Raw genomic sequence first — 56,614 nt, 5'->3', positions numbered from 1 at the left:
CGGTGATCGCCCGGATCCCGGCGGGGGCTGCCCCGGCCCTGGTCCGGGGGGCGGGGGCCGCGCGGATCTTTACCGGGGCGCCGGTCCCGGATGGGGCCGATGCGGTGATCCGTCAGGAAGACGCGTTTCTGAGCGGCGACACCGTCACCTTTCAGAGGCGCCCCGACGCCGGTCTCAACATCCGCCGCGCCGGTGACGACATGGTGCCGGGCCAGATCGTCGTCCCGGCCGGAACCAGGCTGGGCCCGCGCGAGATCGCGGCCTGCGCCGCTGCCGGGGCCGGTCAGGTCACGCTGCGCCGCGCCCTGCGCGTGGCGCTGCTGGTAACCGGCGACGAGGTCAGAGACGCCGGCGCGGCGCGCGACGCAGCGGCGATCTGGGACGTGAATACACCGATGCTCGGCGCGGCATTGGGCCGCGCGGGCGTCGCGCTTGTCCATCTCGAGCGGGCGCCCGACCAGCGCGCGGCGCTGGCGCATCGTCTAGCGGCGATGGCGGCCGAGGTCGATCTGATCGTGACCACCGGGGGTATCTCGGTCGGCGAAGAGGACCACGTGAAACCCGCGCTCGACGCGCTGGGCGCCGAACTGCATTTCAGCGGGGTGGCGATCAAACCTGGCAAGCCGGTCTCTTTCGGCAGCCTTGGCCCTTGTAAGTGGCTGGGCCTGCCGGGCAATCCGCTGTCGGCGCTGGTGACATGGCAGATGTTTGGCGCCGCGCTGATCCGTCGCCTGACCGGGGAGAGTGCCGCGCACGACACGCGGCGCCATGTGGTCACCGCCGACCCTATCCGCCGCAAACCGGGCCGGTGCGAGCTGCGGCCTGCCACCCTGGCCGGGTTCGATGCCGGGGGGCGCGAGGTCGCCGGGTTCCAGAGCGCCACCCATTCGGGGCGCGTCGGTGGCCTGCCGGCCTGCGATGGCCTGATCTTCCTGCCCGCCGACTGTGACCGGCTGCCCGCCGGGGCGCTGGTCGAATTCCTTCCCTTTAGTGATATCTGAGGTTCCAGACATGAAACTCGCCTATACGATGGCGCCGGGACGCGGCGATACCGACCTGATCCTCGACCGGCTGGCCAGTGATCTGATCGGCCGGGGGCTGCGGCTGGCCGGCACCGTGCAGATCAACACCGACCGGCCCGACGCGGGGCCCTGCGACATGGATGTGAAGGTCCTGCCGGATGGCCCGGTGCTGCGGATCAGCCAGAACCTGGGCCCGTCGGCACGCGGCTGCCGCCTCGATCCCGAGGCACTCGAGACGGCCGTGGGGTGGGTGACGGCCCGGTTGACCCCCGCGACCGACCTTGTGATCGTCAACAAGTTCGGCAAGCACGAGGCCGAGGGGCGCGGCTTTCGCGCGGTGATCGCCGAGGCGCTGGCGCTGGACATCCCGGTTCTTGTCGGGCTGAACGATCTGAACCGGCCCGCCTTCGAGGATTTCGCCGGGGGTCTTGCCACCCGGTTGCCACCCGAGCGCGGCGCTTTGGCACAATGGGCCGGGCAGGGGACGCATGGGTTGGCCGAATGTGCCTGAACCCGGGACGCGCGGCCAGTCCTGCTTAGGGCGGGCCGAGCCGCCTGCGTTCATAAGCGCCGGGGATATCAAGCATTTTCCGGTATTTGGTAACGGTCCGCCGCGAAACCACCAGTCGCGCCCGGCTCAACTGCCGGGCCAGTTCCTCGTCTGACAGCGGCGCGCGGTGGTCCTCGGACCGGATCAGAAGCTGAAGCCGTTGCAGAACCTGTTCGCGGGTACGGTCGGGGGCGTCCTCACTGACCGGGCGCGCGAGGAAATGCGCCGCGGGAAACACGCCCAGATCGGTCCGGATACCGCAATTGGCCAATGCCCGGCTGATCGTGCTCTTGTTGACGCCAACCTCTTCGGCAAGCTGGGCCATGGTCAGCGGTAGCCTGTCGCGCGTCCGTCCGGTCCGGATGAACTTGGGCTGGCGCGCGGCGATGCTTTGCCCGGCTGCAAGCAGGGTATTGGCCCGTTTCTGCATCGCCTGCACCATGTTGGCCGCGCCGCGATAGCAGTCGCGGTAATAGCTTTGCGCGCCTGCATCGGTCTCTACCGCCATGGTCGCTGAAAACAGGGCGTCATCGGTCAGAAGCTGCGGCAAGGCCGCCTCGTTCAGCCTCGCCGTGCACTGGCCGTCGCTATCGCAGGTAAAAATCAGCTCGGCCTCGCCCGGCGAGGGCAGGGTATCGGGTTGCCGGGCCAGCGGCGCCGGATTCAGGGCGCGAATGTCGTCAAGCATGTCGATGGCGTCCTCGCGATCGACCTCGCAGGCGCTGCAGATGGCGTCGATATCCTGGCGCGCGATCAGGTCCAGCCGGTCGAGCAGCCGCTCGATCAGCGGGTCGAACCGGTTTCGGGCCAGCAGTTGCAGCCGAAAGCTGTCGGCAAGCGACCAGGCAAAGACACCGGCGGGCTCGACCGCCGCCTGAAGGACCGGCACCAGCGCGTCCAGTTCGGCCAGGCTGCACCGCAGGTATCCGGCGGTCTCGGCGGGGCTGTCGGGCAGGAACCCGCGATCGTCGAGGCTGTGCACCAGTTCCTGCGCCAAAAGGGTCTGCCGGGGCGACAGGCGAACAAGCGACACCTGCCGCAGCAGATCGTCGGTTGCGCTGTCACGCTGGGCGATATCGGGGCGCATCGTGCCGGCGCCACCCGCCGACAGGGCCGGCAGAGAGGCCCGCAGAAAACCGTTGCGGCTCTGCTCGCGCCGGATGGTGTCCAGAACCTCTTCGGCATCCATTGCCAGCAGGGCCAGCGAACCGCGCATCGCCTGGGTCAAGGCGAGTTTCTGGGTCTGTGTCTGGTGTTGCAGTTGCCGCATCGCGTGCGCCATTCCGTTCCGGATGCAAGGGATCGGGGCAGCTTGGCCCGGTCGCTTCGCTTAGTCAAAGCCTGTTTGCCCGGTTTGGCACGATCGTTGCTTGTCAGTAGCGAAAGGAGACCGCCCCCATGACCAAAGTCGGCATCATCGCCAACCCCGTTTCGGCCCGCGACATCCGGCGGATCGTCAGCCATGCGGGCAACCTGCCGATCAACGACCGGGCCAATATCGTGCTCCGCATGTTGACCGGGCTTATGGCCACCGGCGTCGAAGAGGTCGTGATCATGCCCGAGAACGGCGGTATCCGCACCCAGTTGATGCGGACCATAGACCGTGAAGCGCGGCTGGGGCATCTGAGGTTTCCGCGTGTCAGCTATCTGGATATGCCGGTGACCTGCACCTCTGACGACAGCGCCGAGGCGGCGCGGCAGATGCATGATCAGGGGGTCGGTGCGATTGTCGTGCTGGGGGGCGACGGCACCAACCGTGTCGTCGTCTCGCGCTGTGGCAACACGCCCATCGCGGGCGTGTCCACTGGCACCAACAACGCCTTCCCCGAGCTGCGCGAACCGACGATCACCGGCCTGGCGGTGGGGCTGGCGGTCACCGGGCAGGTGCCTTGCGAATACGCCTATTCCTATAACAAGCGGCTGGAGGTGCGCGTCAACGACCAGCGCGAGATCGCACTGGTCGATGTGGCCGTGGTGTCCGAACGCTTCATCGGGGCGCGGGCAATCTGGAAAACAGCGAATTTCCGCGACCTTTTCGTCACCTTCGGTCGGCCCGACGGGATAGGCATGTCGTCGATCATCGGGCTGTTGGCGCCGCTCGACCGGCAGACACCCGAGGGCAGGCGCGTGCGCCTGATGCCGCTGGAGACGGCCAAGACCCGGCTGACAGCGCCCATCGCGCCGGGCCTGATCGAAGAGGTCGGCATCGGTGGCGTCGAACGCATTCTGCCCGATACCGTCTATCTGCCCGGTGTTTCGGCGGGGTCCTTCGCGCTCGATGGTGAACGCGAACTGACCTTCAGCGAGACCTGCGATGTCAGCATCCGTCTCCAGACCGACGCCTTTCGCACTGTCAACGTGCCCGATTGCATGGCCTACGCGGCCCGGCACGGGCTTCTCACCCGCGCAGCGTCCGAGACGCTGCGTACTGCTCAGCCATAAGGGAGGATCTCATGAGCAACCCGTTCCCACTGGAAAAAGACGGGCTTCTTGAAGCCTATCGCCGGATGAAGACGATCCGCGAATTCGAAGAGCGCCTGCATGTCGATTTCGGCCGGGGCGACATTCCGGGCTTTGTCCACCTTTACGCGGGCGAAGAGGCCGCAGGCGTCGGTATCATGATGCATCTGCAGGATCATGACCGCATCGCCTCGACCCACCGGGGCCATGGCCACTGCATCGCCAAGGGCGTGGACGTCAAGGGCATGATGGCCGAAATCTACGGCAAGGCGACCGGATCCTGCGCGGGCAAGGGCGGGTCGATGCATATCGCCGACCTGTCCAAGGGCATGATGGGGGCCAACGGCATCCTCGGCGCCGGTGCGCCGCTGGTCTGTGGTGCCGCGCTGGCAGCGCAGAAGCTCGGCCATGACGGTGTGGGTATCACCTTCTTCGGCGACGGCGCCTCGAACCAGGGCACGGTGCTGGAATCGATGAACCTCGCCGCGATCTGGAACCTGCCTGCGATCTTCGTGGTGGAAAACAACGGATACGCGGAATCGACCAGCGTCGACTACGCGGTTGCCTCCGACAGCTATGTCGACCGCGCGACCGGTTTCGGCATGCCGGGCATCACCGTCGACGGCACCGACTTCTTTGCCGTCTACGAAGCCGCGGGCGAGGTGGTCAAGCGCGCCCGTGAAGGCGGCGGGCCGACCCTGCTGGAATGCAAGATGATCCGTTTCTTCGGCCATTTCGAGGGCGACGCCCAGACCTATCGCGCGCCGGGCGAGAACGAGGACAACCGCAAGAACCGCGACTGCCTCAAGATCTTCCGCGCCAAGGTGACCGAGGCCGGTGTTCTGACCGATGCCGAGATGGACGCCATCGACGCCGAGGTCATGACCCTGATCGAGGACGCCGTGGCCGAGGCCAAGGCCGCCCCGCTGCCCACCCCCGCAGACCTGACCACCGATGTGTACGTGTCCTACTGACACGCGCTGACACGAGAAAGGAGAGAGAAAATGGCACGTACATTGAGCATGAAAGACGCGATCAACGAGGCGCTGGATCAGGAAATGACCCGCGACCCCACGGTGATCATGATGGGCGAAGACATCGTCGGCGGCGCTGGTGCGGCGGGCGAGGATGATGCCTGGGGCGGGGTTCTGGGGGTCTCGAAAGGGCTTTACCACAAGCACCCGAAACAGATGATCGACACGCCGCTTTCGGAAAGCGCCTATGTCGGCGCGGCCATCGGGGCGGCGACCTGTGGCCTGCGCCCTGTGGCGGAACTGATGTTCATCGACTTCATGGGTGTTTGCCTCGACCAGATCTACAACCAGGCGGCCAAGTTCCGCTACATGTTCGGCGGCAAGGCGGAAACGCCGGTGGTGATCCGGGCGATGTGCGGCGCGGGCTTCCGCGCGGCGGCCCAGCACAGCCAGATGCTGACCCCGATCTTCACCCATATTCCGGGTCTGAAGGTGGTCTGCCCCTCGAACGCCTATGACACCAAGGGCCTCTTGATCCAGGCGATCCGCGACAACGATCCGGTGATCTTCCTCGAGCACAAGAACCTCTATGCCTCGGAATGCGATGTGCCGGAGGAGCCCTATGCCATCCCCTTCGGTGAAGCGAGCATCGCCCGCGAAGGCAGCGACGTGACCATCGTGACCTATGGCCTGATGGTGCCCAACTCGCTGGCTGCTGCCGAAACGCTGAAGAAGGAAGGTATCGACGTCGAGGTGATCGACCTGCGCACGCTCAGCCCCATCGACATGGATACGGTGATCGAAAGCGTCGAGAATACCGGCCGCCTGGTCTGTGTGGACGAGGCCAACCCGCGCTGTTCCATCGCTGCCGATGTTTCGGCCAGCGTGGCGCAGGACGCCTTCGGCGCCCTCAAGGCGCCCATCGGAATGGTCACCGCGCCGCATGCGCCGGTGCCGTTTTCGCCCGCGCTCGAAGACCTCTACATCCCGTCGCCCGACCGGATCGCGGCGGCGGTGCGCAAGACCATGGGGGCCTGAGGGGATGAGCGATCTGATTACGCCGATCCTCATGCCGAAATGGGGCCTTTCCATGCGCGAAGGCACCCTTGCGGCCTGGCATGTCGAGGAAGGCACCGAGATCAGCCCCGGCGACGAGATCATGGATGTCGAGACCGACAAGATCGCAAATGTCGTGGAGGCCGCCGATGGCGGCCTCCTGCGGCGGCGCGTGGGTCAGGCGGGCGAGGTCTATCCGGTGCGCGCGCTCTTGGGGGTTCTCGCCCCCGAAAGCGTCAGTGACGCCGAGGTCGACGCCTATGTCGACGCTTTCGAGATGCCGGTTGTGGAAGAGGATGAAGACACCGGCCCGGCGCATGAATTCGCCGATCTGGCCGTGGGGCGCATCCGCTATACGACGCGCGAAGGCGAGGGCGTGCCGGTCATCCTGATCCACGGTTTTGGCGGCGATCTGGACAACTGGCTGTTCAACATCGACGCGCTGGCCGAAAAGGCGCCGGTTCATGCGCTGGACCTGCCCGGACATGGACAGTCGGTCAAGGCGGTGGACAATCCGGGCCTTGGCACGATGGTCGATGCGGTGGTGCAACTGATGGACCATCTGAACATCGACAAGGCGCACCTGGTCGGCCATTCGATGGGCGGGCTGGTCTCGGGGCAGGTGGCGATCGACCATCCGGGCCGCGTCGCATCGCTCAGCCTGATCTGTTCCGCCGGACTGGGGGATGAGATCAACAGCGGCTATATCGACGGGTTCGTCGGGGCGGCCAGCCGTCGCGATCTGAAACCGGTGTTGAAGGACCTCTTTGCCGATCAGAGCCTGGTCAGCCGCGCCATGGTCGACGACCTGCTGAAATACAAGCGGCTGGACGGGGTGCAAAGCTTTCTCGAGGCGCTCAGGGGCAACCTCTTTGCCGACGGCCGGCAAGCCGCCGGGATCGCCGCTGGCCTGTCCGGCTTCAGCGGTCCGGTCCAGGTAATCTGGGGCGCAGAGGACGCGGTGATCCCGCAAACTCACGCCAACTCCATCCCGGGTGCCCGCGTCACCGTTGTCGAGGGTACGGGCCACATGGTCCAGATGGAAAACGCCTCCCGGGTCAACGAGCTGATCTTCGATCATCTCTGACCCACCCGTGCCCGCCCGGACTCCTCTATGCCGGGCGGGCCTCCAATCTTCCCGAAAGGCTTCCAAATGAGTGCACAAAAAGAGAAGTTGGCACATGCCAACAAACGGCTGATGGGTCTGTTCAAGGCCGATCAGAAAACCATGATGGCCTTCAAGACCCTCAGCGATACGGCGGTGCGCGAGGGCCAGGTCTCGACCGCGATGAAAGAGATGATCGCGGTCGCCGTCGCCGCGGCGCGGGGATGCGAGGATTGCATCCTTTACCATGTCAACGAGGCCAAGTCCCACGGGGCCGAACGCGACACGCTGATCGAGGTTCTGGCGGTTGCCATCGAGATGTCGGGGGGGCCGGGCACCGTGTATGCGGCAAAGGCCCTGGACGCCTTTGATCAGCTTTGACGATATTCTGGCCTTTGCCGAGGATGATATGAAAACAGCAACGAGACTGCCATCGATACCCGTGCAGCAACTTTCGGGCGGAGAGGTCGGACAGATCGATCTCGCTGCCCGCTCGGCGGGGAAAACCGTTGTTCTGGTAGGGGTTCCGGGGGCATTCACGCCGACCTGTTCGGACGATCATGTGCCGGGCTATCTGCGCGACGCGCAGGCCCTTGGCGCGGCCGGGGTGGACGAGATCATCATTCTTGCCACCAGCGACTTCTTTGTGGTCAAGGCCTGGGCAGACCGGATGCAACCGCCCGATGCGGTGCAGTTCGTGGCGGATGGTGGTCTGGGCTTTACCCGCGCGATGGGCCAGATCCTTGATCTGACGGAACTGGGGCTGGGCCTGCGCACGCAGCGCTACGCGGCGGTGATCCGCGATGGCGACGTGGTCTGGATGGCGGTCGAACCCGACGCTGGCGGGGTGACGGTCAGCGGTTCGGCCAACGTGCTCGCCGCGCTATGAGGTGATCGCCCGACTGGGCCGTCTGCCCTGCGGCGGCGGCCTGTCGGTATCGGTTCTACGACCTCAAAAGACTCGCTTTGCCCTTTATTTATTGATAGTTTCGGGCCTGTCACCGGCAGCGCCTCAGCGCAAGCTGGTGCCAGAGCCGACGCTTTGGGAGGGGCGCCGTCATGGATCAGTCAATCGCTTTTGCGCGCCATGTGCAGGAAATCGTTTCCGCCGCCGAAGGCAAACAGACCTCGCGCGACCCCGAGGTTGTGCAATCCTGGCTGCGCTGTCTGAACGACTATAATCTCGACCCCGAACACAAGGGCGAGGCGCGCATTCTTCCCGAGAACGTCCTGCGCCAGCACCAGCAGGAAGCCGAGGATCTGATGTCGATCGCGCGGTTCGGGATGGAGGACCTCTATCGCCGCGTAAACTCGATGGGCTATGTCCTGCTGTTGGTGAATGCCAAGGGCGTGACGGTGGATTTCATCGGCGACGAAAAGGTCGACCGGGAATTGAAACGCGCGGGCCTCTATATCGGGTCCGAGTGGAGCGAAGAGAATGCCGGCACCTGCGGCGTCGGCGCCTGCCTGACATCGGGTGAGGCGATCGTCATTCACCAGACCGACCATTTCGACATGGCGCATACGCCGCTTAGCTGTACCGCCGCGCCGATCTATCATTCCGACGGGTCGCTGATCGGCGCGCTGGATGTGTCTTTGCTGATGTCGCCCACCGAGAAATACAGCCAGGCCCTGACTTTGGAAGTCGTCAAGTCCTGTGTGCGCCGCATCGAACTGGCCAACCTGATGAGTTCGCGCCGCTCGGACTGGATCCTGCGTCTGAACCGCACTTCCGAATTCCTGGGGGTCGATCCCAGCTGCGCGATTTCGGTGGCGCCGGATGGAACGATTTCGGGCCTGACCCATGGCGCGCATAAGTTGTTCGGCCAGATACAGGGACAGGAAAAACCGAACCCGCAATGTTTCATCGGGAAACCGTTTGAGGAAATTTTCGAATTTGATTTCAACGATATACCTTGCCTGATCGGGGCCGAGACGCCGGGCGAACAGGCGCTGGAACTGTCTGACGGCCAGGTCATCTTTGCCGATGCGCAAGCGCCGCAACGCCGAGAGCGCGCGCCGTTGCGCTCGGCCCTGCCTGAACCGTTGGCCGCGATCCATGGCGGCGACCGCGTCATGCGGAGCCTTGCTGAAAAGGCGGCGAGGATCGTCGACAAGCAAATCAGCATCATCCTTGAGGGCGAGACCGGTGTCGGCAAGGAATACGTCGCCAAGGCCCTGCACGCCTCGCGCAAGAAGAAGGGACCCTTCATTGCCATCAATTGCGCGGCCTTGCCCGAGGCCCTGATCGAAAGCGAATTGTTCGGCTATGCACCCAATTCCTTTACCGGCGCCCATGCCAAGGGCAAGAAGGGCCTGATCGAACAGGCCAATGGCGGCACGCTGTTCCTGGACGAGATCGGGGACATGCCGCTTGTGTTGCAGGCGCGTCTGCTTCGGGTGCTGGCCGAGAAAGAGGTGATGCCCGTCGGCGCGACCAAGCCGGTTCCGGTGGATATCCGGGTCATTTCGGCCTCGCATCGCAAGCTCAAGTCCCTGGTGGATGCCGGGCAGTTCCGCCAGGATCTCTATTATCGGCTGAACGGCGTGGTTCTGGGCATTCCGGCCTTGCGGGACCGGACGGACAAGTCTTGGATCATCCGCCAGATCGCCGCACTGGTTTCGGATGGGGTGCCGATGCGCTTCTCCAGGGCGGCGGAAGAGGCGCTGATGAGGTATGACTGGCCCGGAAACATCCGCGAAATGATCAGCGTGTTCGAACTCTGTCTGGCGCTGAGCAATGATGGCATGGTCGGTGTCGAGGATCTTCCCGAGCAGATAATCTCTCAATAACAATGGCTTGTGCCGTGGTTTTCTGACTTTTCAGGAACTGGCACGCTCGTTGCTTAACTCCCTTTGGCAATATCTGAATGCCGAACAGGGAGGAAACAATGAAAACCATTTCAAACAGCCTGACGCACCCGACGCGCCGGGCATTCCTGCAAAATACGTCTGCCGCCGCAGCCGCGGCCGGTTTGGGTGGGTTGGGGTCGTTCATCGCGTCGCCGTCCCTTGCCAATGGCTTTGCCGCGGGCATGACCGGCGGGCCGACCGGTTTCGACGGGGCGGAACGGTTCCAGTACAACAACACCATGTCCGAGGGCCGCGCGATCGAGGGGATCAAGGCGCTTCAGGCTGCGGGCAAGGCACCCACCAAGATCTCGATGCTGCTGACCGATGGCGCCATCGGCCAGATCACCAACCCGTTCCCCGAGGGCGCGCCCTCGGCCAAGGAGGTCTGGGAGCGCGAGACCGGGATCGAGATCGACATCATCGGTGCCCCGGCCGAGGATATCTTCAAGAAGGTGATGCAGGATGTGACCACCGGTGGCGGCACCTTCGACATCTATACCGGCCCGTGGAATTCGACCGGTGATCTGGTGTCGTCGGGCGGGGCGGTGAACTGCTCCGACTTCGTGGCCAAGTACCAGCCGGACTGGGGCGATCCCGAACGCGGCACGACGACGCCTGAGAACGAGAAGCTCCTGTATACCTACGCGGGCGACTACTATTCCTTCTCGCTCGATGGCGATTATCAGACCTGGTTCTATCTCAAGGGGCTTTACGAAGACCCACGCGTACAGGAGGCCTTCCTATCCGAAACCGGGCACGCGTTGAAAACGCCTGACACCTGGGACGAAGTCGACAGGATCTCGAAATTCTTCACCGGCAAGGATTTCGGCAATGGCCCGATGTATGGCAACGGAAACCTGATGAGCCCGTTCTGGGGCCTGGCCACCTTCTATGCGCGCTTCGCCTCAATGGATTTCCCGAACCACCACTTCTTCGACGAGGACGGGAACCCCAATTTGAACAGCGACCTGGGCATCCAATGTGCTGAGGAACACGTGCGTTCCTTTGAATGGAGCCCGCCGGACGCGCTGACCTTCACCTGGGCCGAAGCCTATGCGACCATGTGGAACCTGCAGATCCCGCATACGGCGATCTATACCAACTTGGTGAAGTTCGGTGACGGGTTCCATCCCGACGGCACGCCGAAATCCAAGGCCACGGGCATGATCGGCAGCCACCTGCCGGTCGGGCGTCGGTTTGGCGATCAGATCAACCGTCGCTCGGTGCTCTACTATAGCATCACCGCCTGGATCTCGTCGCAGTCGAAACACCCCGAGGCGGTCTATCTGTTCCTGCAATGGCTCAGCTCGACCCGCACCTATACCTGGATGGCCGGCAATCCCGGCGGCTACTTCGACCCGTTCCAGCAGGCGAACTTCAAGGAGCCGCTCGTGGCGCATAGCTACCAGCCCTATTCGATGGAGACGATCCCCGCGACCATCGCCCGGTCTGTTCCCTCGATCAACTTTGCCGGGCAGACCGCGCTGGACAATGCGCTGGACGAGGAACTCCAGGCCGCCATCACCGGGCAGAAGACCGCCCGAGAGGCAATCGATGCCGCGCAGTCCAAATGGGAACGCATCATCAAGCGGCAAAAGCGCAACGGCATCATCGATGCCATCAAGGCCAGCCGCGCGACCTGGCCCAGCATCGTCGATCCGGCGTGATCCGCCGGCGTGCCGGGGGCGGCAGGTCTTGCCCCCGGCACCCTGCGCAAATTCTGGGAGAGTCCAATGAAACCGTCCCCCGGCGCCCTGGCGCTGAAGTATCTTCTTGTTCTGCTGGCCTGTGCGGTCGTGCTCTATCCGCTCTTGTGGATGATCACGATGGCGTTCAAACCCTATCCGGAATGGACCACCGTCGCCGGCCTGACCTGGCTGCCGAAAGAGCCGACCTGGCAGAATTTCGAATTCATCTTCTATGGCGAGGCCGAAGGCCTGGTTGTCAGCCTGGACCGCACCATCGTCGGACCGCTGATCGCCAGCCTTGTGACCTCGATCTGCGGCACCCTGCTGGCGGTGGTCTGCGGGACGCTGTCGTCTTATGCGGTGGTGCGGTTCGGACTGGCGCAATCGCTGCCGCTGTCGGTGCTGCAACTGCGGCTGTTCCCGCCGTTGGCCGTCATGATCCCCGTCATGGTGATGTGGGCCTTTATCGGCGCGGTCGACACCTGGTGGGGGCTGTCCTTGATCTATGGCATCGTCACGTTGCCCTTCGCCTTTTGGCTGATGAAGACCTTCTTCGAGGAGGTACCGGTTGAGATCGAGGATGCCGCGCGCGTGTCGGGCTGTTCCTATTGGCGGGTGTTCTACCGCATCACCCTGCCGATCGTGAAACCGGGTCTGGCGACCTGTGCGCTCTTCGTCTTCATCCTGAACTGGTCCGATTACCTGCTGGCGCTTCTCCTGACGCAGAAGGAATGGGTGACGCTGCCGGTCTACATGGCCACGCTGACCTCGGCCATGGGCGGGCAGATGTACGGGATGAAGGCCGCGCTGGGCGTCATCGCCGCCATTCCGCCAGTCGTATTCGGCCTGATGATCCAGAAACACCTGGTGCGTGGCCTGACCTTCGGAGCACTGAAACAATGACCGATCAAACCAACACCGCCCAAAGGCGCGGCTACTGGCAAAACGTGGCGCGCGACGGCAACAAGATGGGCTTCTGGTTCATCCTGCCCACTTTCCTGCTGCTCTTGTTCATCGTGGTTTTCCCGCTGTTCATGCAGCTCTATCTGAGCATCACCTGGTGGACGCCTCTGGAGGGCATCCCCTGGTACCGTGCCTGGGAGATTTTCAACTGGGGCGAAAACTATTGGTTCCTGATCACTGACCCGCGGTTCTGGGGCGCGCTCTGGCGCACCGCGTTGATCATGATCGTGGCGGTCCCGGCCCAGTTCTTTCTGGGCATGGCGCTGGCCTATCTGTTCATCGACAGTTTTCCGGGGCGCAAGCTGTTCTATTCGATCCTGCTGACTCCGATGATGATCGTGCCGGCGGTGGTGGGGCTGATGTTCTTTCTGCTGTTCCAGGGCACCGGGCCGGTCAACGCCCATCTGGGTCTTCCGGCCGAGTTCTCGTGGCTGACGGATGTGAACCGGGCGATGATCTCGGTCATCATTGCCGATATCTGGCAATGGACGCCGCTGATGTTCCTGATCCTGCTTGCGGGCATGCTGGGGGTGCCGTCCGACCAGCTTCTTGCGGCGCGGCTCCTGGGTGGATCGAATTGGCAGAACTTCGTCAAGATCATCCTGCCGCGGATGAAAACCGTCATCATCATCGCGCTGGTGCTGCGCGCGGTCGAGTGTTTCAAGATCTTCGATCTTGTCTTCATCATGACCAAGGGCGGACCGGGCGTGCAGACCGAAACCATCTCGGTCTTTCTCTACAAACAGACCTTTGGCGAACTGGAATGGTCCTATGTGGCCGCGATCGGTCTGACCATCCTGTTTGTTCTGTCCGTCATCGCCGCCAAGGGTCTTGCCTACATGGCCAGGAAACAGGGGTAAGCGCATGTCATCCATCCAGATAAAGAACGTCACCAAGCGGTTCGGCGATTTCACCGCAGTGCGCGACCTCTCCATCGACATCGAAGAGGGGGAGTTCGTGGCCCTGTTGGGGCCGTCGGGCTGCGGCAAGACAACGACGATGAACATGATCGCCGGGCTGGAAGACCCGAGCCAGGGCCAGATCCTGTTCGACGGGCAGGACCTGTCTGGCCTGCGCATCCAGGACCGCAACATTGGTTTCGTTTTTCAGAACTACGCGATCTTCACCCATCTGAGCGTCTACCGGAACCTGTCCTATGGGCTAGAGGTCAAGAAGGTCGCCAAACCCGAGATCGAACGCCGGGTCCGGGCCATGGCCGACCGGATGAGCATCGCGCACCGGCTGGATCAACCCGCCTCCAGTCTCTCGGTGAACGAGATGCAGAAACTGGCGATCGGGCGCTCGGCCATTGTCGAGCCGCGGATCTTCCTGCTGGACGAACCCTTGTCGAACCTCGACGCGGGATTTCGCGCCTATATGCGGGCCGAGCTGAAAGTGCTTCAGCACGAGTTTGGCCAGACCATGATCTATGTCACCCATGACCAGATCGAGGCGATGAGCCTGGCCGACAAGATCGCCATCATCGACCAGGGCAGGCTGATGCAATACGGCGCGCCACTGGATATCTACAACGATCCCCAGAACCGCTTTGTCGCGAATTTCGTCGGCAGCCCCCGGATGAACCTGGTCGATGGCGAACTGCGCGATGAACGCGGGCAATTGCGGCTGATGCTGCATGGCGGCGCGGAAATTCCGCTGACGGGAAAGGTACGCGCCGATTTTACCGGCGCGACCGGCGTGCATGGCGGCTCGTTCGGGGTGCGTCCGCAGGACATCTATTTCGGCGAGAAACGCAGCGGCGACGACATCCCCATGCATGGCAAGGTCGAAGTGCTGGAACGGGTCGGGCCCAAGCGGCTGGCCTATCTTCAGGTGCAGGAAACCATGTTCCTCGCCTTTGACGATCTGGACCGGCTTAGCGTCGGTGACGAGGTGCCGTTTTACCTGCCCTCGGACAAAAGCCTGGCCTTTGACATAGAGACCGGCCGCAGGCTGGGAGGGGCATAAGATGGAAGCGATCAAGATAATCGAGGCGGTCAAGCGCTATCCCGAATTCACGCTGGGGCCGATCGACCTGACGGTCGAGCAGGGCGAGTTCTTTGGCATCTTCGGGCCGCCATCGACCGGCAAGACTTCGATCCTGAAACTGATGCTGGGCCTGCTGACGCCGGATGAGGGGCGGGTCGAGCTTGCCGGTCGCGACGCGGCGGATCTGGACGTTTCCGCACGTGGCATCTCGATGGTGTTCCAGAACCTTGCCCTGTTCCCGCATATGACCGGGCGCGAGAACATCATCTTTCCGCTGAAAGAGCGCGGTGCCTCGGAGGCGGAGATATCGGAAAGGCTCGATCTTGTGTCCGAGGTTCTTCACGTCAGCCATATCCTGCACAAGAATCCCGCTCAGATGTCGGGGGGCGAGCGCCAGCGCATCGCGCTGGGCCGTGCCTTTGCCGCGCAGAGCCGGGCGATGCTGCTGGATGAACCCATCGCCGCGCTCGATGCCCGCCTGCGCGAGGAGATGCGGGTCGAGTTGAAGCGCCTGCAACGCGAGAACAACCAGACCTTTGTCTATGTCAGCCATGACGAGGAAGAGGTGATGGCCATTTCGGACCGCGTGGCGGTGATCATCGACGGCAGGATCGCCCAGATCGGCACCCCGGACGAGGTCTATGACGAACCCGGTTCGCTTGCCGTGGCCGAGGTCATCGGATCGCCGCCGATGAACTTCTTTCATGGCGCATTCTCCGAGGACGGGCTGCATTTCCAGAGCGAGGTTCTGGCGCGCGATGTCACGATCGTCGGCCGGACGCAGATGGGCGGAACCGGGACCCTGGGTGTGCGCCCCGAGGATATCTGGCTGGGCGAGACCGAGGGCAACCCCGCGTTTCAGGTGCATGTCAGTTCGGTCGAACCGCTGGGGGGCTACACCATCGTGAATGCGCGGGCAGGGGGGCAGATCGTCAAGCTTCGCGTGCCGGGGCAGGTAACGCTGCGCGAGGACAGTTTGCAGACCGTCAGTCTGGATATGCGCCGCCTGCACCTGTTCGGTGCCGACGGGCAACGGTTGTGAGCAAGAGGTCGTGACAGAACAACAGGAGAAGACCAGCATGCCAAAGACCCAGTTCGCCGTTCAGATGGGTATGGGAACGGATCTCAAGGGGCAGGATTACACCAAGGCCGCCGCCCGCGCGGTTCATGATGCCCTGCATCGCAACTTTCTGACCGCCGGCGCGGCGTTCGATCTGCCGCGGGACGAGATGATCGTCGATATCCGGGTCGGGGTGGGCCGCCCCGAAACGGTCGATCTGGAAATCGTCAAGGCCGAGGCGCCGGTGGGCCGTGTCAGCGCCGAGGCCGTCAAGGGCGGGCTGGATGTCGAAATGATGGGGCAGACGACTCTGATCGCCAATGCCATCGTGACCGTGTCCTGGGATGTCGAGGTGGCGCAATGAAACCGCTGATCTGCGAACTCGGCATGGGGGCCGACGTGCATGGGCACGATTATACCAAGGCGGCGCTGCGCGGCATTTCCGATGCCATCCGGCACAGTTCCCTGACGCTGTTTTACACCTTTGGTCATCCGTCGGGGATGCGGGTCGAAGTGACGGTCGGTGTGCCCGAACCCGCTTTGGTGGATGTCGAAGCGGTGGCGGCGGCGCTCCCCTTTGGAACGGTCGAGGTAACGGTGGTGGCCGGTGGGCTTGACGATCGCGGCATGGGCGGGGCCGAGGACATCACGCTGGCGGCGGTGGCGGTCAAGGCGTGGTATGACACATCGGGCCACCCGTTCCGGCCCGCCGGACGCCCTATTCCGAGATGAACCGGTTCTCCATCTCGACCTCTTGCCGGCGCATCAGGGTCCAGGCGGTCTGCATGTGATCCGACATGATCGACCTGGCCTGCGTGGCGTCGCCGTTGCGCAATGCCTCGATCAATTGCCGCTGGTGGTCGCGGCCCTGCTTCCAAAGCTCGATATTGGGCGGTGAGTAGAGGCGGCGATAGACCGTGAGGTCGCTCAGCAGGTTGACCATGAAATCGATGATGAAGCCCAGCAGCGGGTTTGCCGCCTGCTCGGCCAGGATGGCGTGAAAGCGCAGCGAGGCGACATGCTGACGGCGTTCCTCGTCCAGCGAGGTGGCGGGTTCGGAATAGGCGGCGATGTTGCGTTCCAGCATTTCCAGAACCTCGTCGGACAGCTTGCCCGCCAGCGAGGCCGCAAGCTCGGGCTCCAGCGTCAGGCGCAGCTGATAGATGTCGCCGATGGTCAAGTCCTTGAAATAGAAGTAATTGCCCAGCAGCGCCTTGGCGCGTTGCCGGCTCACCTCGTGCACGAAACTGCCGCCGCCGGGCCCGGTGCGGGTCTTGATCAGCCCCTGTGCCTCGAGCACGCGCATCGCCTCGCGGATGGTGCCCTTGGCCATCCCGAAACGCTCGATCAACTCGGCCTCGCCCGGCAGCCGGTCTCCGGCCTGCAACCCCTGTTCGACCACCCAGTCCTTGATCGCCTCGGCGACCTGCACGGGGCGGCTGAGCCTGGGTTCAGCCTTCGAGGGGGTGGTGGCAGGCGGCAAGTTGATCCTCTCCCATTTCTGTCAGTTCCGGCACCGTCGTGCGGCAGGTTTCGGTGGCGCGCGGACAACGTCCGGCAAAGGCGCATCCCGGCGGTGGATTGAGCGGATCGGGCAGTTCCGATCCTTTCTGCTCCGGCGCCTTCAAAGGCTTGCCCACCACCGGCGCGCTGTCCGCCAGCAGTTTTGTATAAGGATGGCGGGGGTTTGCAAAGATGCTCTCGGCACGGCCGATCTCGACCACGGCACCGAAATACAACACAATGATGCGGTCGCTGACCGCCTCGACCACGGCCAGGTCATGCGTGATGAAGAGATAGGTCAGCCCGAATTCGGCCTTCAGCTCGGCCAGCAGGTTCAGCACCTGCGCCTGCACCGACACATCCAGCGCCGAGACCGGCTCGTCCAGGATGATGATGCGCGGATTGGCGGCCAGCGCCCGCGCGATGCCGATCCGCTGCGCCTGCCCGCCCGAGAACTCGTGCGGGTAGCGGTCCAGGAATTCTTCGCGCAGATTGACCGAGGCAAAGATCTCGCGAATCCGCGTCTCGCGCTCGGGGCGTGGCATCCGGTGCAGCCGCTTGAGAGGCGCTTCCATCACCTGACGAATGGTCTTGCGCGGGTTGAGTGAGCTTTGCGGGTCCTGAAACACGTACTGGATCAGCCTGCCAAAGACCGCCGGGTCCGCATTGTCGAGCGCGCGCCCCTCGATCTCGATACGGCCCTCGGTGGGGTCCAGCAGCCCAACCAGCATCCGCGCCAGGGTGGACTTGCCGCAGCCGGACTCGCCCACCACGCCCAGGGTTTCGCCGGTGGCGACCTCAAAGCTCATGGGGCGCACCGCGCGTACACCGGGCGGGGCGGGGCGGAACAGGGGCTTTCCCAGCGGGAAGGTCTTGGCCAGATTGTGCACCTTCAACGCGGTCATCAGATCGCCTCCTCGGGATAGAGACAGCGGACCGCGCGGGATGCAGCACCCGCTAGTGCGATTTCGCCAGTGCGGCAGGTGTCGCGCGCCCTGTCGCAGCGCGGGGCAAAGGCACAGCCGGCCGGCAGGTTGTCGACCACCGGCGGCAGGCCGGGAATGGCCGCCAGTTCACGCCGCCCGCCGCCCAGTTCGGGCACGCAGGCGATCAGTCGCTTGGAATAGGGATGGGCAGGCGCGTCGAGCACGGCCCGGGTCGGCCCCTCTTCGACGATGCGGCCCGCATACATCACCGCAACCCGGTCGCAGAGCTGCGCGACAACACCGAAATCATGGGTGATGAAGACAATCGCCAGCCCCCGGTCGCGGCGCAGATCATCCAGCAGCGACAGGATCTGCGCCTGCACGGTCACATCGAGCGCGGTGGTGGGTTCATCGGCGATGATCACATCCGGTTCGTTGGCCAGTGCCATGGCAATGCCGACCCGCTGGCGCATACCGCCCGACATCTCGTGCGGGTAGTTGTCCACCCGCGCCTCGGCATTGGGGATGCGCACATCCTTGAGCAGCTGGATGGCGCGGGCGCGGGCATCGGCCTTCGTTATCCGGTGATGCGACTGGATCGCCTCGGCCAGCTGCTGTCCGATCCGGTAGAGCGGATGCAGGGTGGAGAGCGGATCCTGAAAGATATAGGCGACCCGGTCGCCGCGCTTTTGCCTCAGGGCTTCATAAGGCGCGCCAATCAGATCCTCGCCCTGAAACCGCACCGCGCCACCGGTGATCACACCGGGGGGCGAGGCGACCAGACCCATGACGGACAAAGCCGTGACCGACTTGCCAGAGCCGCTTTCGCCGATCACACCCAGGCACTCGCCAGGCTTCACCGCCAGCGACACGCCGCCCACGGCGCGATAGATGCGTTTGCCCACGTGGAACTCGGTTTGCAGGTTCTGAATGGCCAGCAGGTCGTCGGTGGCGGCGGGGATGTCACCTTTGCGATCCACCAGCGTGGTGGCGCGTGGGCGGCTGAGCGCGCCTGACCGCAGCCGCGGGTCCAGCGCGTCGCGCACCCCGTCGCCCAGCAGGTTGACGGACATGACGATGAGAAAGATCATCACCCCCGGCACGATCGAGGTATGCGGATGCGAGATCATCGCCGAGCGTGCCTCGCCCAGCATCGAGCCCAGATCGGCCTGCGGCGGTTGCGAACCCAGCCCGAGAAAGCTGAGCCCGGCGGTCTCCAGGATCATCCAGCCCACCGTGGTGGACATGGCGATGATGATGACCGGCAGGACATTGGGCAGAAGCTCGGTCAGGATGATGCGGGCATGTCCCATGCCCGCCAGTCGCGCCGCGTCGATGAACTCGCGCCCTGCGAGGCCCACGGTGATGCCCCGGATGTTGCGCGCGAAGAAGGGGACATTGACGGCCGCCACCGCGATCAGCGCGTTCATCAGCCCGGGTCCAAGCGCGGCGACGATGGCCAGCGCCAGCAGGATATAGGGAAAGGCCATCAACATATCGACGCCGCGCATGATGATATTGTCGGTGCGCCCGCCGAAATAGCCCGCGATGATCCCGATGGCCGATCCGATGGTGGCGGCGATGAGTGCTGCCGCGATGCCCACCGCAAGGCTGAGCCGGGTGCCGTGCAGCAGGCGGCTGAGCAGGTCACGGCCCAGATGGTCGGTGCCCAGCAGGTGGCCGTCGGTAAAGGGGCGCTTGAACCGGTCGGCGGTGGCGGTCACATCCGGGTCCTGCAAGGGCAGGATCGGCGTGATCAGCACCAGCAACAGGATTGCCGCCAGCACCACCGCGCCCATGGCCGCCAGCCGGTTGCGGAACAGAAGCTTGAGAAACGCGCTCATGTCTTGATCCTCGGGTCCAGCAGGCTCTGCGCCACGTCGACCGCAATGTTGAACAGCACATAGCAGGCGGCGACGAAGACGACACCGCCCTGCACCAGCAAGAGGTCGCGTTTGAGGATCGCGTCGACCAGCATGCGACCCACACCGGGCCATTGGAACACGATCTCGATATAGACGGCGCCCGACAGGACGAACCCGGCCTGGATACCCAGCACCGGGATGATTGAAACCATCGCCGCACGCAGCGCATGGCCCATGATCACGCGCCGTTCGGGAACGCCCTTGGCGCGGGCGGTGCGGATGTAATCCTGCCGCAAGACCTCGAGCATGGCCGAACGCGACAACCGCGCGATCACACCGGTGGCGACGGCGGCCAGCGCCAGCGCCGGCATGATCAGGTGGTTGATCAGGTCGGGCAGGTCGCCGCCGCCATAGATCGCGTACATGCCGCTGACCGGCAGCCAGCGCAGGTTCACCGCGAAGAGCAGGATCATCATCATGCCCAGAAAGAAGGACGGCACCGAGATGCCGATCAGCACCACGAAGGTGATTGCCTTGTCGGCCAGCCCGTATTGACGGGCGGCCGAGACGACACCGGCGAGAATGCCCAGGACCGAGCACAGGACAAACGAGGTCCCGGCCAGGATCAGCGTGGCATTGAACCGCTCGACCACCTCGTCGAGCACGGGCCGGTTAAGTGAGAAGGAGCGCCCGAAATCCCCGGTCAGCATGTTGCCGAGCCAGATGAAATACCGCTGTACCATGGGCTTGTCCAAGCCAAGGTCCCGGTTCAGCTTTTCGACATTCTCAGGTGTGGCGTAAGAGCCCAGGATCGCGGTCGCCGGATCGCCGGGGATCAACGACATGATCAGAAACACGATGATCGTGATCCCCAGTAGAACCGGAAGCGCCGAGATCAGTCGTTTCAGAATATAACCGGCCATCCGCGCCCCCGCTCTGTCATCATGCCGTTTTCCGTACCGGAAAACGGATCGGAAAAATTCGATTTTTCCGGTCCGGAATTTTTGCAAAATTCCGACGGTGCGCTCCGGGCGTGCGTGGCGCCCGGAGCAAATTGCGTCAGTTTTTCACGACGCCTTGCAGGTGCAACAGGAAGGACGGTTCCAGACCGAAATTCGTGACCCGATCATTGGTTACCGCGTTCTGTTTCCAGTTGGCGACAAAGACCCAGGGTGCATCTTCCTGCACGATGGTCTGCATCTCGCGGTAGAGCCGGGCGCGCTCTGCCTGATCGGTCGCGGTGCGCGCCGCCTCCAGCAGTTCATCTACTTTCGGATTGGCGTAATAGCCCGAGTTGAAACCGCCCTTGTCGGGCCAGGCCTCGGACCGCAGCGCCAGATAGGGCAGGGTGTCGGGATCGTTGGTCATCCAGGCCATTTCGGCCATGTCCGCCTTGCCTTCCAGACCCGGGTTCACTTCGCCCAGGAAGGTGTTCCACTCATAGGTCTCGATCTTGACGTCGAACCCGACCGCTTCGAGATCGGCCTGAATGGCGGTCCCCATCGGCACCGGGTCGAGCATCCCCGACCCGCCTTCGGTCACGAAAAAGGTCAGTTCCGCTCCTTCGGCCCCCGCCTCGGCGATCAGCGCCTTGGCCTTCTCCGGGTCATAGGGATAGGGGTCGAGCGCCTCGTTATAGGCCCAGGCAAAGGCGGGCGGCGTCGGCCCGGCGGCCACGGTCGCGGTGCCTTCGAGCACGTCATTCACGATCGCTTCCTTGTTGATCGCGTAATTCGCCGCCTGACGGACCCGCTTGTCGGCAAACGGGCCTTCCTTGGCGTTCAGGATCAGGAACCACACATGCGGACCCGCCTGTTCGGCCACGCTGAAGCTGTCGCCCTGGAACTGGCCCAGCGAGGTGGGCGGCACCTCGACCATCATGTCGATCCCCCCGGCCAGCATCTCGGCCACGCGGGTATTGGCATCGGTGATCGGACGGAACACCACGGCCTGGGTGCCTGCCGGATCGCCCCAATAGGCGTCATTGCGCTCCACCACGACTGCCTCGTTCGAGCGCCATTCGGCGAATTTGAACGGCCCGGTGCCCGAGGGGTTGCGGCCGAACTCCTTGCCATGCGCGGCAACCGCGGCGGGCGAGACGATCAGGCCGGTGGGATAGGCGAGATTGGACAGGAAGGGCGCATAAGGCGCGTTCAGGGTGAACCTGACGGTCATGTCATCGACAACCTCGGTCGCCGTCACCGCGCCAAAGAAGAACGACAGCGGGAACGGCCCGGTGTCGTGATAGGGGTGCGATTCGTCCAGCATCCGGTCAAAGTTGAACTTCACCGCCTCGGCGTTGAGCGGCGTGCCATCGTGAAAGGTCACACCCTCGCGCAGGGTAAAGGTGTATTGGGTGCCGTCCTCGCTGATCTCCCAACCGGTCGCCAGGGCCGGTTCGACCTCCAGCGTGCCGGATTTGTAGCGGGTCAAGCCCTCGTAAACATTCACCAGAATGCGAAAGTCGTTGACCGCTGTCACCGCCGCCGGGTCCAGCGACTTCGGCTCCGCGATCTGGCCGACGATCAGAACGCCGGGCGGGGTCTGCGCGGTCGCAGGTCCGCCAAGGCCGCCCGCGACAAGGGCTGCCCCGACGGCGGCCATCAGGCCCCTGCGGGTCCAGGAAAATAGCGTCATCTCATGTTCTCCCTGTTGATATTCTGCGGGCTTATTTATCATGATAAATTGCAATCGTCAATTTATCATGATAATTCGACGAAGTCCGATTAAGGTGAGGCATGACGTTTTCGATTCTCGCACGCGACCCCGTAACCGGCGCCATCGGAGGCGCCGCCGCAACCGGAAGTCTTTGTGTCGGCGGCTGGGTGCTGCGCGGGGACCTGCGTGCCGGCATGTCCGCCAGCCAGGGTGCCGCCCCCTCGACCTTCTGGGGGGAGGAGGTCTTGCTGCGCATGCGTGACGGGGCGGACCCCGAGCGGGCGGTGGCCGAGGTCATCGCTCCCGACCGGGGGCGTGCCTATCGACAACTGGCCGCGATGGACCTGTCCGGCGCCGCCGCCAGCTTCACTGGCGCCAGCAACCAGGACGTCAAGGGCGCGCTGACCTTCGAAGACGGGATTGCCACCGGGAACATGCTTGGAAACGAAACCGTTCTTGGCGCCATGACGACTTCTTTCGCCGATGCGGATCGCGATTTCGCGCAACGTCTGCTGACCGCCCTGTCCGCCGCGCGTGACGCGGGTGGTGATTTCCGTGGCCTGCTCTCTGCCGCGCTTCTCGTGCTGCACCCCGACAGGCCGCCGCTGACCCTGCGCATCGACCACCACCCCGAGGATCCGATCGGCGCCTTGCAGGAGTTGCATGGCAAGGCCACCACCGGCGAATACGCGGACTGGGCGCGGCAGGTGCCGGTCATGACCGACAGGGAGCGGGTACTTGACTGACTGGGGAAAGCGGGCCGAGGCCCTGTTGGCCGATCTTGCCGCCTGTTCCGAACCGGGGCCGGGAGTGACCCGCCTGCCGTTCACGCCGCAGCATCGCGCGGCGCTGGACCTGTTGGAGGCGCGGATGCGGGCGGCGGGCCTTGCGGTGACGCTGGATGATGCCGGTACCCTGATCGGCCGCCGTGCGGGACCGCCGGGGGCGCTTACGCTTCTGATGGGGTCGCATCAGGACTCGGTGCGCCAAGGCGGTGCATTTGACGGCATCATGGGCGTGGTGCTGCCGCTGCTGGCCGTGGAAAAACTGGCGGAAGAAGGGGTTGACCTGCCGTTCGCGGTCGAGGTTCTGGCCTTTGCCGATGAAGAGGGGGTGCGCTTTCCCACCGCCCTTGTCGGGTCACGCGCTCTGGCTGGAACCTTTGATCCCGAGGTTCTGTCGATGTTGGATGCTCAGGGGATCAGCTTGCGCATGGCGATGTCAGAGTTCGGGCTTGACCCCGACCGGATCACCACGCTGGCCCGCGATCCCGCGGCGGTGCTTGGCTTTGTGGAAACCCATATCGAACAGGGCCCGGTGCTCGAAGCCGAGGATCAGGCCCTTGGAGTTGTGACCGCCATCTGTGGCATCGAACGCCACCAGATCGTGCTGACCGGCGAGACCGGCCATGCCGGAACCCTGCCGATGGAGGGGCGCCGCGATGCGCTGGTCGGGGCGGCGGCCCTTGTGACCGAGGTGGCCCGGTTGGGCGAGACGACCCCAGGCCTGCGTGCCACGGTCGGTGCGCTCACGGTTGAACCGAACGTGGTCAACGCGGTGCCGCGCCGGGTCAGGATGAGCGCGGAATTCCGCTCGCCCGATGATGACACCCGCCGTCGGGCGGGCGAAGCGCTGCACCGGTTTGCCCGCGACCTTGCGGCGGGGCGCAACCTGCGGGTCGAGGCGGAGCTGACCTATGCGCAGGCGGCGCAGCCTTGCGATAGCGCGCTTGGGGCCCGGCTGGCCGCCGCCACGCAGGCGGTCGGGATGCGCGGTCTGTCGCTGCCATCGGGTGCGACGCATGATGCCTCGGCCATGGCTGATCTCTGCCCGATGACCATGTTGTTCGTCAGATGCCGGGATGGCGTCAGTCACAAGCCCGAGGAATACGCTTCGGCCTTGGACCTGGGGCGGGCGATTGACGCACTGGCAGCGTTTCTGACTGCCTGAGATGACAGGGCCGATGCCCCGCCGCCGGGCAGGGATCAGCCCGCGCTGCTGACCCGGTATTCCGACCGCTCCAGCCAGTCGGGGTTGATCTCGACCCCCCAGCCGGGGGCGTCGGTGACCGTGGCCTGGCCATCGGTGATGACATAGGGATCGGACAGGAACAGCCCGTCCTGCCAGGGATAGTAATCCAGCCCCTCGATCGAGAATTCCAGGTATTTCCCGGCATTGGGGATCGCGCGCAGCAGGTGCATGGTGAACAGCGTCACCATCGACAGGTTGGCCGCGTGCGGGGTGATCGGCATCCCGGCGGCATCGGCCATGCGGGCCACGCGCAGGGTGCGCGACAGGCCGCCCAGATAGCAGATATCGGGTTGCAGCACGTCGACCACGCGATCGCGGATCATCGTTTCCCAGCGCTCCATCATGCAATCCTGCTCGCCGCCGGTGACGTCGATGTCGAGCGTCTCGGTCACTTCGCGGGTCTGCGCGAATTCCCAATAGGGGCAGGGTTCCTCGTAATGCGAGATGCCGTGCTGTTCCAGCATCCGTCCCACCTCGATGGCGCGGGCGGGGGAGTAGCAGGAATTGGCATCGACCAGCAGCGCCACATCGTCGCCCATGGCGCGGCGCATGGTCGGCACGATCTCTTCGGTGCGGCCGGGCCATTCGTCCCGGTCACGGCCGACCTCGGCGCCGATGCGGAATTTGAAGGCGTCAAAGCCCAGTTCGTCGCGCAGGCGGGTGAGGCGCGCGGCCTCGTCCACCGGCGTGATGTCGCGTTTCATCGACGAGCCATAGGCGCGCACCGGTCCGGGCGTGCCGCCGATCAACTCGCAGACCGGCTTGCCCGCGCGCCGCCCGTGCATGTCCCAGAGCGCGGTGTCGACCCCGCCCATCGCCCGGCGCAGGTAAGAGCCGGGGAACTTGTGCTCGCGGTCGCGCACGATGTCGAGCATGGCGTCAATGTCGGTGCAGTCCATCCCAAGCGCATAGGGTGCGACCTGCCGGTGCAGCACCTGCGCGGTGATGTCGGCGTAATAGGGCGCCACCTGTCCCCAGCCCTGCGCGCCGTCCTCGGCGGTGGCCCGGACGAAGCAGACGAATTCGGTGGAAAAGGTTTCGAGTTTGGCAAGCTTCATGTGGTTTTCCGGTTTTGGCCGGCCGGGGCGGACGGGCATTGCAAAAATGCTGGCGAAAAATCGGGCTGGCAGGTATATCCATTTCGACATTTTCGCCAGACCAATTAAGGGGGCTGCCCGTGAAACATGCCGCAGGCGCCTTGCTGTCCTCGATCCGGCTGGACCGGACACTCAGGCGCAGTGTCAGCGTTCAGCTCTACATGGCGCTGCGCGACATGATCCTGTCGGGCGCCCTGCGCGCGGGTGAGCGGCTGCCGGCGACCCGGACGCTGGCCAAGGAGGTGGGCGTGTCGCGCACAACGGTGATCGACGCCATCGACCGGCTGGCGGCCGAAGGCATGCTGGTGTCGCGCATCGGGGCGGGGACATATGTCAGCGAAACACTGGAGGACCAGAGCGTAACCGCCCCCAGTCAGGGGGCGGTCAGTGCCGGTCGCGAGCCCAGGCTGTCTTATGTCATCAGCCACGCGCAGGGCGCCTATGCCCAGCGCGCGTGGTTACCGCACAAGCCGCGCGCCTTTGTCACCGCGTTGCCCGCGCTCGATGCCTTTCCGATGGCGCATTGGGCACGGCTGTCGGCGCGGCATCTGCGGGGCGGGCGCGGCGACGTCATGGGCTATGGCCAGCCCAAGGGACTGGCCGCGCTGCGCCGGGCGATTGCCACCCATCTGAGCGCGCTCAAGGGCATACGCTGTGACCCCGAGCAGGTGTTCATCACCTCGGGCGCGCAACATGCGTTTTCACTGATCGGGCGGCTCTTGCTCAATCCGGGCGACCGGGTCTGGATGGAGAATCCCGGCGCCTCGGGCGCGCGCAATGCGCTGTTGTCCGAAGGGGCCGAACTGGTGCCGGTGGATGTGGATGCGCAAGGCATGGTGGTGTCTGACGGGCTGGCCAAGGCGCCACATTTCCGGCTGGCCTTTGTCACGCCCTCACACCAGCAGCCGCTGGGCCATGTCATGTCGCTGCCCCGGCGGCTGGAGCTGTTGCAGGCGGCCGAACAGGCGCAGGCGCTGATCATCGAGGATGATTATGATGGCGAGTTCTACTTTGGCAACGCGCCGCGCCCGGCGCTGCACAGTATCGACGCCAATGGGCGGGTTCTGTATGTCGGCACCTTCTCGAAATCGCTGTTTCCCTCGTTGCGACTGGGGTTCGTGCTGGTGCCCGAGCGGATGGTCGCAGCCTTTGATGGCATGTTCAACACCTGGGCCAGCGGGCCCTCGACCGCGACGCAGGCGATCGTGGCCGAGTTCATGGACGAGGGGCATTTCGCCACCCATATCCGGCTGATGCGGCAACTTTACAAGGCGCGTTACGAGGCCTTGATGGAGGCCGCGCGCGGTCTGCCCGAAAGCATCCGCCTGCAAGAGACGACCAGCGGGTTTCACACGCCCGCATTTCTGGATGCGCGCGTGGACGAGGCCGAGGTGGTCGCGCAGGCCATGCAGCAAGGTGTCACGCTGGCACCGCTGCGGCGCTACTGCCTGACCCCGATTTCGCAATCCGGTCTCGTGTTCGGCTTTGGCTGCGCCACGCCCGAGGATATCGCAAGGGGGATGGGTATCCTGGGCGGGCTTCCCGGCCTGCGCTAGGATTGGTCTGAAAGTTTTGTCATATTGGATATGAATTGTGAGCCAATATTGGCCTAGCGTTTCAATCGGAGCCAGCAGGTGGGGCATGTCCTGCCGCGGCTGTAGGGAGCGTCGCGTTCAATCCAATGCCACTTTCGACCATCAGGCAGACGCCATTCTGGCACGATCAGCTCGGCGCCATGCCAGCCTTGCAAACGCACCCATCGGCCAGGGTCGATGTGCTGATTGTCGGCGCGGGCTATACCGGGCTGAGTGCCGCGCTGACCACGGCGCGCGGTGGCCGCTCGACGCTGGTCGTCGATGCCGAGGATCCGGGATACGGGTGCAGCAGCCGCAATGGCGGCCAGATCAGCACCAGCGTGAAACCCTCGCTGGAGAAGCTGGCCGCGAAATTCGGGTTGGAGCGGGCGCGGGGCATCCGGGCCGAGGGTGCCAATGCGCTGCGTTGGATCGGCGAGTTCGTCGCCCGCGAAGGGCTTGACTGCGACTTCCGCCGGGCCGGGCGCTTTCACGCGGCGCATACGCCGGGCCATTACGAGGAGTTGACACGCGATGCCGAGAAGCTGCGCCAGCAGGAAGGCATCGAAAGCTTTGCCGTGCCGCGATCCGAGCAGCGCCGCCAGTTGGGCACCGATGCCTATTTCGGCGGCGTGGTGTTTTCGGCCCATTGCTCGCTGCATCCGGGCAAGTTTCACCGCGAATTGCTGCGCCTCGCTATCGGGGCCGGGGTGGAGGTGGTGGGCCAGTGTCGGGTTGGCGTGATCACCCGTTCCGGAACAGGGTTCCGGGTCGAGACCGCCAAGGGCGTGGTCGAGGCGCGCGACGTGATCGTCGCCACCAATGGTTACACCACCGCGCTGACGCCCTGGTTGCAGCGCCGGGTGATCCCGATCGGCAGCTATATCATCGCCACCGAGGAGCTGCCCGAGGCGACCATTGACGAACTGTTCCCCGGCGACCGCATCGCCAGCGACACCTGCAAGGTGGTCTATTACTATCGCGCCTCGCCCGACCGGCGGCGGGTGCTGTTCGGGGGGCGCGTCTCGGCCTCGGAAACTACGGCGCTGGCCGGGGCGGCCCGGCTGAGACAGGACATGTGCCGCATCTTTCCCCAGTTGGAAAACGTCGCGCTGAGCCATTCCTGGAGCGGGACAGTGGCCTACAGCTTCGACGAACTGGCCCATACCGGGGTGCAGGACGGCATTCACTATGCCATGGGCTATTGCGGATCGGGCGTGTCGATGGCGCCCTATCTGGGCATGCGCGCGGGGCAAAAGGTGCTGGGCCTGGCCGAGGGACAAACCGCGTTTGACGGTCTGCCCTTTCCCACCCGGCCCCTCTATCGCGGCAAGCCCTGGTTCCTGCCCGCGGCGGTGGCCTGGTATCGCTGGAAGGATCAACGACAGTTTCGAAAGGCTTTGCGCATGACCTGAACGGGCCGGGCAGGACGGCACCGCCAGCCTGACCCGGTATTAACGGATCGAAACCAAGGTTTAGGATTCGAAATTTCATTTGTCCCGCTGGTGCCCGCACTATCGCGACAGGTGGAAGACGACTTGGGCGCCTTGCCCGCTGCCTGCCGATCTGGACGGGGCAGGACCCGGAAAACCACCAAAGGGAGGAAACCAATGAAAACGAGAACAATTCTGACGATCTCTGCCGCAGTCTTGGCGACGGGCGCATTTGCGCAGGGCAAGAGCGTGACCATCGCGTCCTGGGGCGGCTCGTATCAGGAGGCGCAAAGCAAGGCGCTGTTCGAACCCGCCGCCGCCAATACCGGTATCGAGGTCAAGCAGGAGACCTATGGCGGCATGTCCGATGTGCGGCTTCAGGTCAGCTCGGGGCAGGTGACGCTGGATATCGTGGCCAGCGGTTCCGGTTCTGCGGCGCGGGCTGCGGCCGAGGGGCTGCTGGAGAAGCTTGACTATAACGTGATCGACGTCTCGACCTTCTATCCCGGTCTTTACAACGATTACTGCATCGGCGGCGATGTGTTCTCGACCGTCTATGCCTGGAACACCAACACCTATGGCGAGAACGGACCGCAGAGCTGGGCCGATTTCTGGGATGTCGAGAAGTTCCCCGGCTCGCGCGCCTATCGCGGCAAGGTGGCGGGCGCGCTGGAAGGGGCGCTGATGGCCGATGGCGTGGCGCCTGCCGATGTCTATAGCGTGCTCGACAGCGAAGAGGGGATTGAACGGGCGATCGACAAGATCCGCGAGCTGAAGCCGCATATTTCGGTGTTCTGGACATCCGGCGCACAGCATGCGCAGCTGATGAAGGATGGCGAGGTCGATATGACCACCGGCTGGAACGGCCGGTTCGACAATGCCAAGAAGGACGGCGCCAAGGTGGCCTATAGCTTCAACCAGGCGCTGCTCGACTACGACTGTTTCGCGGTGCCCAAGGGAGCGCCGAACCGCGATACGGCGATGGAATTCCTCAACGAGATTTCCAAACCCGAGTACCAGGACGATCTGCCGAAATACATCACCTATGGGCCGACCAACAAGGCGGCCTATGAGACCGGTGAGATCACCGCCGACGTGGCGGCGGGCCTGCCTTCGTCGCCCGAAAACGCGGCGATGCAGCTGCCGGTCTCGCTGGACTGGTACGCCAAGTGGGAGACCATCGCGGCCGAGATGTATCAGGAAATGCTGACCGAGTAAGGCGGGTTTCCAGCCATTCAAGGGCGGGCGCTGCGGCGCCCGCTTGTTTCTCGAAAGAAGATTGCGAGGGTTTGTCTTGACCTCCAGAACCAACGAAGCCCTGCCGATCTCGGTCAAGAACGTGACCAAGACCTATGGCCCGGTGCATGCGCTCAATGATGTCTCGCTAGAGGTGCAAAGCGGTGAGTTCCTGACGCTTCTGGGCCCGTCGGGGTCGGGCAAGACGACGCTGTTGATGGTGCTGGCGGGGTTCACCCGGCCCGATTGCGGCAGTCTGAAATTCGGCGACCGCGAGGTGATCCGCACGCCGCCGCATCTGCGCGATGTGGGCATGACATTCCAAAGCTATGCGCTGTTCCCGCACATGACGGTGGCAGGCAACGTGGGGTACCCGCTGAAGCTGCGCAAGGTGCCCAAGCCCGAGATCGCCGCCCGCGTCGAGGCGGCGCTGGACACGGTGCAACTGGGGGGCTTTGGCGACCGGCGGATCGACCAGCTGTCGGGCGGCCAGCGCCAGCGCGTCGCGGTGGCCCGCGCCATCGTGTTCGAACCGCGCATCCTGCTGATGGACGAGCCACTGTCGGCGCTGGACAAGAAGCTGCGCGACCAGATGCAGATCGAATTGCGGCACCTGCATGAGAAACTGGGCATGACCACGGTCTATGTCACCCATGACCAGCGCGAGGCGCTGACCATGTCCGACCGGATCGCGGTGGTGAACCATGGCCGCATCATGCAGCTGGCCACGCCGCGCGACCTGTACGAGCGGCCCGCCAACCGCTTTGTGGCCGATTTCATCGGTGAATCCACCTTTCTGCCGGTGTCGCGCCAGGGTGACACGGTGCTGTTCGACGGCACGCCCCTGCTGCATGACAGCCCGCCGCCCGACGCCGCCAGCCTGCTCTTGATGGTCCGCCCCGAACGGGTGGTGCTGTCACGCGAAGGGCCGCGCGAGGGGGTCAACAACTTTGCCGCCACCGCAACCGAGGTGGTCTATCAGGGCGACAGTTTCCTGCTGCATGCGGCGCTGGCCAATGGGGCGCAGATCGTGCTGCGCGGCGCCATGCGAGGCGCCAATGTCACCGCCCTGCCTGCGGTGGGCGAGGCGCTGACACTTTGCCTGGCGCCCGAGGATACCGTGCTGATCGACGGAAGCGAGGGCTAGGATGGAGGCGATACGCAGCAACGAGGCGGGGCTGAGGCGGGACGAGTGGCTGGAGCGGCTCAGGCTCTTTGGCCTCGGCTCGCCCGCGATCCTGCTGATCCTTGTCATTCTGGTCATTCCGGTGGGCTGGCTGTTCTATGTCTCGTTCATCGGGGCGGATGGCACGTTCTCGCTGGAAAATTACGAGCGGATGCTGAAGCGGAAATCTTATGCCCGCATCTTTCAGACCACGTTCGAGGTCAGTTTCCTGACCACCGGCCTGTGTATCCTGATCGGCTATCCGCTGGCCTATTTCATCGCCGGCCTGCCGAACCGGATTGCCAACCTGTGCCTGATCACGGTGCTGCTGCCGTTCTGGACCTCGCTTCTGGTGCGCACCTATGCCTGGCTGGTGCTGCTGCAAAAACGCGGGCTGGTGAATGAATGGGCGATCTCGCTGGGGCTGTGGGACGAACCCATCAAGATTGTCCACAATATGACCGGTACCCTGATCGGCATGGTGCATATCATGCTGCCCTTCCTGATCCTGCCCGTCTATGGCGCGATGAAGGCGATTGACCGCGACCTGATGAAGGCGGCCTCGAACCTGGGTGCCAGCCCGCGCCGAGCGTTCTGGACGGTGTTCTTTCCGCTGACGCTGCCGGGTCTATTTGCCGGGTCGCTGATGGTGTTCATCCTGTGCCTTGGCTTCTTTGTCACCCCGGCGGTGCTGGGCGGCGGCAAGGTGATCATGGTGTCGATGAAGATCGTGTCCAATATCGAGCTCTTCGTGAACTGGGGGGCGGCCAGCGCGCTGGGCGTGGTTCTGCTGGTCTCGACCATGGTGATCCTGTGGATTGCCTCGCGCTTTCTGAACCTTGAGAAGATGACCGGGGGAGGGCACTGATGCTGCGCTGGTTCCAAAGCCCCGCGACCGAGACCCAGATCACCCATGGCCAGCGCCTGTGGCTCTACGTCATTGCGGTGATCACCATGGTGCTGCTGGTGACGCCCACGTTGATCGTCGTGCCGATGTCATTCTCGGACAGCCAGTATCTGGAGTTTCCGCCCGAAACCTGGTCAACGCGCTGGTATGACCATTACTTCGGCTCGCCCGAGTGGATGCTGGCAACGCGCACCTCGTTCAAGGCGGCGTTCCTGACGATGCTGGTGGCGACACCGATTGGCGTTCTGGCGGCTTATGGCCTGCATTGCTCGAAAATCCGGTTTGTCCGCGCGGCTTTCGTGCTGATGATCACGCCGATGATGGTGCCGGTGGTGCTGGTCGCGATCGGGGCCTTCTACGCCTATGTGCAGCTTCAGATCCTCTATACGATCACCGGGCTGGTGCTGGCGCATACGGTGCTGGCACTGCCGCTGGTGGTGATCGTCACCGGCTCGGCGCTGAAAAGCTTCGACATGAGCCAGGAGGAGGCCGCGCGCAGCCTGGGCGCACCGCGGTGGAAGGCGTTTCTGACCGTGACGTTGCCGCAGATCCGCTTTGCCGTGGTGACGAGCGCGCTCTTGTCCTTTCTCACCTCGTTTGACGAGGTGGTGGTGGCGATGTTCGTCTCGGGCGGCGACAACCCGACCCTGACGCGCAACATGTTCAATGCGCTGCGCGACCAGATCGACCCGACCATCGCCTCGATCTCGACCATCATGATCCTGGTGACGACGGGGATGATGGTGCTGGCGCAGCTGTTTGGACAACAGAAGAAATCAACGAAACCAAGCGAGTGATGCCCGGGTTCGGGCATTCCCCCCTGATCGAGAGAGCTGCCATGATCGACCTGCAAACATTCGCCGACCTTGCCTCGGTACCGCTGGGCGCCTTTGCCGACAAGCCCACCAGCCTGACCAAGGGTCAGACCGAGGCCTCGATTGTGTTGTGGACCTCGGCCGATGGCGGCACCATGATCGGGGTCTGGGAGTGCACGCCGGGCCGGTTTACCGCAGACCGCACCGGGGGCGGCGAATATTGTCATATCCTGTCCGGACGGGCGACTGTGACAAATGCCGATGGCAGTGGCAGCCGCGACATCGGGCCGGGCGACCTTCTGGTGCTTCCGCAGGGCTGGACCGGTCAATGGGAGATACATGACCACATGCGCAAACTTTTTGTCATCAGCGCGGCACCTGCGACCTAGATGCTCGGCAACAGGGGGCGGTGCCCGCCATGAGCGAATATGACTTCATCATCGTGGGTGCGGGGTCGGCCGGCTGCGTGCTGGCCAACCGGCTGAGCGAGAACGGCCGGCACACGGTGTTGCTGCTGGAGGCGGGGGGCAGCGATCTGAATTTCTGGATCTGGATGCCGATCGGCTATGGCAAGACCTTTTACCGGCCCAGCGTCAACTGGATGTACCATACCGAACCCGATGCGGCGCTGAACGGGCGGGTCAGCTATTGGCCGCGCGGCAAGGTGCTGGGCGGGTCAAGCTCGATCAACGCGATGGTCTATGTCCGGGGACAGGCGCAGGATTTCGACGGCTGGCAGGCGATGGGCAATCCGGGTTGGGGCTGGGACGATGTGCTGCCCTATTTCCGCCGCTCCGAGACCAACGACCGGGGTGGAGACGCCTTTCGCGGCGACAATGGCCCGCTGCATGTGGCGAGCATGGACCGTGATCTGCACCCGCTCTGCCGGGATTTCATCGCGGCGGGCGGAGAGCTTCAATTTCCGCACAACCCCGATTTCAACGGCGCCACGCAAGAGGGGGTGGGCACCTATCAGAACACCGCCAAAGGGGGCATGCGGATGTCGGCGGCGCGGGCCTATCTGCGCCCCGTAATGCGACGCGCGAACCTGCGTGTCGAGACGGGGGCGCTGGCCGAACGGGTGCTGTTCGAGGGCAAGCGCGCGGTGGGGGTGGCGTATCGCCAGAATGGGCAGGTCAAGACCGTGCGCGCCCGGCGCGAGGTGATCTTGTCGGGCGGGGCGATCAACTCGCCGCAATTGCTGCAACTCTCCGGCATCGGCCCCGCCCGCCTGTTGCGGGACAAGGGCATAGAGGTGGTGCATGCGCTGGACGGGGTCGGGCGGAACTTGCAGGATCATCTCTGTATCGACCATCTCTACCGCTCGCGCGTGCCGACGCTGAACACCCAGCTGCACCCGTGGTATGGCAAGCTGTGGCACGGGCTGCGCTATGTGCTGACCCGGCGCGGGCCGCTGTCGCTGGGCGTCAACCAGGCGGGTGGCTTCGTGCGCTCGCGTTCCGGTCTGGATCGTCCGAACATGCAGCTGTTCTTTTCGCCGGTCAGCTATACCAAGGCGCCGCTGGGCAAGCGGCCGCTGATGAACCCCGACCCGTTCCCCGGCTTCCTGCTCAGCGCCCAGCCGACCCGACCCACCAGCCGGGGGCATCTGGAGATCCGCTCCTCGGACCCGAAAGAGCCACCGGCGATCCACCCCAATTACCTTGCCACCGAGATCGACATGCAGGAGATGCTCGAAGGTACGCGGCTGCTGCGGCGGCTGGCCGAGGCCCCGGCGCTTGCCCGGCTGATCGAGGCCGAGATGCTGCCCGGTGCGGATATTCGTTCCGATGACGATCTGATCGCCGACATCCGGCAGCGGGCCGGAACCGTGTTCCACCCGGTCAGCACCTGCCGGATGGGGCCGGACGTGGCGCGGGACGTGGTGGACGCACGCCTGCGGGTGCATGGCATCAGCGGGCTGCGGGTGGTCGATGCCTCGATCTTTCCCACACTGACCTCGGGCAATACCAACGCGCCTGCGATCATGGTGGGCGAAAAAGGTGCCGATATGATCCTTCAGGACTGCGGGGCAGGCAGGTAGGTTTTGCCTTCCATTTACAAAATGAAAACTTGTCTGGCCTCAAATCGCCGATTTCTTATAGTTGCGCCATGCATCTGAAGTTGCGCCATCTCGAAGTATTCCATGCTGTGATGGAAGAGGGCTCCGTCTCGAAGGCGGCGGATCGGCTGCACCTGACCCAGCCCGCCATCAGCATCGCGCTCTCGCGGCTCGAGGATATGCTGGGCTTTCCCCTGTTCCATCGATCCAAGGGCCATTTCGCACCGCGCCCCGAGGCCTATCTGCTGCATATGGATGCGGAACTGTCGATCCTTGCGGTCGAGCAGTTTGCCAACCGGGCGCGCCTGATCAGGCAGGGTGGGGCGGGGCTGTTGCGGATCGGGGCGCTGGGCGCCTCGGCCTTTGGCCTGTTGCCGCAGTTGGTGGCGCGCTACACCGCCGAAAACCCAAAGGTCGAGATCGACCTGCGGGTGCGCAGTTCAACCCAGATCGCGTATCTGGTGAGCAACGGGCAATGTGACATAGGCCTGGTCGAGGCGCCGGTTGCCGCGCCGTCGCTGGAAGTGGAGCCGTTTTCCCTGCCCTGCGTCTGCATCTTTCCGGCAGGTTCGCCGCTGGCGGCCAAGGACTGTATCACGCCCGGCGACCTGGTGGATCAGCGCCTGATTGGCATTCAGGACAGCAATCAGGTCGACCGGCAGTTACGCGGGGTCTGTGCCGAGGCGGGTTTCGAGATCGCCGCCCCTGTGCATGGATTCTTCTTTGCGGTGGTGCGCCGGATGGTGGCCGAGGGGGCGGGGGTCGCGATTGTCGATGCGCTGAACGGCTGCCTGCCCTTGCAAGATGGCGTTTGCTGGCGGCCTTTTGTGCCCGAAATCACCTATGACACCGCCCTGATCGTCAAGGCGGGGGCAGAGCTGTCGGTGCCCGCAAGGGCCCTTATCCAGCTGATCCGCGACGAGATGGCGGCACGGGCGGTTTTGCCGGTCGGCGATACGGTATAAGCCGGGTAAATCGCTCGTTTCCAATTCGGAATTTCACCTGCCGGCCCATTGCCTCCAAACTGCCTCGTGAGACTTCGATGAGGCAGTCCAGTGCAGGACCAGACATTACCGAGATCGGCCATGGATGCGCTGCTGGCGCCGCAAAGCATCGCCCTTGTCGGGGTGTCCGACCGACCCGACTCCTATGGCCATGCGCTGGACCGGATGCTGAGCGGCGGCGGGTTCTCCGGCCCCATCCTGCGGGTCAATCCTCGGCTTGCGGCACAGTCGGGCGGGCGGATCGCCGCCGCGCTGGCCGATCTGCCGGATGTACCCGAACATGTGGTCCTGTCGTTGGCAACCGAACGGGTAGAGGCCGCTGTTGATGCCGCTCTTGCCACGGGCGCGCGGGCGTTAACCCTGTTTTCGGAATGTCCCGATCCAGAGATGCGCCGCCGCATCGGCGACCGGGTCCGTGCGGCTGGCGCCGCGCTTTGCGGACCCAACAGCATGGGGTTTCACAACCTGACCCATGGTCTGCGGGTAACACCCTTTCCGGTACCGCTGGATCTGAAACCGGGCGGTATCGGGTTGATTGCGCAATCGGGCTCGATCCTTGGGGCGTTGATGAACAACGACCGGCGGCTGCGGTTTTCGCAGGCGGTCAGCACCGGCTCCGAGACGGTGACCACCGCCGCCGATTACCTGCACTGGATGATTGACCAGCCCCAGACCCGAGTGGTCGGCCTGTTCCTGGAAACCGTGCGTGACCCGCTCGGTTTCATAGCGGCGATGGAGGCGGCAGCGGCGCGCGACCTGCCGGTGGTGATCCTCAAGGTCGGGCGATCGGCGCTGAGTGCGCGCATGGCGATCTCGCATACCGGCGCGCTGGTGGGCGACGATGCCCTGTTCCGCGCGCTGGTGCGGCGGCTTGGCGGGCACATGGCCGGCTCGGTCGACGAGATGGCGGCGATGCTGGCGCTGTTTGCGCAAGGCAGGCGGGCCACTGCCCCGGGCATCGCCTCGATCCACGATTCCGGTGGCGAGCGCGAACTGATGGCGGACTTGGCCGAGGATCATGGCCTGTCATACGCCTCGCTTGCGCCCGAGACCCGAGCCCGCATTCAGTCGGTGCTGGAGCCGGGGATTGCCGCCGACAATCCGCTGGATGCGTGGGGGACGGGGCAGGGCGCGCAAGAGACCTATACCCGGTCCGTTGCCGCCATGATGGCCGATCCCGGCGTTGGCACCGGGCTTTACGTGCTGAACTGGCGCGGCAATTACTACCTGCACGAAATGCACGGCCGGGCGCTGGCCGAGGCTTACCGGCAGACCGATAAGCCGCTGGCTGCGGTCTCGAACTTCTCGGGCAGCGATGACCGCGCCATCGCCGCGCATTTCGCCGATCTGGGTATTCCCCTGCTCAGCGGGATGCAGAACGCGATGTCGGCGGTGCGCGCGTTGCACGATCATGGCCCTGTCGCGCGGTTTCGTCCGCCCGCCATGCCGCACCCGCGTGCCGGGGCATGGCGCGCCAAGCTTGCCGGTCGCGACTGGATCGGCGAGGCCGAGGGATACGCGCTGTTCGCCGATTATGGCATTGCCTGTCCTTCGCATATGCTGGCCGCGTCTCGGGATGAGGCGGTGCACGCCGCCCGGCGGATCGGTGGCAGCGTTGTTCTGAAAACCACCCAAGGGGGCCTGTCACACAAGTCCGATCTGGGTGGGGTGCAGACAGGGCTGGCAACGCCCGACGCGGTCGCCGCCGCTTATGAGGATCTGGCGGAGCGGTTCGACGGGCCGGTGCTGGTGGCGCGGATGGTCGACCCCGGCATGGAGTGGTCGCTGGGGGCGGTCAACGATCCCGATTTCGGCCCGGCCGTGCGGATCGCACCGGGCGGTCTGTTCGTGGATCTCCTCGGAGAGGACGTTCTGCTGATGGCGCCGTTCACGCCCGACGAGGCCGCAAGCGCAATTGCCGGTCTGCGCGCCGCAAGGCTGTTGGCGGGGTACCGGGGGCAACCGGTTCTGGCGGCAACCGCTCTGGGCGAGGCGGCCGCTGCCCTGTCGCGTATGGCCTGGGATTTGCGTGACACGCTGGACGAGATCGAGAGCAACCCGGTCATTGTCGGCACCCAGACCGCAACCGCCGTCGATGCGGTGCTTCGCCTTCGGCCGTCCTGAGGCACGACACAGGGGCGCGGGTCCAATTGCCCGGTCGCCGAAGGTGCGGCCTCTCGACCCGGGCGGCCAAGACTTTTAAGTAAAAGTCTTGGCAAAAGTCTGATTTCAGACTTTTGTTCCGCCAGGCCCGCGCGTCGGGTGACACAAGATCGGGAGAGAGTTCATGAAACTGCTGCGCCATGGGGCTCCGGGAGCCGAGAAGCCCGGACTGCTGGACGCCGAGGGCAACATTCGCGACCTGTCGGATCATGTCGACGATATCACCGGCGACGTGCTGGGTGATGCCGCGCTTGACCGGCTGCGGGCGCTTGATCCGGCCTCGCTGCCGCTCGTATCCGGCACCACCCGGCTGGGCCCCTGTGTCGGCGGCATTGGCAAGTTCCTCTGCATCGGCCTCAATTACCACGATCACGCGGCCGAGATCGGTGCCGACATCCCGGCCCATCCGATCCTGTTCCTCAAGGCCAACTCCGCCGTTGTCGGCCCGAATGACGATGTGGTGATCCCGCGCGGCTCGACCAGCACCGACTGGGAGGTCGAGCTGGGTGTGGTGATCGGCAAGACCGCGAAATATGTCACCGAGGCCGAGGCGCTGGATCATGTGGCGGGCTATTGCATCGTCAACGATGTCAGCGAGCGGCAGTTTCAGACCGCGCTCAGCGGGCAATGGACCAAGGGCAAGTCCTGCGACACCTTCGGCCCTACCGGCCCCTGGATGGTCACCCGGGACGAGGTGCCGGACCCGCAGGCTCTGGGCCTCTCGCTGGAGGTGAACGGCAAGCGGATGCAGACCGGGACCACCGGCACCATGATCTTTGGCGTGCCGCAGATCATCGCGCATCTGAGCCAGCTGTTCACTTTGCATCCGGGCGACGTGATCTCGACCGGCACGCCGCCCGGTGTCGGCATGGGGATGAAACCCGCGCCGGTCTACCTCAAACCGGGCGACGTGATGGAGCTGCGCATCGAGGGGCTGGGCCAGCAGCGCCAGACTGTGCGGGCCGACGTCTGAGCCGGGGCCGGCTCAGGCCTTGCGCGAAAACGGGTCGGGCGGTGTGTTGAGCCGCAGATGCCGCATGAAGGCGCGGGCGGGCCTTGTCATCGGCCGGGTCTCGGACACAAGGAAATAGCTGCGGTATTCCAGGTCCGAGGCAAAGGGCACAAAGGCCAAATCCCCGGCGCGGTAATGGTAGATCGGAAAGGGGTTGATCACGGTCAGCCCCAAACCCTCCCTTGCCAGGTCGGCGGCGGCGAAAGAGGTCGAAACCTCGGCCACGATGCGCGGCGTGGCACGGGCCTGGTGCAGCAACCGTTCCAGCTGCCCGCGCCGCACGTGACGGCGGGTCAGCGCGATCATGTCCTGCCCGTGCAGATCGGCCGGCCCGACCCGATCACGCATTGCCAGCGGGTGATCCGTCGGCATGGCACAGACCGCGCCCGATACCCGATAGGGCATGGTCTTGACCCCCGCGCGGCTCTGCTCGACCCCGCTGATGCCAAGGTCAAAACGGTCGTCCAGAATGCCGCGTGTCACCTCGTCCGAGGTATTGACCTCGAAACTGACGAAAAAGGCCGGGTTCATGTCCAGGAAACTGCTGATCTGCGCCACCAGGAAACGGTGCGCATAAGAGGGTGGGGCGATCAGGCGCAGGGTTTCGCGCACCGGTTCGGTCTGCCCGTCGATCCGGTCGAGCGCCTCGAACAGCGGGTCGAGGCGCAGGTTCAGCCGCACCGCCTCTTGCGTCGGGCGCAGCCGACCCGCCTCGCGCTCGAACAGGGCCGTGCCCAGCCGGTTCTCCAGGCTGGCGACCGAGCGGCTGATGGCCGATTGCGACAGGCCCAGCTGATGCGCGGCGCCGGTGGTGGTGCCGGTCTGCATCAGCGCGCGCAGGGCGAAATATTCGGGCAGCGAATGCCATGATTTCGGTTTGGCCATGGGGTGGTCTCAGATTCAGACTAGCTCTATGAGTCCAACTCATACATTTTTCACTCTGCCATGCAAATTTCTCCTCTATCATCCCGGCAACCGCCATCGGGGGAGGGGCACCATGCCGGCAACGCATCCGGCGATCATCGACGGGCATAACGATGTCCTGCTCAAGCTGTATCGCGCGGGTGGGCTGGCACAGGCAGGCGCGTTCCTGACCGGGCGCGACGGCGCGCTCGACCTGCCCAAGGCGCGGGCGGGTGGTTTTGGCGGCGGCTTCTTTGCGGTCTACGTGCCCTCGCCGATGGATCGCGAAGCCCGCGATGCCGAGATGACCAATGCCAGCTATGACCTGCCTCTGCCCGAACCGATCGACTGGGAGGACGCGCTGCCGGTGGTGCTGAGCCAGGCGGCGATCCTGTTCGAGCTGGAACGCCAGGGCGCGTTGAGCGTCTGCCGCAGCGTGGCCGAGATGCGCGCGGCGTTGGCGGCGGGCCGGATTGCCGCCATCTTTCACATCGAAGGGGCCGAGGGGATCGACCCGGACCTGCACATGCTGGACGTGCTGCACGCCGCTGGATTGCGCTCGCTGGGTCCGGTCTGGAGCCGCAACACGATCTTTGGTCATGGGGTGCCGTTCCGTTTCCCCTCGGGGCCGGATATCGGGCCTGGGCTGACCGATCACGGCATCCGGCTGGTGCGGCGCTGCAATCAGTTGGGCATTCTGATCGACCTGTCGCACATGAATGCGGCAGGGTTCTGGGATGTTGCCCGCCATTCGGACAAACCGCTGGTGGCGACCCATTCCAATGCCCATGCCATCTGTCCCATCTCGCGCAACCTGACCGATGATCAGCTGCGCGCGATTGCCGAGAGCGACGGGATGGTGGGGTTGAATTTCGCAGTGGCCTTTCTGCGCGAAGACGGGCGCAAGCTGAGCGATGTGCCGCTCGAGACCATGTTGCGCCATCTCGATCACATGATGGGTATCCTGGGCGAGGACCGGGTTGGCCTCGGTTCGGATTACGACGGTGCCATCGTGCCCGAGGCGTTGACCACGGTTGCCGATCTGCCGGTGCTGCGCCAGGCCATGGCCGATCACGGGTATGGCACGGCGCTGATCGACAAGCTCTGCCGTGACAACTGGCTGCGCGTGCTGGAACGCACCTGGGGCGCATGACCACCGCAAGAATTGACCAAGACCAAGACAACAGGAGAGGAAAAGAGAAAATGAATGCTTTGAACCGACTTCTATCGACCGCCGTGCTGGGCGCGGCCGTCGTGATGACCGCTCCGGTGCCGATGGCACAGGCCGAAACGCCGCCCAACATGCTGGTGATCGCGAACCGGATCGACGATATCACCACGCTGGATCCGGCCGAGAGCTTTGAATTCGCGGGCTCGGATGTCAGCCGCAATGTCTATATGAAACTGGTCAACTTCGATCCGATGAACCTGAAGGCGGGTTATCAGCCCGAGATCGCCGAAAGCTGGACGGTGAGCGAGGACAAGCGCTCGATCACCTTTACCATCCGCGAGGGGCTGAAATTCCATTCCGGTAACCCGGTGCGCGCCGAGGATGTGGAATTCTCGTTGCAACGGGCGGTGATCCTGAACAAGACGCCCGCATTCATCCTGACCCAGTTCGGCTTTACCGCCGAGAACGTGGCCGAGACCATCAAGGCCGAAGGCAACACGGTCACCATCACCACCGACCAGCCCTATGCGACCTCGTTCGTGCTGAACTGTCTGACGGCCACGATCGGCGGCATTGTCGACAAGGAAGTCGTCATGGCCAACGAGCAGGATGGCGACATGGGCAATACCTGGCTCAAGACCAACACCGCCGGGTCGGGCGCCTACAAGCTGGTCAGCTGGAAGCCCAATGAAAGCGTGACCATCCAGTCGAACCCCGATTATTACCGGGGCGCCCCGGCGATGGAGCGCGTGATCGTGCGCCACGTGCAGGAAAGCGCCAGCCAGCGTCTGCTGCTGGAGCGTGGCGATATCGACATCGCCCGCAACCTCAACCCCGAGGATATCGCGGGCGTTCGCGATGCCGAGGGCGTCAAGGTCGAGGAAGAGCTGAAGGGGCGGCTGATGTATGTCTCGCTCAGCCAGAAGCACCCCGAACTCAGCAAGCCGCAGGTGCGGCAGGCCTTCAAGTACCTGATCGATTACGAAGGGATGAAGAACAGCTTCCTCAGCGGTCAGTATACGATCCACCAGAACTTCCTGCCGCAGACCTATCTGGGGGCCTCGGATGCCGCGCCGTTCACCTATGACGTGGAAAAGGCCAAGGCGCTCTTGGCCGAGGCAGGCATCCCCGAAGGCATGGAGATCGAGGTCGGCGTGCGCGAGGCGCAGGAACGCATCGAGATCGCCCAGTCGCTGCAGAACTCGCTGGGGCAGGTGGGGATCAAGATGAACATCACCATCGGTACGGCCAAGCAGATCCTCGGCCGCTACCGCGCGCGGGAACTGGATGTCTATCTGGGCGCCTGGGGACCGGACTATCCCGATCCGCACACCAATGCGGGTACCTTTGCCTATAACCCGGACAATTCCGACGCGGCCCAGGCCACCGGCCTCCTGGCATGGCGCAACAGCTGGGACACCGGCGGGCTGACCGAAAAGACCGCCGCAGCGGTCATCGAGAACGATCGCGACATCCGCGCCAAGATGTATGACGAGATCCAGGCCGAGTTCCGCGAAACCTCGCCCTTTGTCGTCATGTTCCAGCAGATCGAGCAATCGGCGCAGCGCGACAACGTGATGAACTTCTCGACCGGGCAGGCCATCACCTCGGCGTCCTACTGGCAAGTCACCAAGTAAATGGCGCTGACGGAAAACACTCGCGAGAGGCGCGTTCGCGCGTCTCTCGCCCCTTGGTTGAAGGGGGTCCTGGTGGCATTGGGGTCGGTCTCGATCACCATGCTGGGGCTGCTCTTCGTCACCTTCGTCATTGGTCGGGTCATGCCGATCGACCCGGTGCTGGCGATTGTGGGCGAACGCGCCAGCCAATCCACCTATGACGCGGTTTACGAGCAGCTTGGCCTCGACAAGCCGCTGTTGGTGCAGTTTCTCTATTACCTCTGGGATGTGCTGCATGGCGATTTCGGCATGTCGCTGCTGAACGCGCGCCCGGTCTCCGAGGATATCGCCCGCGTCTTTCCCGCCACGCTGGAACTGGCCACGCTGGGCACGCTGATCGGCGTGCTGCTTGGGGTGCCGCTCGGCGTCATCGCCGCCGTGCGCCGGGGCAGCTGGATCGACCAGATCGCCCGTGTCGTGGCGCTGGTGGGCTATTCGATGCCGATCTTCTGGCTGGGCCTGATGGGTCTGCTGGTGTTTTACGGCGTGCTGGGCTGGGTCGGCGGGCCGGGGCGGCTCGATATCTTTTACCAGGACATCGTGCCCTCGCGTACCGGCATGATCCTGATCGACAGTGCCATCGCCGGAGAATGGGGCGTGTTCCGCAACGCCTTTTCCCATATCATCCTGCCTGCGACCCTGCTGGGCTATTACTCGCTGGCCTATATCAGCCGCATGACGCGATCCTTCATGCTGGAGCAGTTGTCGGCGGAATACATCACCACCGCCCGCGTCAAGGGCATGTCCGAGCGGCAGGTGATCTGGGGTCATGCCTTTCGCAACATCCGCGTACAGTTGATCACGGTGATCGCGCTGAGCTATGCCAACCTGCTCGAAGGGTCGGTGCTGACCGAGATCATCTTCAGCTGGCCGGGGATCGGCAGCTATATCACCACCGCGCTCCTCAGCGCCGACATGAACGCCGTTCTGGGCGGAACCGTCGTGGTGGGGCTGATCTTCATCTGTCTCAATCTCTTTTCCGACCTGCTCTACCGGGTCTTCGATCCGAGGGCGAAATGAGCGAAACACTCACCTTGCGGCAATGGCTCTTGACCGACGAGCCGACCTCGCGCCGTCATGCGCGGCTGGCCAGCCTTTACAAGGGCTGGCTGACCCTGCGCGGCAATACCATGGCGATGTTCGGGCTGGGCATTCTGGTCGCATTGGTCCTGATGGCGCTGTTTGCGCCCTTTCTGGCACCGCATGATCCCTATGTGCAGAACCTGGGCAACCGGTTGCAGCCGCTGGGCAGCCCCGGCCACCCGTTCGGCACCGACAGCCTGGGCCGCGATATCCTGAGCCGCTTGATCTATGGCAGCCGTATCACCCTTTATATCGTGGCGCTGGTCGCCTTGATCGCGCCTGTGGCGGGGCTGTTGGTGGGAACCGTCGCGGGCTATGTCGGCGGCTGGGTCGATGTGATCCTGATGCGGGTCACCGATATCTTTCTGGCCTTTCCCCGGCTGGTGCTGGCGCTGGCCTTTGTGGCGGCGCTGGGCGCGGGGATCGAAAACGCGGTGCTGGCGATCTCGCTCACCGCCTGGCCGCCCTATGCGCGCATGGCGCGGGCCGAGACTCTGACCATCCGCGCCTCGGACTATATCAGCGCGGTGCGCCTGCAGGGGGCAAGCCCGGTACGGATCATTACCAAGCATATCTGGCCGCTCTGCATCTCGTCGCTGATCGTGCGGGTGACGCTGGACATGGCGGGGATCATCCTTGCCGCCGCTGGTCTGGGCTTTCTCGGTCTGGGCGCGCAGCCACCCAGCCCGGAATGGGGCGCGATGATCTCCGAGGGGCGCCGCTTCATCCTCGATTACTGGTGGGTGGCCACCATGCCGGGGCTGGCGATCTTTACCGTCAGCTTGGCCTTCAACCTGCTGGGCGACGGGTTGCGCGATGTGCTCGACCCCAAGGAGGGCAGTCAATGAGCCTCTTGGACGTGGAAAACCTGTGGGTCAAGTTCCCCACCCGTCAGGGCGTGGTCGAGGCGGTGCGCGGCATCTCGTTCTCGCTGGGGCGTGAGCGGCTGGGCATCGTGGGCGAAAGCGGCTCGGGCAAGTCGATGACTGGTCGCGCCATCCTGCGCCTGATCCGCCCGCCGGGGATGATCGAGGCCGACCGGATCGCGCTGGAAGGGCAGAACCTGCTGGATCTGAGCGAAAAGGACATGCGCGCGGTGCGGGGTGAACGCATCTCGATGGTGATGCAGGACCCCAAGTTCTCGCTGAACCCGGTGATGCGCGTGGGCGACCAGATCATGGAGGCCTATCTGCTGCATAACAAGGTGGGCAAGGCCGAGGCGCGCAAACGCTCGCTGGAGATGCTGGATGCGGTGTCGATCCGCGACCCCGAACGGGTGATGCGCGCCTATCCGCACGAGATGTCTGGCGGCATGGGCCAGCGGATCATGATCGCGATGATGCTGATCCCCAACCCGCAGATCCTGATCGCGGACGAGCCGACCTCGGCGCTGGACGTGTCGGTGCAGCGGCAGGTGCTGAACATCATGGACGATCTGGTGAAACAGCGCGGCATGGGGCTGATCTTCATCAGTCACGACCTCAATCTGGTGTCCGAATTCTGTGACCGGGTGCTGATCATGTATGCGGGCCGTATCGTCGAGGTCTGCGACGCCGACAAGCTGCATCAGGCGACGCATCCCTATACGCGCGGTCTGCTGAACTCGCTGCCGCGGCTGGACCAGCCGCGCGCCAAGCTGGAGGTGCTGAGCCGCGATCCCGCCTGGTCCGAGGCGCCAAGCGTCGGAGGCCGGGCATGAGCATGATCGAGATCGAGGGACTGAATGTCTGGTTCGGCCATGGTCATGACCGCGTCGACGCGGTGCGCGGCGCCAGTTTCTCGGTGGCGCGTGGCGAGAGCTTTGGCCTGGTGGGGGAAAGTGGCTCGGGCAAGTCCACCATCCTGCGGGCGATCACCGGGCTGGCGCCCGACTGGTCGGGTCGGGTCGATATCGACGGTCAGGCACTGGCGGGCGGCAAGCGTGACCGTGCCTTCTTCCGCAAGGTGCAGATGGTGTTTCAGGACCCCTATGCCTCGCTGCATCCGCGCCATTCGGTGGATCAGGTCCTGTCGGAAACCCTGCATCTGCACGGCATCCCCGATATCGACGCCCGCGTGCGGCGTCTGTTGGACGATGTCGGGCTGGGCGGGCGGTTCCGCTTTCGCTATCCGCACCAGCTCTCGGGCGGTCAGCGGCAGCGGGTGGCGATTGCCCGCGCGTTGGCGGGCGAGCCCGAGATCCTGCTCTTGGACGAGCCGACCTCGGCTCTGGATGTCTCGGTTCAGGCCGAGATCCTCAATCTGCTCACCGATCTGCGCGAGGAACACAAGCTGACCTATCTGATGGTCAGTCACGATCTGGCGGTGATCGGTCACATGTGTGACCGGCTGGCGGTGATGAAGGATGGCGAGATCGTCGAGGTGATGGGGGTCGAGGCCCTGCGCGCGATGCGGGCCGAGCATGCCTATACCCGAGACCTGCTGGCGGCCTCGGTCGCGCCGGGCGCGCAACCGGTTTGACCGGTCGGGACACGAAAAGAACGCGTCAGGTCTTTCTTGAGCCCTTCGTATCCCTGCCTTGATAAATGATGATATTTCAACGGCAAGGCCGATCATCTTCATGCTCTTGCTGAACATTGCGGCGCGATGCCTTCATCGCGCCGCGATCCGTTTGGAGACTGCCCAACCTGCGGTTCACTGCCCAAAAACCGGGCATCGGCTTCAGTCCCAAAAAATGTAACATTCTACTGCAGTGAAAAATATTTGACAGAAAGTAAAGTTTTCGAAACACTCATGGCAGGCCCGGAAGCGCGCGATTGTTTCGAGAAGTCGTTGCAAATGATACCGGCCCAACAGGGAGAATGATGAAAATGAAGAAAATTACGACTGCGCTCGCCACCGGCGTTGTGGCGCTCTCTCCGCTGGCTGCGATGGCCGACAGCAGCGACCCGATCGTGATTCCGATCCATAACTGGTCCTCTCAGATCGTTATGTCGAACGTAGTGGGCCAGATCTTCGAAGAGATGGGCAACTCGGTCGAATATGTCACCACCGACAGCCAGGCGGTCTATGAATCGGTGCGCCTGGGCGATGTGACGCTGGAGTTGGAAGTGTGGGAAGGGGCCTTTGGTGCCTCGTTCCGCGCCGCGCTGGAAAAGGGCGGCATCGTCGATGTGGGCGATCATGACGCCGTCACCCGCGAGGATTGGTGGTACCCGATGTGGACCAAGGACGCCTGTCCGGGTCTGCCAGACTGGAAGGCGCTGAATGACTGCGCCGCCGTGTTCGCCACCGCCGAGACCGGCGACAAGGGCCGCTATCTGGACGGTCCGGTCGACTGGCTCAAGCATGGCAAGGAGCGGGTCGAGGCATTGGGCATGAACTTCGAGGTGATCAACGCCGGTTCGGCTGCGGCACTCTGGGCCGAGATCGGCGCGGCCGAGGCCGACAAGCGCCCGGTGGTGGTGTTCAACTGGACCCCGAACTTTGCCGAAGCGGTCTGGCCGGGCGAGTTCGTGGAGTTCCCCGAATGGGTCGATGGCTGCGACAAGGACCCCGCGGTCGGCCCCAACCCCGATGCGCTTTATGACTGCGGCAATCCCGCCACCGGCTATCTGAAGAAAGCCGCGTGGGAGGGGATGGAGGCCAAATGGCCCGATGCCTATGCGGTGCTGACCCGTATCTCCTTCACCAATCCGCAGATCGCCGAGATGGCCAAGCTGGTCGATGTCGACGAGATGGAGCCCGACGAGGCCGCCGAGGCCTGGCTGGAAGCCAACGAGGATATCTGGCGCCCCTGGCTGGATGGCTGAGCCGTTCACCTGAGAACGACAGACCATCGCGCTTGTCCGGCACACGCGGTCGGACAAGCCATTTCTCTTGAAAGGTGAGGATCATGGGCAGTCCTGTCATCTCGGCAAGGAATGTGTGGAAGATATTTGGCAAGGATCCGGTCGGTTACCTGAAAACGTTGCAACCGGGCCGGTCGTTCGAAGATATCCGCGCCGACGGCTATATCGCCGGGGTGCGGGATGTCTCGCTGGATGTGGCGCGGGGCGAGATGCTGGTGATCATGGGCCTGTCTGGCTCGGGCAAGTCGACGCTGGTGCGCTGTTTCTCGCGCCTGCACGAGATCACTGGCGGCAGTATCGAGGTCGATGGGCAGATCATCGGGGATCTGAGCGAAAAGGATCTGATCGAGCTGCGCCGCAACAAGATGGGCATGGTGTTCCAGTCCTTTGGCCTGTTGCCGCATCGCACGGTGCTGGACAATGTGGCCTTTCCGCTGGAGATGCGTGGGCAGGACCGGCACACGCGGCGCAAACGCGCGCTGGAGGTGATCGAACTGGTCGGCCTTGCCGGGCGCGAGGATTATTTCCCGCGCGAGCTGAGCGGCGGCCAGCAGCAGCGCGTCGGCATTGCCCGCAGCCTTGCGATCGAACCCGATATCTGGTTCCTGGACGAGCCGTTTTCGGCGCTGGACCCGCTGATCCGGCGCGAGATGCAGGACGAGTTCCTGCGGCTTCAGGCGATGCTGGGCAAGACCATCGTCTTCATCACCCATGATTTCGACGAGGCGCTGCGCCTGGCCGACCGGATCGCCATCATGAAGGACGGCGCGGTCGAACAATGCGACACGCCCGACCAGATCGTGATGAACCCGACCACCGACTATGTCGCCAAGTTCACCGAAGAGATCGACAAGGCCCGTGTGGTGCATGCCGGTGTTCTGGCGCGCGCGGGCGTGGCGGGCGAGGGCCAGCCGGTCGAGGCCGGGGCCACGGTACAGCAGTTGGCCCGCCTGTTGGTCAATGACAGCCGCGACCTGATCCCGGTTGCCGACAAGGGACAGGTGATCGGTGCGCTCGATCGGCAAAGCGCGCTCGACATCCTGCTGAAGGCAAGCTGATGACGGCGACAACCACAGAAGCCGCCGCAACCGCCCCGGCGCTGCCGCGCAAGACGCTGGGTCTGGCCATGATCGGCCTGGCGGTGGCGATGACGCTGCTGCACTATGCCGGGCTGTTGCCCGCATGGCTGCACCGGCTGCCCGAGGCGATCATTCCGCCCTTTGCAACCTGGCTCGACGCGATTTTCAACTTCGTCAAGGACGACCTGGGCCTGCTGGCGCTGACCCGTCTGCTGACCGACGGGCTCGAGGTGGTGCTGGACGCCACCGCCAACCTGCTGTTCGGCAAGCGGCGCTGGCCCAATATCGGCCCCATCCCCTGGAGCGCGATTGCCGCCATGGCGGCGGTGGTGGGCTATTACCTGGGCGGCTGGCGCATGGCGCTGCTGGCGGGGGGCACCTTTGTCTGGACGGCGATGATCGGGCAATGGGACATCGCGATGCAGACCATGTCGGTGCTGGTCGTTGCGGCACCGCTGGCCTTTGTCATCGGGCTGGTTCTGGGCATCTCGGCCTGGAAATCGCCCGGTTTCGACGCGGTGCTGCGCCCGGTGCTGGCGGTGTTGCAGACGCTGCCGTTCTTCACCTACCTCTTGCCGGCGGTGATCTTCTTCAAAGTGGGGCCGACGGCGGGGGCGGTGGCGACCACCGTCTATGCGATCCCCCCGATGATCCTGATGACCACGCTGGGCCTGCAAAAGGTCAGCCCCGAAGTGGTTGAGGCCGGCAAGATGAGCGGCTGCACCCGCTGGCAGATGCTGCGCCATGTCTATATCCCCGCCGCCCGGACCGAGATCCTGGTGGGTGTCAACCAGGTCATCATGCTGTGTCTGGCGATGGTGGTCCTGACCGCCTTTATCGGCATGCCGGGGCTGGGGGCCAAGCTGCTGGCGATGATGGGCAGTTTCAAGATCGGCCGCTCGTTCGAGATCGGGGTGACCATCGTGCTGCTGGCGGTGACGCTGGACCGCATGTCCAAGGCCTGGGTGGTCAAGCTGCCCGAGCATTTCGAGCGCGGAACGCCCTTCTGGATCCGGCACAAGTTCCTGCTGATGGCCATCGGCGCCTTTGTCGGCTTTACCCTGATCGCGCAGGTCGTGCCGATCCTGTCCGAGGTCGGACGCAAGCAATCCTGGTCGCAGGGCAAGGAAATCGACACGCTGATCAAGAACTTTCTGGCCATTGACCTGGTGCAGTCGATCACCAATTCGATCCGCTATGTGCTGAATATCTGGGTGCTGAACCCGCTGCGCGATTTCATGCTGAGTATTCCGACCGTGGCCTTTGTTCTGTTGGTCTCGGCGGCCGCACTGCTGGTGGCGGGGCGGCGCGAGGCGGTGCTGGCGGCGGTATTCTTTGGCCTTGTCGCGCTGACCGGCTGGTGGGATCGCTCGGTGATCACGCTCTATTCGGTGCTGGCGGCCGTCAGTATCGCGCTGCTGTTGGGCGTGCCCATCGGCATCCTCGCCGCACGCAAGGAAAAGACGGCCAATGCGGTGCTCTTGGCCTGTGATACGGCGCAGACCTTTCCCAGCTTCATCTACCTGATCCCGGCGATCATGCTGTTCGGCATCACCGCGACCTCGGTCGTGATGTCGATCCTGATCTTTTCCATGGTGCCGCTGGTGCGCTACACGATCGAGGGGCTGCGCAACGTGCCCGACGAGATGACCGAGGCCGCCGACATGTCGGGCGCCACCCGGATGCAGAAACTGTGGAATGTGCAACTGCCTCTGGCGCTGCCGACCATGGCGGTGGGGTTCAACCAGGCGATCATGTTCGCGTTCTTCATGGTCATCATCGCCGCCTTCATCGGTACCCAGGACCTGGGGCAGGAACTGCAGCGGACACTGGCGGGAACCGATCTGGGCAAGAACTTTGTTCTGGGCATCTGCGTGACGCTGATGGCGCTGACCTTTGACATGGTCATCATGAAATGGGCCGATGACAAGAAGGCGCGGCTGGGTCTGAACTGACCGGGCCGTTGCCCTGAAGGGGTCCCGCGGCAAGACGGGGAGAACAGAATCGAACCTGCCGCGGGAGTGTCGCCGGTACGGATGGGCCGAACGGGCGAGCGTGGCGACCTCTGCGGGCAAACAGAGGTGCCGGAATGTCCGGGGCGGTTTTCGAGCCCGCCCCGAACATGTCAGTTGCGCAGATACGCCTCCATGCTGTCGTCCAGCGCATCTTTCCACGGGGTGTGATGGACCGGGGCCAGCGTGCCGGTGATCACCGAGGTATAGCTGTTGTTGCGGAAGGCCATGATGTCCTCGGCCTTGTGCTTCTTCCACTGGAAGAAGGCCTCGCAAGCGCCGTCGATGTCAAAGCTGGGATAGTCGGTTTCAGCCACCAGTTCCTTGACGTAATCGGCCTGATAGCGGATCGCGTATTTGACGTCGTCATCGGCCTCTTCGCGGGTCTCCCGCTCTTTCACATCGGCCAGCATCTGTTCCTTGGTGACATTGGACAGGTCGATCTTGCCCATGATCGCGTCGCGCACCCACCAGGCCTGGGCGTCGAACATGTTGAAGGTGAACCACTGGTCCTGCATGCCCAGATAGAACATCTTGGGGTTATGGACATAAGCCACACCCTTGTAGAGATCGGCGGTGGCCAGGCGGTTGGCGGTCTTCAGGCGCAGATCGTCGGGCAGGAAGTTGAAGAAATGCTTGTAGCCGGTGCACAGGATGATCGCGTCCACCTCGCGCGAGGTGCCGTCCGAGAAGAACACGGTGTTCTTGTCGACCTTGACCAGCGCGGGCTTTTCTTCCCAGTTGTCGGGCCATTTGAAGCCCATGGGCGCCGAACGATAGCATGAGGTGATCGACTTGGCGCCGTATTTCCAGCATTGCGAGCCGATATCCTCGGCCGAGTAGGAGGAGCCGACGACCAAGATGTCCTTGCCCGCGAATTCGCGCGCGTCGCGGAAGTCGTGGGCATGCACCAGCCGGCCGTTGAAGGTCTCGAAACCTTCGTAATGGGGCACGTTCGGGGTCGAGAAATGGCCCGAGGCACAGATCACATGATCGAATTCCTCGGAATAGACATGGTCCTTGGTGTGGTCATGCACGGTGACCTTGAACTGGCCGGTCTCGTCATTGTAGTCGATCCAGCGCACGGCGGTGTTGAAGCGGATCCAGTCGCGCACATTGGCCTTCAGAACCCGGCCCTCGATATAGTCGAACAGCACGGCGCGCGGCGGGTAGGACGCGATCTGCTTGCCGAAATGCTCTTCGAACGAATAGTCGGCGAATTCCAGACCTTCCTTTGGGCCGTTCGACCACAGGTAACGATACATCGAGCAATGGACCGGCTCGCCATTTTCATCCAACCCGGTGCGCCAGGTGTAGTTCCACAGCCCGCCCCAGTTGTCCTGTTTCTCGAAACAGACGATCTCGGGGATCTCCTCGCCCTTGGCGGCGGCGGATTGAAAGGCGCGCAATTGCGCCAGGCCGGACGGTCCCGCGCCGATGATCGCCACTCGTTTGCTGGTCATGTCGGTCTCCCTGCTTGGTTGGATCAATTGGTTCTTTTTGGTCTGAACCAGATGTTGCTTTTCGCGGACCAGTCTGTCAACGATTTTTCACCGCAGGGATAAAATTTCCCCTCTGATAAAGGAGAACTCCTTTTGACATTGCGCGGCGGAGTGGTAGAAATTGGTATGCTATCCTCCAGTTTCGCACATCGCATGGCGGTCACGTCTCTCTTCCCGCAGGACCGGGTGGGGATGAGCGAGCCGATCAAGATCGGGTTTCTGGCGCCCCTGACCGGGCCGGTCAGCTCATGGGGCCTGCCGGGCCTGCATGGCTGCCGTTTGTGGGAGGATTGGCTGAACCGGGCGGGCGGCATCCTGGTGGGCGGGCGCCGCTATCCAGTCAGCATCGTGCCTTTCGACTGCGGCTATGACCCCGAGCGCGCGATGGAGGGCGCGCGCCATCTGGTCCATACCGAACAGGTGAAGCTGCTGATGATGCTGGGGGGCGATACCTTTACCCCGCTGCGCGGCTTTCTGACCGAAAACAAGGTGCTGACCTCGACCCTGTTGCCCAGCGACCTGTCGCCCGATACCCGCTATCTGATCGCGCCGTCCGAGGTGCACCCGATCTATAACGTGACCGGCGTCGACTGGCTGGCGCGCAACCGGCCCGAGCTGCGCCGGGTGGCCATGTGCAGCCAGAAGGATGCGCTGGGCCTGCCCTCGATCGCCACCTATCGCGCCGCCTTCGAGGCCGCCGGTGTACCGGTGGTGAAAGAGGTCGAATACGACCCCGAAATGACCGATGTCGCCGCCATCGTGCAGCCGCTGCTGGATGCGCAGCCCGATCTGCTGTGCTGGTGCACCAGTTACACGCCGATGGTGCATGCGATGACGGAATATGCCCATGCCAAGGGGTTCTCCGGGCAAATCCTGTCCTGCACGCTGGACAATTACCAGCGTCTGGTGGCACGGACCTCGACCGAATTCATGGAAGGCGCGTTGTTCCAGTTTCCCGATTTCGACGACCCGAAACTGGCGCGCAAGGCGTTCTTCTTCAACCGGCCCAGCACCTTTTTCAAGGAATACAACGCCCGCTATCCCGGCAACTGGAGCGCGGTGAGCTGGGAATATGTCGCCATCCTCGATATCTGGCACGCCGCGGTCGAAAAGGTCGCCTCGGTCCACCCGGTCTCGGTGCTGGCCACGATGAAACAGATGGATCCGGTCACCCATGCCTTTGGCCCGGCCCGCTGGTGGGGCGAGAGCATCTTTGGCATCGACCACGCGCTGGTGGGCGACTGGCCGGTGGTCCGCATACAGGAGGGCCGGGCGCGCATCGTCGAATTCGGCTCGATCCCGGCCTGGCTCGACAAGCACGAGGACGTGTTGCGCCGCCATATGCAGGCGGCGGGCCAGATGTGGCAGCAAAGGCTGGAAACCGGCGAGGCGCAGACCGGGCTGACCACCCGCGATCTGGTGGACTAGGCTCAGGGTCCTGAGCCTAAGGCGCCCGCGGCGCGCTCAGCCCTCGTGCAGGAACAGTTTCTGCTCTTCCACCAGATGCAGCTTGGTGATCTCGACCGCCGCCTCGACATCGCGGGTGGCGATGGCGTTGAACAACGAGTTGAAGCGGGTCTGGTAATTCTGGATGCGGTCCGGCGTCAGATGCTTGCGCATCAGCGCGGTGCGAAAGCTTTGGCGGCAAACCTCGATGGTCAGCTCATAGCAGGATTCCAACAGCGGATTGCGGGTCGAGCGCGCGATCCGGCGATAGAAATCCTCTTCGCAGCGGGTGAATTCGGCCTGATCGGCGCGCACGGATTCGATGCGGGCGACGGTCTGCGCCAATTCGTCCAGCTCCTTGGGTGTCATGTTCATCACCGCCAGCCGGATCATCTCGGGCTCGATGATCGAGCGCACGATCAGATGGTCCAGCGGGCTGGTGCGTTCGCCGACCGAGCCGGGGGCAGGGGTGTCCTTGCTGTCCAGCTGATAGGTCACGAAACTGCCGCTGCCCTGGCGGCGGCGGATCATGTCGCGGTTTTCCAGCACATCCAGCGCCTCGCGCACCGTATTGCGCGACACGCCCAGTTCGGCGGCCAGCGCCCGTTCGCTGGGCAGGCGCGAATCCGGCGGATACTCGCCCGAACTGATGCGCGCGAACAGCGTATCCGCCACGATGCGGACGGTTTCGCCGATGGATTGGCCGATCGGCATCTCTGCCTTGAGTGTCTGGTTCATATGGCCCTCGTTACGGCGCGCGTGCTGCTCTTTGCCTGCCCTATGTTAGGGCATTCGCCCGGCCAACCACAAGCGCGGCGGCGCAAAGCAAAAGGCCCCGGCAACCGCCGGGGCCTTGATGGCGCGTCAAAGATCAGGCGCGCGGGATGCTGTCGGCATGGGTATGCACATCCGGCTCCAGGTCCCAGATCTTCTTGTCCAGCCCGTCGATCTGGTCATGCTCGTCCACCCGCAGGCCAACGGTCTTGTCCAGGATCACCGACAGGATCAGCGCGGTGACAACCCCGGCGCCGATGCAGACCGCGATCCCCACCAGCTGCATCCCCAGCGAGATCTGGCCATGTTGAAAGGCATAGGCGCCCTCTTCAAAGCCCAGGTAACCACCGCGCGGCGTGCCCGCCTTGAACACGCCCAGCACGATCATGCCAAAGGTGCCGCAGCCCAGGAACAGCGGGAACAGCTTGTGCTCGTCAATGCCGCGCTTGAGCGTGAACTCGTAGACGGCATAGGCGACAAACGGCGCGGCCAGACCGATCAGGAAGGCCTGCCAGGGCAGGTAGACGTCAAAGCCCGATGCGCCCGCCACGTAACCGGCAAGCGGCCCCAGCAGCGTGTAGGCATAGTTGCCCGAACGATAGGCCAGGATCAGCCCGGTCACCGCGCCGCCGGCCCAGACCAGCGCATAGTTGTTCAGCGCGATACCGACGCTGGTATCGGCCATGGTCACACTCACGGCCAGCGCCTCGGGATCAAAGAAGAACAGGCAGGACATGATCACCATCGGCAGCCCGGCAAAGATCAGCAGCAGACCCGGAGCGCACAGCCCGATGCTGGGCGCCAGATAGGCCGAGACGCGGGCATGCGGCTCCATCATGCCGGGGCGCGCGCCCAGCTTAGGGGTAAAGATCAGCGCCATGCCGGCCGGGAACAGATAGACGAAGCCGACGCCAAAGAAGTCGTGGAACCCCGCATTGGTCAGCGGCCCGACCGACCCCCAGGTGGCCCAGCTCAGCACCGAGGACACCACCGCAGCAACCACGCAGGTGATGTAATAGGCCGAGGCCTTCATCCGTTCCGAGACCGAGAAATGCAGCAGGATGTTGATGATCCCGGCAAAGACGGCCAGGAAGAAGACAAAGATCTGGAACGTGTTCAGCCCCGGAAACAGCGCCGGGTCCACGTGATGGGCCAGCGAGTTGGTCATGCCGCCACCCAGCCACCAGTCCTTGATCGAATCCGTCATGGTGGCATCGACCATGATGTAATACTGCGCCGCCCAGATGCCGAAGCCGATCACGTAATAGGTGGCAAAGCCCAGGAAGAATCCCAGCGTCTTCTCGATGGTCGAATTGAACAGGTTCTTGCGCCGGGCGGTGCCCGCGTCGATCAGCAGCAGACCGACCACGACCAGAATGGCCCCGACCGTGCCCGAGGCATAGAGCAGGTTCTGCACCAGTGCATTCAGGGTAACCTGTTCTGCATGTATTGCGCTTATGTCCAGTGACATCTTGTTTTCCCTCTTGGTTCTCAGTTGGCTCCGGCCTTGCTTTGCCGGGTGTGGCTGGCGTTTCAGGGGACCAATCGGGCGACCAGTGCCAGCGTCTCGTGGGCCAATTCAGACCAGAACTGCGATCTGAGCGGCGGTGCGGCGATGATGGATCAAAATTGGCACTTTTCAAACATCTTTTTTACCCAAGGGAAAGATTTTTGCCCCTTTGTATCTTGTTGGGATTGCTGAGTTGCCTGCAAAGAAACCAAAAAGAACCAATTGTGCGAAAAAACAGACGGTTCCGGTTCCGAGTTGGGCGCGAACCCTTGCCACAGCGCTGTCAGAACGGGTGAACCGATGCAGAAAAGGGCCAATTTCATATTGACTGTCAGGAAAATAAATTGAGTATAGAGAATATTGCATGCGGTGGTATGTCGTGTGCCGCAGGAGGTTTTGACAGATGTCGCTGGATGATGCGGGCGTATGGAAGAGTGGACGTGGTCGTGGGCGTCGATTGCCGAAGGGTCGTGTTTATAGCGACGAGGGTTTGGCG

The 56,614-nt window shown here is 63.9% G+C and carries 51 protein-coding genes (1 of these 51 cut by a window edge); 39 read left to right on the top strand and 12 right to left on the bottom strand.

Annotation, left to right across the window (positions count from 1 at the left end; translation table 11 throughout):
- Positions 1-1,001, top strand: partial view of a molybdopterin molybdotransferase MoeA gene (locus AC2FLM_RS01515; protein ID WP_496855021.1) — the 3' portion only. The gene continues 277 nt to the left of window position 1, outside the view; only the last 1,001 of its 1,278 coding nucleotides appear in the window; the start codon falls outside the window, past its left edge; the stop codon is at positions 999-1,001.
- Between the two features lie 10 nt (positions 1,002-1,011).
- Positions 1,012-1,533, top strand: a complete 522-nt coding sequence (locus tag AC2FLM_RS01510; RefSeq protein ID WP_496855019.1) for a DUF2478 domain-containing protein — start codon at positions 1,012-1,014, stop codon at positions 1,531-1,533.
- A 25-nt stretch (positions 1,534-1,558) separates the two neighbouring features.
- Here AC2FLM_RS01510 and AC2FLM_RS01505 read toward each other — a convergent pair whose 3' ends face one another.
- Entirely contained in the window at positions 1,559-2,842 is a 1,284-nt protein-coding gene (locus AC2FLM_RS01505; RefSeq protein ID WP_496855017.1) for an RNA polymerase factor sigma-54, read from the bottom strand.
- A gap of 128 nt (positions 2,843-2,970) precedes the next feature.
- On the opposite strand from AC2FLM_RS01505, the gene AC2FLM_RS01500 reads away from it, so the two are divergent.
- The 14 genes from AC2FLM_RS01500 (at position 2,971) to AC2FLM_RS01435 (ending at position 16,452) form a co-directional block, all read left to right on the top strand.
- Positions 2,971-4,014 (top strand): ATP-NAD kinase family protein, encoded by a 1,044-nt coding sequence (locus AC2FLM_RS01500; RefSeq protein WP_496855015.1) that lies wholly within the window; start codon positions 2,971-2,973, stop codon positions 4,012-4,014.
- An 11-nt stretch (positions 4,015-4,025) separates the two neighbouring features.
- Positions 4,026-5,006, top strand: a complete 981-nt coding sequence (locus AC2FLM_RS01495) for a thiamine pyrophosphate-dependent dehydrogenase E1 component subunit alpha (protein ID WP_496855013.1) — start codon at positions 4,026-4,028, stop codon at positions 5,004-5,006.
- Between the two features lie 30 nt (positions 5,007-5,036).
- Positions 5,037-6,044, top strand: a complete 1,008-nt coding sequence (locus tag AC2FLM_RS01490; protein WP_496855011.1) for an alpha-ketoacid dehydrogenase subunit beta — start codon at positions 5,037-5,039, stop codon at positions 6,042-6,044.
- Positions 6,045-6,048: 4 nt separating this feature from the next.
- The gene (locus AC2FLM_RS01485) at positions 6,049-7,149 is read left to right on the top strand and encodes an acetoin dehydrogenase dihydrolipoyllysine-residue acetyltransferase subunit (protein ID WP_496855009.1); all 1,101 of its coding nucleotides are present in this window, start codon (positions 6,049-6,051) and stop codon (positions 7,147-7,149) included.
- 87 nt (positions 7,150-7,236) lie between these two features.
- Positions 7,237-7,548 (top strand): carboxymuconolactone decarboxylase family protein, encoded by a 312-nt coding sequence (locus tag AC2FLM_RS01480; protein WP_496855007.1) that lies wholly within the window; start codon positions 7,237-7,239, stop codon positions 7,546-7,548.
- The gene (locus AC2FLM_RS01475) at positions 7,511-8,056 is read left to right on the top strand and encodes a peroxiredoxin family protein (protein WP_234145507.1); all 546 of its coding nucleotides are present in this window, start codon (positions 7,511-7,513) and stop codon (positions 8,054-8,056) included. Before AC2FLM_RS01480 ends, AC2FLM_RS01475 begins: the two co-directional genes overlap by 38 nt.
- A gap of 170 nt (positions 8,057-8,226) precedes the next feature.
- A complete protein-coding gene (locus AC2FLM_RS01470; RefSeq protein ID WP_496855005.1) occupies positions 8,227-9,960 on the top strand; it encodes a sigma-54-dependent Fis family transcriptional regulator in 1,734 nt (577 codons plus the stop codon).
- A 98-nt stretch (positions 9,961-10,058) separates the two neighbouring features.
- On the top strand, positions 10,059-11,687 hold the full coding sequence (locus AC2FLM_RS01465; protein WP_496855003.1) for an ABC transporter substrate-binding protein: 1,629 nt from the start codon (positions 10,059-10,061) through the stop codon (positions 11,685-11,687).
- A 66-nt stretch (positions 11,688-11,753) separates the two neighbouring features.
- Positions 11,754-12,611 (top strand): carbohydrate ABC transporter permease, encoded by an 858-nt coding sequence (locus AC2FLM_RS01460; protein ID WP_234145510.1) that lies wholly within the window; start codon positions 11,754-11,756, stop codon positions 12,609-12,611.
- A complete protein-coding gene (locus AC2FLM_RS01455; RefSeq protein ID WP_496855000.1) occupies positions 12,608-13,531 on the top strand; it encodes a carbohydrate ABC transporter permease in 924 nt (307 codons plus the stop codon). The genes AC2FLM_RS01460 and AC2FLM_RS01455 overlap by 4 nt, the downstream gene beginning before the upstream one ends.
- A gap of 4 nt (positions 13,532-13,535) precedes the next feature.
- Complete coding sequence (locus AC2FLM_RS01450) at positions 13,536-14,639, top strand: ABC transporter ATP-binding protein (protein WP_496854998.1); 1,104 nt, start codon at positions 13,536-13,538, stop codon at positions 14,637-14,639.
- Between the two features lies 1 nt (position 14,640).
- Positions 14,641-15,702, top strand: a complete 1,062-nt coding sequence (locus AC2FLM_RS01445; protein WP_234145513.1) for an ABC transporter ATP-binding protein — start codon at positions 14,641-14,643, stop codon at positions 15,700-15,702.
- Positions 15,703-15,739: 37 nt separating this feature from the next.
- Positions 15,740-16,084: a Lin0512 family protein gene (locus tag AC2FLM_RS01440; protein ID WP_496854996.1), complete on the top strand. Its 345-nt coding sequence runs from the start codon at positions 15,740-15,742 to the stop codon at positions 16,082-16,084.
- Entirely contained in the window at positions 16,081-16,452 is a 372-nt protein-coding gene (locus AC2FLM_RS01435; protein WP_234170995.1) for a Lin0512 family protein, read from the top strand. Before AC2FLM_RS01440 ends, AC2FLM_RS01435 begins: the two co-directional genes overlap by 4 nt.
- Here AC2FLM_RS01435 and AC2FLM_RS01430 read toward each other — a convergent pair.
- The 5 genes from AC2FLM_RS01430 to AC2FLM_RS01410 form a co-directional block, all read right to left on the bottom strand.
- A complete protein-coding gene (locus tag AC2FLM_RS01430; RefSeq protein WP_235790055.1) occupies positions 16,439-17,203 on the bottom strand; it encodes an FCD domain-containing protein in 765 nt (254 codons plus the stop codon). The two genes, AC2FLM_RS01435 and AC2FLM_RS01430, sit on opposite strands and share 14 nt — an antisense overlap.
- Positions 17,172-18,131, bottom strand: a complete 960-nt coding sequence (locus AC2FLM_RS01425; RefSeq protein ID WP_234184737.1) for an ABC transporter ATP-binding protein — start codon at positions 18,129-18,131, stop codon at positions 17,172-17,174. Before AC2FLM_RS01425 ends, AC2FLM_RS01430 begins: the two co-directional genes overlap by 32 nt.
- Entirely contained in the window at positions 18,128-19,993 is a 1,866-nt protein-coding gene (locus tag AC2FLM_RS01420) for a dipeptide/oligopeptide/nickel ABC transporter permease/ATP-binding protein (protein WP_496854993.1), read from the bottom strand. The genes AC2FLM_RS01425 and AC2FLM_RS01420 overlap by 4 nt, the downstream gene beginning before the upstream one ends.
- Positions 19,990-20,937 carry an ABC transporter permease gene (locus AC2FLM_RS01415; protein WP_234145517.1) on the bottom strand — a complete coding sequence of 316 codons (948 nt, stop codon included), beginning with the start codon at positions 20,935-20,937 and terminating at the stop codon, positions 19,990-19,992. Before AC2FLM_RS01415 ends, AC2FLM_RS01420 begins: the two co-directional genes overlap by 4 nt.
- A gap of 136 nt (positions 20,938-21,073) precedes the next feature.
- Entirely contained in the window at positions 21,074-22,651 is a 1,578-nt protein-coding gene (locus AC2FLM_RS01410) for an ABC transporter substrate-binding protein (protein ID WP_496854990.1), read from the bottom strand.
- A gap of 101 nt (positions 22,652-22,752) precedes the next feature.
- Between AC2FLM_RS01410 and AC2FLM_RS01405 the strand changes: the two genes are divergently transcribed.
- Complete coding sequence (locus AC2FLM_RS01405; RefSeq protein ID WP_496854988.1) at positions 22,753-23,418, top strand: DUF1028 domain-containing protein; 666 nt, start codon at positions 22,753-22,755, stop codon at positions 23,416-23,418.
- Positions 23,411-24,622, top strand: a complete 1,212-nt coding sequence (locus AC2FLM_RS01400) for a M20 family metallo-hydrolase (RefSeq protein ID WP_496854986.1) — start codon at positions 23,411-23,413, stop codon at positions 24,620-24,622. The genes AC2FLM_RS01405 and AC2FLM_RS01400 overlap by 8 nt, the downstream gene beginning before the upstream one ends.
- 35 nt (positions 24,623-24,657) lie before the next feature.
- On the opposite strand, the gene AC2FLM_RS01395 is transcribed toward AC2FLM_RS01400, so the two are convergent.
- A complete protein-coding gene (locus AC2FLM_RS01395) occupies positions 24,658-25,761 on the bottom strand; it encodes a mandelate racemase/muconate lactonizing enzyme family protein (RefSeq protein ID WP_496854984.1) in 1,104 nt (367 codons plus the stop codon).
- A gap of 119 nt (positions 25,762-25,880) precedes the next feature.
- Here AC2FLM_RS01395 and pdxR point away from each other — a divergent pair, with 119 nt between their 5' ends.
- From pdxR to AC2FLM_RS01340, 11 genes are all read left to right on the top strand, one after another.
- Positions 25,881-27,356, top strand: coding sequence for a MocR-like pyridoxine biosynthesis transcription factor PdxR (gene pdxR, locus AC2FLM_RS01390; RefSeq protein ID WP_496854982.1), 1,476 nt, complete (start codon positions 25,881-25,883; stop codon positions 27,354-27,356).
- A 179-nt stretch (positions 27,357-27,535) separates the two neighbouring features.
- Positions 27,536-28,789 (top strand): NAD(P)/FAD-dependent oxidoreductase, encoded by a 1,254-nt coding sequence (locus AC2FLM_RS01385; RefSeq protein ID WP_496854980.1) that lies wholly within the window; start codon positions 27,536-27,538, stop codon positions 28,787-28,789.
- Positions 28,790-28,984: 195 nt separating this feature from the next.
- Positions 28,985-30,025, top strand: a complete 1,041-nt coding sequence (locus tag AC2FLM_RS01380; protein WP_496854978.1) for an ABC transporter substrate-binding protein — start codon at positions 28,985-28,987, stop codon at positions 30,023-30,025.
- A gap of 76 nt (positions 30,026-30,101) precedes the next feature.
- The gene (locus AC2FLM_RS01375; protein ID WP_496854976.1) at positions 30,102-31,190 is read left to right on the top strand and encodes an ABC transporter ATP-binding protein; all 1,089 of its coding nucleotides are present in this window, start codon (positions 30,102-30,104) and stop codon (positions 31,188-31,190) included.
- A gap of 1 nt (position 31,191) precedes the next feature.
- Positions 31,192-32,076, top strand: a complete 885-nt coding sequence (locus AC2FLM_RS01370) for an ABC transporter permease (protein ID WP_496854974.1) — start codon at positions 31,192-31,194, stop codon at positions 32,074-32,076.
- Positions 32,076-32,912 (top strand): ABC transporter permease, encoded by an 837-nt coding sequence (locus AC2FLM_RS01365; protein ID WP_234167411.1) that lies wholly within the window; start codon positions 32,076-32,078, stop codon positions 32,910-32,912. The genes AC2FLM_RS01370 and AC2FLM_RS01365 overlap by 1 nt, the downstream gene beginning before the upstream one ends.
- Positions 32,913-32,953: 41 nt before the next feature.
- The gene (locus AC2FLM_RS01360) at positions 32,954-33,319 is read left to right on the top strand and encodes a cupin domain-containing protein (protein ID WP_496854972.1); all 366 of its coding nucleotides are present in this window, start codon (positions 32,954-32,956) and stop codon (positions 33,317-33,319) included.
- 29 nt (positions 33,320-33,348) lie between these two features.
- The gene (locus AC2FLM_RS01355; protein ID WP_496854970.1) at positions 33,349-34,974 is read left to right on the top strand and encodes a GMC family oxidoreductase; all 1,626 of its coding nucleotides are present in this window, start codon (positions 33,349-33,351) and stop codon (positions 34,972-34,974) included.
- A gap of 68 nt (positions 34,975-35,042) precedes the next feature.
- The gene (locus tag AC2FLM_RS01350) at positions 35,043-35,957 is read left to right on the top strand and encodes a LysR substrate-binding domain-containing protein (RefSeq protein WP_234145527.1); all 915 of its coding nucleotides are present in this window, start codon (positions 35,043-35,045) and stop codon (positions 35,955-35,957) included.
- Between the two features lie 120 nt (positions 35,958-36,077).
- Positions 36,078-38,120 carry an acetate--CoA ligase family protein gene (locus AC2FLM_RS01345; protein WP_496854967.1) on the top strand — a complete coding sequence of 681 codons (2,043 nt, stop codon included), beginning with the start codon at positions 36,078-36,080 and terminating at the stop codon, positions 38,118-38,120.
- 163 nt (positions 38,121-38,283) lie between these two features.
- Positions 38,284-39,132 carry a fumarylacetoacetate hydrolase family protein gene (locus AC2FLM_RS01340; RefSeq protein ID WP_496854965.1) on the top strand — a complete coding sequence of 283 codons (849 nt, stop codon included), beginning with the start codon at positions 38,284-38,286 and terminating at the stop codon, positions 39,130-39,132.
- 12 nt (positions 39,133-39,144) lie between these two features.
- Here the strand turns inward: AC2FLM_RS01340 and AC2FLM_RS01335 are convergent, their stop codons facing one another.
- Positions 39,145-40,056 (bottom strand): LysR substrate-binding domain-containing protein, encoded by a 912-nt coding sequence (locus tag AC2FLM_RS01335; protein WP_496854963.1) that lies wholly within the window; start codon positions 40,054-40,056, stop codon positions 39,145-39,147.
- Between the two features lie 112 nt (positions 40,057-40,168).
- On the opposite strand from AC2FLM_RS01335, the gene AC2FLM_RS01330 reads away from it, so the two are divergent.
- From AC2FLM_RS01330 to AC2FLM_RS01290, 9 genes are all read left to right on the top strand, one after another.
- A complete protein-coding gene (locus tag AC2FLM_RS01330) occupies positions 40,169-41,227 on the top strand; it encodes a dipeptidase (protein WP_496854961.1) in 1,059 nt (352 codons plus the stop codon).
- Between the two features lie 50 nt (positions 41,228-41,277).
- Positions 41,278-42,882, top strand: a complete 1,605-nt coding sequence (locus AC2FLM_RS01325; RefSeq protein ID WP_234218492.1) for an ABC transporter substrate-binding protein — start codon at positions 41,278-41,280, stop codon at positions 42,880-42,882.
- Positions 42,883-43,941: an ABC transporter permease gene (locus AC2FLM_RS01320; protein ID WP_496854959.1), complete on the top strand. Its 1,059-nt coding sequence runs from the start codon at positions 42,883-42,885 to the stop codon at positions 43,939-43,941.
- Positions 43,938-44,852: a nickel transporter permease gene (gene nikC, locus AC2FLM_RS01315; protein WP_496854957.1), complete on the top strand. Its 915-nt coding sequence runs from the start codon at positions 43,938-43,940 to the stop codon at positions 44,850-44,852. The genes AC2FLM_RS01320 and nikC overlap by 4 nt, the downstream gene beginning before the upstream one ends.
- The gene (locus AC2FLM_RS01310; protein WP_496854955.1) at positions 44,849-45,703 is read left to right on the top strand and encodes an ABC transporter ATP-binding protein; all 855 of its coding nucleotides are present in this window, start codon (positions 44,849-44,851) and stop codon (positions 45,701-45,703) included. The genes nikC and AC2FLM_RS01310 overlap by 4 nt, the downstream gene beginning before the upstream one ends.
- Positions 45,700-46,464 (top strand): ABC transporter ATP-binding protein, encoded by a 765-nt coding sequence (locus AC2FLM_RS01305; RefSeq protein WP_496854953.1) that lies wholly within the window; start codon positions 45,700-45,702, stop codon positions 46,462-46,464. The genes AC2FLM_RS01310 and AC2FLM_RS01305 overlap by 4 nt, the downstream gene beginning before the upstream one ends.
- Before the next feature lie 350 nt (positions 46,465-46,814).
- Positions 46,815-47,756 carry an ABC transporter substrate-binding protein gene (locus AC2FLM_RS01300; RefSeq protein WP_234145535.1) on the top strand — a complete coding sequence of 314 codons (942 nt, stop codon included), beginning with the start codon at positions 46,815-46,817 and terminating at the stop codon, positions 47,754-47,756.
- Positions 47,757-47,839: 83 nt separating this feature from the next.
- Positions 47,840-48,853 carry a quaternary amine ABC transporter ATP-binding protein gene (locus AC2FLM_RS01295; protein ID WP_496854950.1) on the top strand — a complete coding sequence of 338 codons (1,014 nt, stop codon included), beginning with the start codon at positions 47,840-47,842 and terminating at the stop codon, positions 48,851-48,853.
- Positions 48,853-50,829: an ABC transporter permease gene (locus tag AC2FLM_RS01290; RefSeq protein ID WP_496854948.1), complete on the top strand. Its 1,977-nt coding sequence runs from the start codon at positions 48,853-48,855 to the stop codon at positions 50,827-50,829. The genes AC2FLM_RS01295 and AC2FLM_RS01290 overlap by 1 nt, the downstream gene beginning before the upstream one ends.
- 170 nt (positions 50,830-50,999) lie before the next feature.
- Here AC2FLM_RS01290 and AC2FLM_RS01285 read toward each other — a convergent pair whose 3' ends face one another.
- Positions 51,000-52,349: a trimethylamine monooxygenase gene (locus tag AC2FLM_RS01285; protein ID WP_234145537.1), complete on the bottom strand. Its 1,350-nt coding sequence runs from the start codon at positions 52,347-52,349 to the stop codon at positions 51,000-51,002.
- A gap of 165 nt (positions 52,350-52,514) precedes the next feature.
- On the opposite strand from AC2FLM_RS01285, the gene AC2FLM_RS01280 reads away from it, so the two are divergent.
- Positions 52,515-53,816 (top strand): ABC transporter substrate-binding protein, encoded by a 1,302-nt coding sequence (locus AC2FLM_RS01280; RefSeq protein WP_496854946.1) that lies wholly within the window; start codon positions 52,515-52,517, stop codon positions 53,814-53,816.
- Positions 53,817-53,852: 36 nt separating this feature from the next.
- On the opposite strand, the gene AC2FLM_RS01275 is transcribed toward AC2FLM_RS01280, so the two are convergent.
- The 3 genes from AC2FLM_RS01275 to AC2FLM_RS01265 all read right to left on the bottom strand — a co-directional run.
- Positions 53,853-54,572, bottom strand: a complete 720-nt coding sequence (locus AC2FLM_RS01275) for a FadR/GntR family transcriptional regulator (RefSeq protein ID WP_234138067.1) — start codon at positions 54,570-54,572, stop codon at positions 53,853-53,855.
- A 133-nt stretch (positions 54,573-54,705) separates the two neighbouring features.
- Positions 54,706-56,079: an ammonium transporter gene (locus tag AC2FLM_RS01270; protein WP_496854944.1), complete on the bottom strand. Its 1,374-nt coding sequence runs from the start codon at positions 56,077-56,079 to the stop codon at positions 54,706-54,708.
- Positions 56,080-56,231: 152 nt separating this feature from the next.
- Positions 56,232-56,614: hypothetical protein (locus AC2FLM_RS01265; RefSeq protein ID WP_496854942.1), on the bottom strand; the 383-nt coding region annotated here is incomplete at its 5' end.

It is taken from the genome of Ruegeria sp. SAZD011, from assembly GCF_059612545.1.
Note: the sequence above shows the minus strand (reverse complement) of the source record. Positions and strands in the feature narration are given on the sequence as shown.

What these genes read in the sequence shown, in the direction of transcription:
- AC2FLM_RS01510 (WP_496855019.1), top strand. Translation starts at nt 1,012, where the DNA reads ATGAAACTCGCCTATACGATGGCGCCGGGACGCGGCGATACCGACCTG.
- AC2FLM_RS01505 (WP_496855017.1), bottom strand. Translation starts at nt 2,842, where the DNA reads ATGCGGCAACTGCAACACCAGACACAGACCCAGAAACTCGCCTTGACC.
- AC2FLM_RS01500 (WP_496855015.1), top strand. Translation starts at nt 2,971, where the DNA reads ATGACCAAAGTCGGCATCATCGCCAACCCCGTTTCGGCCCGCGACATC.
- AC2FLM_RS01495 (WP_496855013.1), top strand. Translation starts at nt 4,026, where the DNA reads ATGAGCAACCCGTTCCCACTGGAAAAAGACGGGCTTCTTGAAGCCTAT.
- AC2FLM_RS01490 (WP_496855011.1), top strand. Translation starts at nt 5,037, where the DNA reads ATGGCACGTACATTGAGCATGAAAGACGCGATCAACGAGGCGCTGGAT.
- AC2FLM_RS01485 (WP_496855009.1), top strand. Translation starts at nt 6,049, where the DNA reads ATGAGCGATCTGATTACGCCGATCCTCATGCCGAAATGGGGCCTTTCC.
- AC2FLM_RS01475 (WP_234145507.1), top strand. Translation starts at nt 7,511, where the DNA reads ATGCGGCAAAGGCCCTGGACGCCTTTGATCAGCTTTGACGATATTCTG.
- AC2FLM_RS01470 (WP_496855005.1), top strand. Translation starts at nt 8,227, where the DNA reads ATGGATCAGTCAATCGCTTTTGCGCGCCATGTGCAGGAAATCGTTTCC.
- AC2FLM_RS01465 (WP_496855003.1), top strand. Translation starts at nt 10,059, where the DNA reads ATGAAAACCATTTCAAACAGCCTGACGCACCCGACGCGCCGGGCATTC.
- AC2FLM_RS01460 (WP_234145510.1), top strand. Translation starts at nt 11,754, where the DNA reads ATGAAACCGTCCCCCGGCGCCCTGGCGCTGAAGTATCTTCTTGTTCTG.
- AC2FLM_RS01455 (WP_496855000.1), top strand. Translation starts at nt 12,608, where the DNA reads ATGACCGATCAAACCAACACCGCCCAAAGGCGCGGCTACTGGCAAAAC.
- AC2FLM_RS01450 (WP_496854998.1), top strand. Translation starts at nt 13,536, where the DNA reads ATGTCATCCATCCAGATAAAGAACGTCACCAAGCGGTTCGGCGATTTC.
- AC2FLM_RS01445 (WP_234145513.1), top strand. Translation starts at nt 14,641, where the DNA reads ATGGAAGCGATCAAGATAATCGAGGCGGTCAAGCGCTATCCCGAATTC.
- AC2FLM_RS01440 (WP_496854996.1), top strand. Translation starts at nt 15,740, where the DNA reads ATGCCAAAGACCCAGTTCGCCGTTCAGATGGGTATGGGAACGGATCTC.
- AC2FLM_RS01435 (WP_234170995.1), top strand. Translation starts at nt 16,081, where the DNA reads ATGAAACCGCTGATCTGCGAACTCGGCATGGGGGCCGACGTGCATGGG.
- AC2FLM_RS01420 (WP_496854993.1), bottom strand. Translation starts at nt 19,993, where the DNA reads ATGAGCGCGTTTCTCAAGCTTCTGTTCCGCAACCGGCTGGCGGCCATG.
- AC2FLM_RS01415 (WP_234145517.1), bottom strand. Translation starts at nt 20,937, where the DNA reads ATGGCCGGTTATATTCTGAAACGACTGATCTCGGCGCTTCCGGTTCTA.
- AC2FLM_RS01410 (WP_496854990.1), bottom strand. Translation starts at nt 22,651, where the DNA reads ATGACGCTATTTTCCTGGACCCGCAGGGGCCTGATGGCCGCCGTCGGG.
- AC2FLM_RS01405 (WP_496854988.1), top strand. Translation starts at nt 22,753, where the DNA reads ATGACGTTTTCGATTCTCGCACGCGACCCCGTAACCGGCGCCATCGGA.
- AC2FLM_RS01395 (WP_496854984.1), bottom strand. Translation starts at nt 25,761, where the DNA reads ATGAAGCTTGCCAAACTCGAAACCTTTTCCACCGAATTCGTCTGCTTC.
- AC2FLM_RS01385 (WP_496854980.1), top strand. Translation starts at nt 27,536, where the DNA reads ATGCCAGCCTTGCAAACGCACCCATCGGCCAGGGTCGATGTGCTGATT.
- AC2FLM_RS01380 (WP_496854978.1), top strand. Translation starts at nt 28,985, where the DNA reads ATGAAAACGAGAACAATTCTGACGATCTCTGCCGCAGTCTTGGCGACG.
- AC2FLM_RS01370 (WP_496854974.1), top strand. Translation starts at nt 31,192, where the DNA reads ATGGAGGCGATACGCAGCAACGAGGCGGGGCTGAGGCGGGACGAGTGG.
- AC2FLM_RS01365 (WP_234167411.1), top strand. Translation starts at nt 32,076, where the DNA reads ATGCTGCGCTGGTTCCAAAGCCCCGCGACCGAGACCCAGATCACCCAT.
- AC2FLM_RS01360 (WP_496854972.1), top strand. Translation starts at nt 32,954, where the DNA reads ATGATCGACCTGCAAACATTCGCCGACCTTGCCTCGGTACCGCTGGGC.
- AC2FLM_RS01355 (WP_496854970.1), top strand. Translation starts at nt 33,349, where the DNA reads ATGAGCGAATATGACTTCATCATCGTGGGTGCGGGGTCGGCCGGCTGC.
- AC2FLM_RS01350 (WP_234145527.1), top strand. Translation starts at nt 35,043, where the DNA reads ATGCATCTGAAGTTGCGCCATCTCGAAGTATTCCATGCTGTGATGGAA.
- AC2FLM_RS01345 (WP_496854967.1), top strand. Translation starts at nt 36,078, where the DNA reads ATGGATGCGCTGCTGGCGCCGCAAAGCATCGCCCTTGTCGGGGTGTCC.
- AC2FLM_RS01340 (WP_496854965.1), top strand. Translation starts at nt 38,284, where the DNA reads ATGAAACTGCTGCGCCATGGGGCTCCGGGAGCCGAGAAGCCCGGACTG.
- AC2FLM_RS01335 (WP_496854963.1), bottom strand. Translation starts at nt 40,056, where the DNA reads ATGGCCAAACCGAAATCATGGCATTCGCTGCCCGAATATTTCGCCCTG.
- AC2FLM_RS01330 (WP_496854961.1), top strand. Translation starts at nt 40,169, where the DNA reads ATGCCGGCAACGCATCCGGCGATCATCGACGGGCATAACGATGTCCTG.
- AC2FLM_RS01325 (WP_234218492.1), top strand. Translation starts at nt 41,278, where the DNA reads ATGAATGCTTTGAACCGACTTCTATCGACCGCCGTGCTGGGCGCGGCC.
- AC2FLM_RS01320 (WP_496854959.1), top strand. Translation starts at nt 42,883, where the DNA reads ATGGCGCTGACGGAAAACACTCGCGAGAGGCGCGTTCGCGCGTCTCTC.
- nikC (WP_496854957.1), top strand. Translation starts at nt 43,938, where the DNA reads ATGAGCGAAACACTCACCTTGCGGCAATGGCTCTTGACCGACGAGCCG.
- AC2FLM_RS01310 (WP_496854955.1), top strand. Translation starts at nt 44,849, where the DNA reads ATGAGCCTCTTGGACGTGGAAAACCTGTGGGTCAAGTTCCCCACCCGT.
- AC2FLM_RS01305 (WP_496854953.1), top strand. Translation starts at nt 45,700, where the DNA reads ATGAGCATGATCGAGATCGAGGGACTGAATGTCTGGTTCGGCCATGGT.
- AC2FLM_RS01300 (WP_234145535.1), top strand. Translation starts at nt 46,815, where the DNA reads ATGAAGAAAATTACGACTGCGCTCGCCACCGGCGTTGTGGCGCTCTCT.
- AC2FLM_RS01295 (WP_496854950.1), top strand. Translation starts at nt 47,840, where the DNA reads ATGGGCAGTCCTGTCATCTCGGCAAGGAATGTGTGGAAGATATTTGGC.
- AC2FLM_RS01290 (WP_496854948.1), top strand. Translation starts at nt 48,853, where the DNA reads ATGACGGCGACAACCACAGAAGCCGCCGCAACCGCCCCGGCGCTGCCG.
- AC2FLM_RS01285 (WP_234145537.1), bottom strand. Translation starts at nt 52,349, where the DNA reads ATGACCAGCAAACGAGTGGCGATCATCGGCGCGGGACCGTCCGGCCTG.
- AC2FLM_RS01280 (WP_496854946.1), top strand. Translation starts at nt 52,515, where the DNA reads ATGCTATCCTCCAGTTTCGCACATCGCATGGCGGTCACGTCTCTCTTC.
- AC2FLM_RS01275 (WP_234138067.1), bottom strand. Translation starts at nt 54,572, where the DNA reads ATGAACCAGACACTCAAGGCAGAGATGCCGATCGGCCAATCCATCGGC.
- AC2FLM_RS01270 (WP_496854944.1), bottom strand. Translation starts at nt 56,079, where the DNA reads ATGTCACTGGACATAAGCGCAATACATGCAGAACAGGTTACCCTGAAT.